Raw genomic sequence first — 57182 nt, forward strand, 5'->3', positions numbered from 1 at the left:
CATTATCTAGTTTTCAAAGAATAAAGCAAAACGTTCTTTCTCGATCAGGAAAGGACGTTTTTATTTTTATGAGCTGCATATTTCCTTTGATAAAAAAGACACCAAATGATAATAAAGGTATTCAGAAAATCTAACAAGATACAAAAGCAGCAATGAAACAAATAAATCAAATACTTATTACATTTATGTGAAAATTAGAACAACCGAGTTGTTATTCTCAGAAAATTGAGTAAAGTAAATAGGAGAAAGCGATAAAAAAGGAGGGAACTTTATGACGAGAAGAATAGCGGTAATGGAACGTCCGAAGAAGAAAGAAGAGCAAATTGCCTGGCAAAAACAAGTAATTCGTGAGGAATTGCTCAAGGAGTCAACCTTACTAAAGAAAAATAATTAAATCAATATAATTAAAAATGCGCTTGTTCCTAATCGAACAGGCGCATTCTTGCATATTTAATCAAAAGGCAATACATACAGTTACGTTATATCAGAGGTTCGTTTCCAATGACTAAGTTTCCCTAGTAAGCGCTCCTTTATATCCTCAGCTAGAGGCCCTTTTACACCTATTCCTACTATAGTATGAGGAAATTCCGGTTTTCCCAACGATTCCACTATGACGGTCTCAAAAGCTTGTAGTAAGCTCTTGAATCCTTCTGGTGTAAATCTCCAATAATCGGAAGGATAATCATGAATTGGAAAATCAAGAACAGAACTGATAACGCAGACACCATTAGGTTTTAAGATACGATAACATTCTTCTATGGCCTTACGAGGGTACTCCACATGCTCAAATGTATCTAAGCTGAGTACTGATCCTGCTGTTTCATCAGGTAAATCTATGTGATGCAAATTCAAAATTTGATCTACACCAGGACCTTCTCTCATATCGCATCCGATATAGGTGCGACCGGGAAAAAAGGGACGAAGATCTGCAAAGATTTCTTGAGAAGGGACTTGAAAGGAACCAAACTCATAGATGGGATCTAGGAAAGGGAGTTCCTCTGAGCATAGCCGGACAAAATGCTTTATGCAAAAACGCATGTATGAACCTCCTTGAAAAGCTTATTTACTCTTTATCTATATGAAGAAAAGGGAGGAGAGTGTCAGTTCTTTAAAAAAATTCTAAGGTGTAAAAATGCTTTCTCCATATTAATTATTTTTCATCAAATGGCATCTGGAGAATATTCTGTTGAGAGGAGGGATGGAATAATGAATCGTTTTTGGGAAAAAATTATTAAGCCTATACTACTAAAGGAACAGCCAAAAAACATTGTAGAAATTGGTGCAGATTACGGATTTAATACCATACGAATACTGGAATATTGCAAATGGCTTGATGCAAAAGTGTATGTTGTAGATCCACTGCCTAAGTTTGATGTAAATGCTTTTCAAAATTTGTTTGGTGAACGTTTAGAAGTGATTCGTTTACTTAGTCACGATGCATTACCCCAGATTCCCGAATATGACGTGGTACTCATTGACGGTGATCATAATTGGTATACGGTCTATTTTGAATTAAAAGCAATTGAGGAACGTTCCAAAAAAACCGGTAAATTTCCACTCGTTTTCTTCCATGATGTAGATTGGCCGTACGGTCGCCGTGATATGTATTATAATCCACAGCAAATACCTGCCGAATATTTGAAGCCATATGCATTAAAAGGGATGATTCCAGGACAGTCCGAATTAGCGGAAGAAGGGGGAATAAACCATAATTTATACAATGCTGCATATGAAAATGGCCCGAAAAATGGGGTACTTACAGCAATTGAGGATTTTTTACAGGATAGTAGCCTGAGCTTATCCTTCCAAAAGGTAACGAGTGAAAACGGACTGGGTGTTATGTATGAAAATGATCCTGAAAGAGATAAGTATATCCGTTATGTGATTTTTTCTTCCGGTATGTAAGACTTATGTATATAAACATTAAAAAAAGAACCCTGAGAGGGGTTCTTTTTTGTAGATCAAACGATTAAAAATCCTTTTTATTCCGTAAGTATAGGGTGATTTGACCCAAAAAGAGGAGATATAATTATCTTTATGTTTTTCTTAATTTGTAGAGGGAGGGGAATTAAGGTCTTTCCAATCCTCAAAAGGGTAATGGTCAAGAAAAACAGATCTCGTCTTATTGTATTCCTCAAAATTGATGTCATCGAAACAGTAATGGAGGATCCAGCTTTCTTCCTGATGAGGCACGACGACCTTATAGCCTGCTTTACGAAAAGCTATGGATTGAGAGGCATCATAAAAATGGAAGTTGTTTATCTTCTCATCCCAATCTATATCATATTGAGTTACCATCATCACTCCATCAATACTAGTGACTTCCTGAAAAGGATAGGGAACATTTCCATAGTTATGATGACCAAAGGAATTAATATAGGCCATTATCTTTCCGAAATGTCTACTGCCTTCCCACCAAGCTCCTGAAGGAGGGAGATCATTAGTACCCACTACTCCAAACATTCCAATTTCTTTATCCATGAAAATCCTGAGGCATTCAACTAAAAACTTCGTGTTCATAATATAAGTATCCTGATGTAAATAAACTTTATATTTAGCTTTGCTTTGTCGCATTGCCCTGTTATAGCCTTCCGTCATGCTAACTGCATCATAAATGGAAATAATTTCCACCGAGAATCCAGGGGGAACCCATAGGTGACTAATGTGATTTAAACATTCTTTATAGAGGACTTCGTCGTTCACGCAACTAATAAACGCGAAAGAAAGCTGTCTATTCTGCATTGCGTATTTCTCCTTTTTTAACGGAAAAGAGTGTTTTTCCGATTAATAGCTAACTACTTGCCCAAATCATACTAAGCTGACAGGCATTACGTTTGTAAGCAAGGGTATACCTTCTCTTACCATATTCCACTTAAAGAAAAATCGACACTAGAGATTTTCCTCCCTTCTCCTATTCTTTTTCTTCCACCTGACAAAGAACAGTCTCTGCCCAATTTCATACATTAGTAAAGGCGGTAAGCGTGTAGAAAAAGGAGGAAAGCTTGTGACAAAAGATCATTCTAAGGAGCTCCCAAAGGTAAGTATTCTGATTCCTACTTATAATCGACCATATTACTTCGAACTGGCATTGCAAAGTGCTTTAGCACAGAATTATCCCAATTTGGAGATTATCGTAGGTGATGACAGCACGAACGATGAAACCGAGCAACTGATAAAACCTTATTTGGAGAAGCATCCACAGCTCATCTATTATAAAAATCCGCAAAATTTGGGGCAATTTGAAAACGACCTAAAGCTGATTGAGCTGGCAAGTGGGGAATATATCAACTTTTTGATGGATGATGATCTATTTCATCCAGAGAAAATTAGCAGGATGATGACTTATTTTCAAACAGATCATCAAGAAGAGATCGCTTTGGTTACTTCTAAACGGGCAATTATTAATGAGTTTGGTGCCATTCAACCAGAAATCGCAGAAACACAAACAGATTTTTTACAGGATACAATCTTAGATGGTGATGTATTAATTAATATGTTACTCGGTTTACAATGGGGAAATTTCATTGGGGAGCCGACAACGGTATTATTTCGAAAAAAATATTTAACAGAACCGTTTGGCACCTTATTAGATAGAAAATATACGTGCACAGTGGATATGGCCTCTTGGATCGTCTTGCTACGAAATGGAAAAGGGGTTTATATGACGGATACATTAAGCTATTTCCGCATGCATCCTGCTCAACAAATCAAGCAACATGATATCATCATTGGCGGCTCTATTGATTTGGCACATTTTATCTTACAGGCGGCGCCATCCCTTGGATATTTACAGGAAAAAGATATGCTGTTCAAGGCCTATGTTAATACTCTTCGGTTTATTCAAGCCGCACTCTATGTTACTGATCCGGATCAGGTGTTAGACAGTACATTAGAATTACGTGCTTTCCAAGAAAAAATCACAGCTAAATTATTTGAAGCCACGAAGAGCAAGCCACAATGAAATCCTTGATGGCACAGCTTTCGTGACAGGGCTAAAGCGGGATTTCTTTACTTCGTGAGCGGATATTATCTGTAAGCATACAATAACATAGCGTGCGGATATATTGAGATGTGCTATACATGATTGACCTGAACGTCAAACGATTTAGGGAGGCAGATACATGAAAGGAATTATTTTAGCCGGCGGAACAGGTTCTAGATTGTATCCCTTAACAAAGGTTACCAATAAACACTTGTTACCGATTGGAAAATATCCGATGATTTATCACCCCATTCATAAGCTTAAACAGGCAGACATTCATGAGGTATTAATAGTCACGAGCCGTGAGCATATGGGAGATGTAGTAAATTTGTTGGGTAGCGGAGTAGATTTTAATATGCAATTCACGTATAAGGTTCAGGATGAACCCAAGGGAATTGCACAAGCATTAGGAATGGGGGAAGATTTTGCACATGGAGAGCTGATTACGGTTATCTTAGGTGACAATGTATTTTCTGATAATATTTCCAACTATGTAAAGAGGTTTAAGGAACGTGGGTACGGAGCCAATATCCTGATAAAGCAGGTTGTTGATCCTGAGCGTTATGGTGTACCGAAGTTGGATGATGGAAAAATTGTTTCTATCACGGAAAAACCGTCCAAACCAGACAGTCATTTTGCTGTAACGGGTATATACATGTATGATTGGAAGGTATTTGAAATTATTAAAACCCTACAGCCTTCTGCCCGCGGAGAACTAGAAATTACAGATGTGAATAATGCGTATATTGAGCGAAATGAGATGACATATGATGTACTTCAGGGATGGTGGACAGATGCAGGAACTCACCATTCAATTTTACACGCAAACCAATTAGCCGCCACCTTAGAGTTGGATAAGTTAGAAGAAGACTAAACAGGTAGAGGAGGAGATAAAGTGTGATTGAAGGCGTGAAAGTCAAAAAGCTAATAAAGTTTGCGGATGACCGGGGATATTTTATGGAGGTATGGCGTGATGATGACTTATTGTTGGAGAAATTCGGCCAATTATCAGCCTCCTTGACATATCCAGGTGTGATTAAAGCGTTCCATTATCATAAAAAGCAGGATGATATCTGGTTTTTCCCCGCCGGCAATGCCCAGGTCGTTTTGCATGATTTAAGAGACGAATCGCCGACTAAGGGAAAGACCGACGTTTATTATATGGGTGAGAATCATTTAATCTCTCTGTTCATCCCGCGAGGAGTGGCGCATGGATATCGGGTATTAGGGCAACAACCGGCCGTCATTACTTATTTAACCAACAATTCTTATGATCCCAAAGATCCAGATGAATATCGAATTGCCTATGATGATAAAACCATTAATTTTAATTGGGACACGGTATTTAAATAAGGAGGAAGTCATTTATGAAAGTATTGGTGACAGGTGGAGCGGGATTTATTGGGAGTAATTTCATTCATTATCTCCTGCATCAATACCCCCATTATAAAATCATTAATTTGGATTATCTCACATATGCCGGTAATTTAGAAAATTTGCAGGACATTGAGGAACATCCTCATTATCGGTTTGTGAGAGGCTCTATTTATGACAAGAAATTGATCGGAAAACTTTTGTCAGGAGAAAAAGAATTATTTTCTGATGATGAGACTCCAATTGATATTATCATTAATTTCGCAGCAGAATCGCATGTTGATCGTAGCATTTCAGACCCAAGCTACTTTGTAAAAACAAATATTACCGGTACACAGGTGTTACTGGAATTTGCTAAACGATATAAAATCAAACAGTTTCTACAAGTATCCACCGATGAAGTATATGGTTCATTAGATGAGACTGGATTATTTACTGAGGATTCTCCGCTTGCCCCCAATAGCCCATACTCCGCCTCCAAAGCAGCAGCTGATTTATTAGTCCGTTCCTATCATCAAACCTATGATATGTATACAAATATCACACGTTGTTCTAACAATTATGGACCGTATCAATTTCCAGAAAAATTAATACCACTCGCTATTACCAATGCAATTGCATATGAAAACATTCCTGTTTATGGCGATGGACTGCATGTTCGCGATTGGTTGCATGTAGAAGATCATTGCCGAGCTATTGATCTTGTTATGCATAGTGGCAAGCCTGGCGAAGTATATAATATTGGCGGCAATAATGAATGGACGAATCTGAGTTTGCTTCAGACATTGCTCCGTGAGTTAGATCGTGAAGAGAATTTGCTTCAGTTTAGTAAGGATCGTCCGAAGCACGATCGTCGCTACGCTATTGATTCCACCAAAATTCGAACAGAATTAGGCTGGGAGCCGATTCATGCTTTTGAAGAAGGTCTGGCTAATACGATTCGCTGGTATCAGCAAAATGAACAATGGTGGAAGCGAGCTAAATCAGGGGCTTTTCGCGAATATTATAAGCAACAATATGGTCATACCATTCAAGACCATACCCATTAGCGTATGAGGGAAAAGGGAGGGAGCAGTGTGAAAGTGCTGGTCACTGGGGCACAGGGGCAACTAGGTCACGATCTGGTTGCATGCTCACAGGGCATGGATCATGTAAAGGGATACAGTCGACAGGAATTAGATATTACAAAATTGGATCAGGTCAGAGAACAGGTGCAGGCTTATCAGCCTGATGTTATTATTCATGCTGCAGCCTATACCAATGTGGATAAGGCTGAGAGCGAACCTGATCTAGCCTATGCAGTTAATGCGTGGGGAACCCGTAATGTAGCCCTTGCTGCACAAGAGATAGGTGCCAAAATGGTTTATATTAGCTCAGACTATGTGTTTTCTGGCAAGGGAAGTGAGCCTTATGTTGAATTTGACCGTCCAGATCCGCAAAGTGTCTATGGAAAAAGTAAGCTAGCCGGGGAAGAATTGACCAGATGCTTATGCCACAAGCATTTTATTGTTCGGACTTCCTGGGTATTTGGTCAAAACGGTCATAACTTTGTGAAGACCATGATGCAGCTTGGACAAAAACAGACAGAAATCTCAGTCGTCAATGATCAAATTGGCTCCCCGACCTATACTGTTGATCTGGCACTATTTTTAATGCAGTTAGCTAAAAGCGAGTGTTACGGTATCTACCATGCTTCCAATCAAGGGAGTTGCTCGTGGTATGAATTTGCAGAGGCGATATTTGCCGAATATCAGCAAAAGGTAAAGGTTGTCCCAATAACAACGCAGGATTTTCCGCGTCCTGCCCCCAGACCCGCCTATTCAGTAATGGATCATATGGCTATTCGTTTACAGGGTTTTCAACTTCTTCGTCATTGGCGTGATGCATTGCATGCGTACCGCCTAGATTGTATGGCTACAAAGGAGGAGAGCCATGACTCCTAACCTCTCAATTGTGATTTTGACACGTAACGGCTTACCTTTTACGAAATTGTGTGTGGAAAGTATTACAAGGCATACAAAGGATTACGAGCTAATCTTTGTTGATAATGGCTCTACTGATGGGACGGTTGCCTACCTGAATTCTCTTCCTCATGCAGTCGTTATCTCTAATAGTGAAAATCGTGGTTTTGCAGCAGGCAATAATCAAGGATTTCGAGAAGCGCGGGGCGAGTATATTGTCATGTTAAATAATGATACATTGGTCACTCCGCAGTGGAGCCAATTACTTATAAACTGGATAAATAAGGATTCATCAGTAGGCATGGTTGGACCCCGTTCCAATAATGTATCGCCTGGACAGCAAATTGGCACAGAAGAAACCGTAGAGCTTGCTACAGTTGATTCGTTTGCAATTGATTGGACCAAACGTTATGCGAATCAAGGCTTCTATAGTCGAAAGCTGGTGGGGCATTGCATATTATTTAAACGCAGTCTGCTTGAGCAAATTGGCGGATTGGATGAACGCTTTTTTCCAGCCAACTATGAGGATGATGATTTTTGTCTACGCGCTCGTCTGTTTGGGAAAAATCTATGGGTTGCCAATGATGTATTCATTTATCACTTTGGCCATGCTTCCTTCTTAGTAAATCGAATTAAGTACCGAGAATATTCCTGGGACAACGCAAGGCGGTTTATAGAAAAATGGCAACTTCCTATGAGCATACACCAGCTAGAGACACAGGGGTATGATCCAAATGTTATCGTGGAGCGGGTGGGCACATTTGATCCGCAAAAGCATGTCGAGCCCTTGTAACTGAGATTGGGGGGTGAAGTATTGGCTACGATCAGTCTATGTATGATTGTAAAAAATGAAGAAAAATCTATCGCCCGTTGTCTTCGTTCTGTCAAGGGGGCAGTTGATGAAATTATTATTGTGGATACCGGTTCCACTGACAAAACGATTAAGGAAGCGAAGGCGTTTACCAAAAAGATTTTTCACTTCAAATGGGTAAATGACTTTTCTAAAGCACGTAATTTTTCATTTCAGCAAGCTACAATGGATTACATTATGTGGATGGACGCAGATGATGTATTGGAGGAAATTGATCGGAAAAAACTGCAGCTTTTTAAACAAAATATTAACCCGAATATTGATGTAATCATCATGCCTTATCATACAAGTAAAGATGAATTTGGCAATGTCATTCTTCCCTATTCTCGTGAAAGAATTATAAAGCGAACCCATAAGCACTCCTGGATAGGCATGGTGCATGAATATATTGATTATTCCTTTGCTAGGTGTCTTGAAGTTGATATTGCCGTTACCCACCGTCCACGTGAGCAAAAAAATCATAACAGAAATTTGCAAATATACGAAAATGCGATAGCAGATGGTATTTTATTATCCCCAAGGGAAAAATATTATTATGCCAATGAATTAAAGGATCATGAAAGATATGAAGAGGCTATAGAGATTTATAAGAAATTTGTGAATAAAGAATTGCCACAAGTAGAGGAACCGGGGTTGTTAATCGAGCATATATGCTTCTGCTATGAGAGACTGCAGCTTCCAGAAGAAGAACTCAAGTATGCATTAAAAAGTTTGGAATATGGCTTGCCACGAGCTGAGGCATGCTGTCGGCTGGGATATTATTGGTTACAAAAAAATGAACCGAAAAGGGCGCTTTTTTGGTATGATCTCGCTACTGGATTACCTAAACCTAAATCGTGGGGATTCCGTAAAGAAGCATGCTGGACCTGGCTGCCACATTTGCAATTATGTGTTTGCTATGATCGCTTAGAACAGTACGAGAAGGCTTACAAACAAAATGAATTGGCACGAGCATACCGACCAACAGACCCAACTATTATGGGCAATCGTACCTACCTAACCAATCGGCTGGAAGGATTGGGGATCCCCATTCCCTCATAAACATAAAGTGGAAAAACAGCGCTTCTCGTAATCAAGAGAAAAGCGCTGTTTTTTTGAAGGAAAAATCATTCTTCCTCGCTATCCTCGTTTTGATGCCTCCCCTGATGGGAATTAACTTCCATATGTCTTAAAGTTGACTTCACCTTGTCCGTTTGTGACTGGTAGTCGGTGATAACCTCTGTTAGAACGGCTACGGATTCCTTTAATGTAGGCTCATTGCTAATATGATCAATGGCTCTGTGAATATGCATCATTTTATTTTCTGTTTCCCGTAAGAATTCCACTAATTCCATGCCATTCATTTTTGTTCACCTCATCATTCTGATTCGGTTAAGACCGTTTCTTTATCATAAGTGTGTGTTGCCGAGCTTTTTTGTATGCATCATGAGGGAAAGAGAAAATCAGGTGCTTTAGGAAAGGCTAAAAAATTGGTCATATCTACTGTTTCTATCGTCCAAGCAATGCTTATTTTTTACTCATATTCTAAAGTATCACAGTAGGAGGTGTTTTCATGAGTAAAAAACATTGCAAATGTAGACAGCGTCATCATCGACATCACCATCACCATGAAAGTCAGTCTGGTCATCATTGGGAAAACTCTAGTAGTTCCAGCTCAGTCTGGACGAATCATGAGAAGTTTCGTAAAAAATGTCGTCATCGCCATGTAACAGTGATTTTAAATCCGGGTGAAACCCTTGTAGTTCATGCAAGACATAGAGGTCATAAGAAGTAAATTTATGTACTTAACAAGGGGCCATTGGCTATAGCCGGTGGCTTTTTGTTTCCACAAATAGTATGATCAATCAATTATGCTTTCGTAGAGAATAAGCCGTGCCAAACCTTACATGAGGAAAATAATAATAAATAGAGGAGTCATGGCTATGAGAAAGCCAGGGATAAGCTGGGTACCTGTTCAAAAATATGACCGCCCTTTAGGCCCTGTTTGGCAGGTTAGAAAAGGAAGGGAGGGAAACCGACAAATTGGTTTTTTTAAATATATGAATAGAAGTACAGCAAAAAAGCTTGGCCCTGTTTTAGCTATGGAGTTACTTTCGTATCGACTTGCTCGCAAGCTAGGCATTTCAGTAGCTAAAATCGAAGTGGTTACAATTCAAGGGAAAAGGGGCATAGTATCTCATAAAAAAAGAAAAGGCCGTCTTTATAGCTGGGAGGAGTTTTATCGGCGAAAAGGGCCCAGGGCTATCAACGAATTGCAATCCCCAGAAAGATTGATAGAGCTATTCGTCTTTGATATTTGGATTGTCAATGTAGATCGCCATAATGAGAACATCATAATATTCCCTACTCAGAAAGCATATGATTTTTATGCTATTGATCATAGTATGTCTCTGTTGGGAACCTTTACTTTTCGCAATATTCCATGGTATTCCAAGCAGTGGGAACATGTTGCCCTATATAATCATCACTACTTGCGGGGTCTTACTCACTATATCCAAGAATACAGTCAAGTAAAGCCGTTTATTCAAAAGATTCAACGGCTTTCACCTGTGGTTATAAAACAAACAGTAAGACGGATTCCCGGTTCTTTATTAAGTCCGACGCAAAAACAGCAGGTTGAACGTGTTCTATTGAATCGACAAAAAAATCTACATTACTTGGTAGAACGCTGGTTATTGGAATATAAGGGAAAGCTATAACATAAGAAAAGAAAGGTACCTCGGTTTATACCTAGCCAACAGGCAGGAGGAGGTAGCTACGAAATATGATGTACTCGGGGGAAGACAGCTCTCATCTCGTTTGGACTGGGGCCGTAATTGCCATTTTCACCTATTTAGTGGGTGGTATAGATAAGCTGTTTACGGCATTTTGCATTTTTATCGTTGTCGATTATATAACGGGTGTACTTGCTGCTTGGTATACCAGGTCGCTTAGTAGCCAGGAAGGGTTTCGAGGAATAGCTAAAAAGGTTGGTATGTTTGCTTTTATCATTATAGCCAATCAATTGGATTTAATTAGCGGAAGCAATCAAGGGTTTTTACGAGATACAATCATTTTATTTATGATTGGGAATGAAGGGATTTCCATAATCGAAAACTGTCACCGGCTGGGTCTGCCTGTGCCCGATTTTTTATTGCGAGCGCTGGAAAGTGTAAAAAAGCTCAAAAAGAAATGATTATCTGTTGATTTCAGCGATCAAAGGTACTTTGTCCATGCACAAAGTACCTTGCCTCGTTCATACATAAGAGAAAGAGCCTTGCGATAAAATATTTTATTGCGCGTGATTTACAAAAATAGACAGTTTTTTTAAGGAAGAGAGCGTATAATACAGCTTACTGGGAGGAGGAGTGACAGATGAAATTTACTTGCATTCATTGCTGCAGTATTTTTTATGATAAACAAAGCTGCCCGATATGTGGCAGCTCAGATGTAAAACCCATTATTGTAGAGGTTCAAAATGCAACAGAAACCATTGTGATTCCAGCTAAAAGAGATTGTCTATAAAAACAAATTTGAAACCTCCAGCCACTATGAAACGTAATACTTGTTAAGACAAGATATCTAACAGCTTAAGGAGGACAACATGCTAATAACCACAACACATACTGTTCAGGGTAGAGATGTCGAGGAGTATCTTGATATTGTAACAGGCGAAGCAATTATGGCTGCTAACATTGTTCGAGATTTCATGGCAGGGGTCCGAGACATTATAGGCGGACGAAGCGGTGCCTATGAAAACAAGCTAGCAGAAGGAAGAGCGATTGCTATTAACGAGATGAAGGATAAGGCTGCTCAAATAGGTGCGAATGCGGTTATCGGTATTCATTTAGATTTTGAAACGATCGGTAACGGTATGCTGATGGTTGTTGCTTCTGGAACGGCTGTTCGGATTCGGTAATTTTTATTGATAAATCATAGGGGTTATATTGGAAGAAAGGCCACTCTTTGCGACCGTGAAGAGGGCTTTTTTATTTGTGAAATGAAATTGAGGAAAATCAGCCATTGCAAAACAAGCTCAGATCACTACAATTAAGTTAATATACAACATCTACATAACGGAGCTGATTACCATTCAACCTATTCACAAGAACAAGTCATTTCTGTTATTAATGTCAGGAGAAATCGTTGCAGGAATTACCATGTGGGTATGTCTGTTGCTAAATCTACAGTTTATGTCACAGATGATGAAAACCAATTTGGGAACTGGCCTGTTACTCATGACAGGGATGCTTGCTAGCATTCTGTTTTTACCAACTGTAGGGAAAATGATTGATCTGTATGATAAGCAAAAGATTTTGATTGCTTCCTCCTGTTTCAGGTGTTTAGCCCCTGTTTTTATGTATTTTGCTATTAGTTACACCTCCATTGGCTGGCTAGTTGCTTCGTTAATTGTGAATCAAGTAGCTGGTTCCATGTATTTGCCAACCGTACGGGCAGGCTTGCCGGCATTGGTTGGGGAGGCTAATCTTCTCTCTGCAAACACACTGTATATGAACATTGCTACCATGGCTAGAATTGCGGGTACAGCCGTCGGGGGGCTGCTCTTAACAATGTTTACGATGCAGGCGGTTACTATGGGGGCGTTTATCGGTTTTCTGATTCTAGTCATTATTGTGCTGTTTGTTCGCATTCCGCAGTCGCACCATAAACGTAAACAAACGGAAAAAATGAAATTTGCAGAAGTTTTCGAAATAATGAAAAAAGAGCCATCGGTAACCGTTGGGCTGATTAGCACTGGGGCAGTGACACTCTTCTTAGGCGGATTTAATTTATTGGTTTTAGCCTTTGGAAAACTGCAGGATTCCTCGACGATTATGGGATATATCTATGCGATAGAAGGAGCAAGTGTACTTCTGTCAGGGTTTTTTGTACAAAAATTGGTAAGTCAAGTAAACTTAGTAAGAGTATCATCCTTACTGGTAGTGGTTATCGGAATTGCAGAATGGGGAATGTCATTTAGTACAAGTTCAGTGATGGTGCTTTTTTCATTTGGTTTGTTCGGTTTTACCCTAGGCTTTATCTTTCCAATGGTAACTACCGTGTTTCAAAAAAGGCTGCCCGAAATGGTACAAGGACGGTTTTTTAGTTTTAAAGAAATAGTGGACCGGATTATTATTCAGCTCGCTATGCTTCTTACATCAGCAAGTCTGGATTTTATTGGGCTTTCCTCCTTCCTTATCCTAATGAGTATTTTCACGGTATGTACGGGACTGCTTACATACCTATACGGAAAAAGACAAAACCTAGTGGTAACGCATCTTGGATCACAGAATGAATCAAAATAATTATAAAATACATTTCATGCAAAAATTTACTTTACTCATTATTGACAAGTCGTTAAAATGTTACTATGATTTTCAAAGGGGTAAAATCCGATAAGATAACTGGGGGTTTAACAAATGAAGAAAGCTTGGTATTCTACTGCACTTGTTTCTATTCTAGCGCTCTCTCTATTTGTAGCTGGTTGTGGGTCATCTAATCAGGGAGCCACTGGCGGGCAAGGAGGAAACACAACAGCGAAAAACTCCTTGGAAGCGATCAAAACTGCTGGAAAGATTCGCATTGGCACAGAAGGCACTTATGCACCCTTCACTTACCATGATTCTACAGGACAGCTGACTGGCTTTGATGTGGAAATCGCTCGTGAAGTTGCAAAACGTCTCGGAGTAGAACCTGAATTCATTGAAAGCAAATGGGACGGGATGATTGCAGGACTGGAAGCAAATCGCTTTGAAATGGTTGTAAATGAAGTAGGCATACGACCAGATCGGAAAGAAAAATTTGATTTCTCCGACCCATACATCGTGTCAAAAGCGGTGTTAATTGTTAATGAGGATAATAATGAAATCAAAACTTTTGCCGATTTAAAAGGAAAAAAATCAGCTCAAACTCTCACAAGTAATCTAACAGACCTAGCACGGGAGAATGGGGCTGAAATTGTACAATCGGAAGGATTTAATCAGGCTATTGAGCTTTTATTATCCAAGCGAGTAGATGCAACAGTTAACGATGGCCTTTCTTTCCTCGACTTTAAAAAACAAAAGCCTGATGTGAAAATAAAAATTGCGGCCGAGCATCCTAACGCTACTGAAAATGGAATGATGTTTGCAAAAGGCAAACATCCTGAACTGATTGAAGCGGTAAATAAAGCGTTAAAAGAGATGAAGGCTGATGGTACTTATTTGAAAATATCCGAGAAATATTTCGGTGCAGACGTCTCCAAATAATACAGATAGGACTGAATGGTAGTGGAACAATCTGATCGTATTATCGGTATTATCGTGGATTCATTTTTCCCGCTGTTAAAGGCGGGAATTTTGTTCACGATACCTCTTACGTTAATTTCTTTTATCATTGGAATAATACTTGCCTTTTTTACTGCGATTGCTCGTTTATCAACGAATAAATTGTTGTATGGAATTTCAAGCTTTTATGTATGGGTTATCAGAGGTACTCCATTATTAGTGCAATTATTTATTATTTTCTACGGCCTGCCAAAGCTAGGTGTTACGATTGATCCATTTCCGGCTGCCATAATCGGTTTTTCTTTAAGTGTGGGAGCGTATAACTCTGAAGTGATCCGTGCAGCTATTCAATCAGTGCCGAAGGGGCAGTGGGAAGCGGCTTATACAATTGGGATGACCAAAAACCAGGCAAGACGCCGAATTATTCTTCCTCAAGCTATTCGTGTGGCGATACCTCCGCTTGGTAATTCGTTTATTAGTCTAGTGAAAGATACCTCTCTAGCCGCTACCATTACCGTGACAGAGATGTTTCAGATATCGCAGCAGATTACTGCGATGACATACGAGCCCTTGGTGCTTTACTGTGAGGTCGCGATTATCTATCTGTTTTTCAGTACGATATTATCAGCATTGCAAAGCCGTGTGGAACATCGTCTGGAACGCCGTATGGCTAGGTAGGAGGAGAGAAGCGTCATGATTGAGATAAATGGACTTCATAAAAGCTTTGAACAAGTTGATGTTTTAGAGGATATATCTGTAACGATTAAAAAAGGGGAGGCTGTCGTCATCATAGGCCCCTCAGGCTCTGGAAAAACTACATTGCTTAGATGCATGAATCTTTTGGAAATACCTACATTGGGAAGCATGCAAATAGGAGATCAACGTCTTGAGTTTACACCTACTACCAAAATGAAGGAAAAGGATTTGCTTCCTATCCGCAAGCAATCAGGTATGGTTTTTCAGAGCTATAATCTTTTCCCGCACATGACAGCCGTAGAGAATGTCATGGAAGGGCAGGTTATTGTAAAAAAGCGTTCGAAGGAAGAAGCTAAGGCGAGAGCGGAGGAAATGCTTGCAAAGGTAGGTCTAGCCGATCGAATGAACATGTATCCCCACCAGCTATCTGGGGGACAACAGCAGCGTGTAGGTATTGCCCGTGCGATGGCACTAGACCCAGCAGTGCTGCTGTTTGATGAACCAACCTCTGCACTAGACCCGGAATTGGTTGGTGAGGTATTGAAGGTTATGAAACAGCTAGCAGAAGAAGGAATGACAATGGTGATCGTTACTCATGAAATGAATTTTGCACGAGATGTCGCCGATCGCATCCTTTTTATGGACAGCGGTGTCATTTTGGAACAGGGGACTCCTGAGGAAATCTTTGAGCATTCAAAGAACGAAAGAACCCAACAATTTTTACGGCGCATACAAGCATAACGATTGAGCACTGGAGCTTTTCCAGTGTTTTTTTGTTTTTTACCAATACCCTAGCTTTGATTGAATCAGCAGGGTTAGGGTTACGGTATACAGGTAAGATATAAGAGAAATTGGTAAAAAAAAGATGAAAACGTTTTGGCATCTAAGTACGTCTAATAAATAAGCAAACAGGAAAGCCTAAAAGACGAGCACACACGACCGAGACAGCCTTTTATAGTTAGCACTTATTTTTAGGGAAAGAATACATAGCAAGTGGCTTAGTGAATTGACGTGTCTCTTCTTCAATCACGATCTGAAATTCGAGGAAGCAGGTGGATAGTAATGAACATCTCAAAATGGACAAAAACAGGTATTGTAGCAGTTCTTTGTCTACCCTTCATACATGCAGCAGGTTCACATCATTTTTTGCAGGCAGCCGAGAAACCAGCATATGCAGCTCAAGTGTCCGAGGAGATAAAAGGCGCTGGTAAACAAGGCACACAAGCAAGCAACTCCGCGGGCACAGAAGAATCTGTTTCAGCCGAGGATAAACAAGAGGTTCGCCTATATTCGATACAGGATCAAGATAAACATGGCTTTATTGATGCAACGGGAAAGGTAGTCATCGCTCCCCAATTTGAAGTGGTTGGTGAGTTCCATGAAGGGCTTGCCGTTGCTAAGAAGGATGGGAAATACGGGTTTATTAACCAGCATGGCTCTTTTGTAATCCCGCCTCAGTATGAGGAAGCAGATTCGTTTTCAGAAGGAGTAGCTGCTGTTAAAGCAGGGGATCGTTTTGGTTTTATCAATAAAGAAAATAAGATGGTGATCCCAGCCAAGTTCCAATTTGCTCGTAGCTTTCAAAACGGTCTGGCTGCTATAGGTGAAAATCATAAATATGGTTTTATCAATAAGAGTGGACAAATCGTGATTCAACCGGAATATGAGATTGTCTGGGGCTTTCAAGAAGGTACCACTGTAGCCTATAAGGATGGAAAAGCAGGTTATCTTGATCAAACAGGAAAGGTCATTATTCCTTTTACTTATCAAATTGCGAATCCATTTCAAGAAGGGTTGGCCCTAGTGTATGCGGGTGAGGAGAGGGGATATAGTCTCATCAATAAGCAGGGGCAGGAGGTAGTGAAACCAGAGGGATTTGAACCAGGGAGCTTTTCAGAAGGAGTAGCCGATGTGATGGTTGCTGTGGACGGGGATTTTAAAGCCAGCTATATCAACAAAAAAGGGGAGTTTTTACTTCCTCCTACCTATGAACGTACATTGCCTTTTTCTGAGGGACTCGCTTCTGTTAAGGTGAATGGCAAATATGGATTTATTAATAAGCAAGGAAAAATGGTCATTAAGCCTCAGTTTGAATCGGGCGGTGTATTTCATAACGGCTTGGCTTATGAGGTAACACATGACGAACAAGGATATAGCTTTTGTTATGTCAATAAACAAGGTGAAATCATTTGGAAAAGCTCTGTTATGAAGGAGTTTCCAGGGGATTTGGAATAACTGTGCCGAAGCTCTCGCGATATTGGTAGCGGGAGCTTTTTATTGCGCAGTAAAATATGTCTAAAATGTGTCTAAAGTCATTTGAATGTTCTGTTAAATAAAGTATAATATTGGTAATGATTTGGAAAGGGGATATAAAACCATGGAAATCGGCATCGCTATGTATCCGATCATAGGGGTCTTAGTCTTCTCTTTCATCTTGTTCTACTACTTGTATAAAGGAATTATGAAGGATACTACAAAGCACGATGAGGAGCATGTATGGGTTGATTACGATACGAGCTTTATGAAGGAGACTCCTCACTCAAAGCAGAGAAAGGCAAAAAGTAATCAGAATATGTAAATACAAAAGGGTTGAAGCACTCCTCGTAAGGGGTGCTTTTTTACTTATGTAATTTTTAAATTTGCTGAATTGTATGTTATAAATAAATGGAAGGAATTCGAAGCTGTCAATTTTTTTAAAAGGAGAGCGTCCATGCGTAAACCATATCTTATTGGGCTTGTGTTACTAGCTGTTTGGTTTGTCTGGCTCCTCTATGGATTAAAGTTTTACCGAGGAGAACAATTTAGCAGCTTATTTTTATTAGTTGCTTTTGGTACAGGCGTTTTTCCCATCTACTTTAGCTTCGTTCATTTATTAATTGGTGAGCGATCGAAGCAATGGATCAGTTGGGTTGGAATTGTAGCTACGGCTTTTGTTCTCGTACCCGTTTCGATTTTTCTTTTATACCGATTTGCTTAAAAAATCCATTTGTACAAAGCGGTTGTCAGGTAAGGGTTTATCTGATAAAGTGAAGTGAAAATTACATAGGAATAATCCAAAATAGAGGTGCGCAGCGGATGAGTCATCCTGTTTGCTTTACATCGCCGGGACGATGAGGACAGGATAAAAGGTCAATGCGCCGAAGTCGTTGCTGACCGGCAATCTACGGCTGGGGTGTACGTGAATAACGTACGTCCTGTCATGAAAGGTGAGCCTTTCGTGGAGCGCTATTTATGAGTTGCCATGGTAGAACCAGCAATGAGTAGGCGAATCCACTCATTGCTTTTTTGCTGATCAAGGGGTTATTCTTTTTTCAAAACAGTAATTTTGCAATAGCGATTACATAAACCAAATTGGTAGGAGGAAACACTCGATGAACATGATGAATGCCCACGAAATTATCAGCTTTATTCAAAAGAGCGAGAAGAAGACGCCTGTGAAGGTGCATGTAAAGGGAAATTTAGAAGGAATTGATTTTGGCCAAAATACGAAAACCTTTATTACAGGCAATGTAGGTGTATTGTTTGGCGAATGGAAGGATGTACAGCCTGTGCTCGAAGCCCATAAGGACAGCATTGAGGATTATGTGGTAGAGAGCGATCGTCGCAATTCTGCGATCCCGATGCTAGATACAAAAGAAATTCAAGCGCGTATTGAGCCAGGTGCTATCATTCGTGATCAAGTTCACATTGGAAATAATGCGGTGATTATGATGGGGGCGGTAATCAATATCGGTGCTTCTATCGGAGAAGGCACAATGATCGATATGGGAGTTATTATTGGCGGACGAGGTACAGTCGGTAATAATTGCCACATCGGGGCGGGAGCTGTCATAGCGGGTGTTATCGAGCCGCCTTCTGCTACACCTGTAATCATTGAGGACGATGTATTGGTTGGTGCAAATGCTGTTATTTTAGAGGGTGTGCGTATTGGTAAGGGCTCAGTGGTTGCTGCGGGAGCTGTTGTAACACAGGATGTTCCTGCAAACGTAGTAGTGGCTGGGACACCGGCAAAAATCCTAAAAGAAATTGATGCAAAAACCAAGTCCAAAACAGAGATCATGCAAGAACTGCGTCAGCTATAAACGTGTAAAAAACTGTAAGATATATATTATATCAGCTCGTCATTGATTGTGCTGAATAAAAGGGGCGTCTTCCCATGACGGATTGGCTACAAAAAGATGAAACCTATTTGATGTCCACCTACAAACGATTGCCGATTGCAATTGAAAAGGGAGAGGGCAATTATTTACTTGATACAGAGGGAAAAGCTTATCTTGATTTGTTTACTGGTCTGGCTGTCTCTGTTCTGGGTCACTCTCATCCCAAAATTGTAGAAGCTCTTGTAGAACAGGGAGAGAAATTCCTGCACATCTCCAACATTTTTTTGAACAAGCCAGCCATCACATTGGCAGAGCAGTTAGTCAAGCATACAATTCCGGGAAAAGTTTTCTTCAGTAATTCAGGAGCTGAAGCAACAGAAGCTGCGATCAAGCTTGTGCATAAATGGGCAAAAATGGCCGGAAAAGAGAATGCTGGGATTGTGGTGTTAAAAAATAGCTTCCACGGCAGGACGCTTGGAGCTGTCAAACTAACGAGACAAGCTCATGTTTATCAGGACTACCCGTTGCCAGCATTTCCTGTATATGAGATAGCTCCTGGTGATCTAGAAGGATTGCAAAAAATTATCACGACGTACTCACCTGTTTGCTTGTTAATGGAGCCAGTTCTCGGATCGGGTGGAGTTATTCCGCTTTCCGAGAGCTTTTTGGAAACAGCCTTTGCTCTGTGTAAAGAACATGACGTGCTATTTGCTATGGATGAAATTCAAACTGGCATGGGGCGAACTGGTAAACTGTTTGCCTACCAGCATACGACTGCGGAACCTGATCTCATCTTATTTGCCAAAGGTGTCGGCGGTGGATTACCGCTAGGTGGGGTGATCGCTGGGGAAAAACTGGCGAATCTCTTCAAGCCTGGAGACCATGGAACAACGTTTGCCCCTTCTCCATTAAGTGCAGCATTGGGGAATGCGGTTATGGAAGCGCTGCTGATAGATGGATTGCTTGAAGAGGGGAAAAAGCAAGCAGAGTATTTGTGGGCTCGTATCACTCATTTAGTTGATGAATATCCACAGCTCCTATCTGATATTCGAGGCAAAGGCATGATGCTCGGCATTCAGACGAAGCTAGCTCCAGAAGAGGTTAGCCGTATCCAGCAAGGGATGCTAGAGGCCGGCTTTTTAATTGATGTTACGCAGAAAACGATTATTCGACTATTGCCTCCGCTCACCCTAACCAGCGAGGAGATTGATCGATTTATGGTGTGTTTCCGCGATGTGTTAGAGCAGACGGCCCGCGCGAAGGGAGCGGTTATGTAAATGACATCCCCTTTTGTATCTATTCGCCGTGAGTTACACAAAATCCCAGAGCCTGGTTTTGCCGAGTTTAAAACGCAGCAGTTTTTGCTTTCATTTATTGCCCAGTTACCTCAGGAGCATCTGGAGGTAACAACTTGGAAAACAGGTGTGCTAGTTAAAGTGAACGGGACATCTCCAAAGCGAATGCTGGCTTGGCGTGCCGACATGGATGGATTGCCGATCGAAGAGGAGACCGGCTGTGATTTTCGTTCCCAGCATCAGGGCTATATGCATGCATGCGGACATGATCTACACATGGCGATAGGGCTTGGCATCCTAAGTGAGTTTGCCAAAAGTCCTGCTGTAGACGATCTGTTGTTTGTTTTTCAACCGGCTGAAGAGGGGCCAGGCGGTGCGGAACCAATGCTAGCTAGCCCTGAATTTCGTAGCTATCAGCCCGATGCTATTTTTGCTCTGCATATTGCGCCAGAATATCCAGTCGGAACCATTGCAATGAAAGAGGGAGTTTTCTTTGCCAACACTTCAGAATTATTTATTGAGGTGAAGGGAAAGGGAGGGCATGCAGCATATCCGCATCTCGCCAATGATATGGTAGTTGTAGCGGCACAGCTTGTGACCCAGTTACAGACGATTGTTGCTCGCAGTGTAAATCCATTAGATGCCGGAGTAATTACGGTAGGCAAAATAGAAGGCGGTACAAAGCAAAATATTATCGCCGAGGTAGCTCGGCTAGAAGGAACGATTCGTACGCTTTCTCAGGATTCGATGCGTAGGATTAAACAGCGGATTGAAGCAATCGTCCAAGGGATAGAAACTGGCTTTGATTGTAAAGCAACAATTGATTACGGTGCCATGTACTGTCAGGTGTATAATGATCCAGACCTGTCCAAACGATTTATGAGCTGGTTGGATCTTCAGGATGATGTTACATTGGTTAGGTGCACCGAAGCGATGACTGGTGAAGATTTCGGATACTTTTTGGCTGAGATCCCTGGCTTTTTATTTTGGCTTGGTGTAGACACTCCTTATGGCTTGCACCATGCTAAGCTAGAACCAAACGAACAAGCGATCGAGAATGCAATCGAAATCATTACCCGTTTTTTTCGCCAATATGAAAATGTCATTGCAAATGAAAACAACTAAAAAGCAACGAAAGACGACCTGTGGGTCGTCTTTTGCTATATGGACAAATATTCGGTTGGTTATCCACAATCTTATCTCAATCATCAATCAGAAAAGGAAGCTTTTATATCAGAATTGGCATCAAATCACTATTATCCACTTGTGCATAAAACTTGAGAATATACTGTGGATATTGTGGATGAAGCTAAAAAAGTTCTTTTTTAACCACAACTATTTAAGACATAATGCGTCTAAGATATAGAGAAAACAAAAAGGAACAAATATCCTTTTTAACTGAAAGCATACAAAGTATAGCTTCGGCTTTCTATATATTATGATTGATGGAGGAAATTGAGATGAAAAAGAAATGGATAGCAGGACTTGCAACTGTCATTGTTGCAGCTACAGCTACAACTGCATGGGGAGATACTAGCATACGTACATATTTAAATGGGGAGCGCAATACGAAAATAGAGGTTACGGCTTCAACACTTGATATGACGCAAGAATTGATTACTAGCCTTGGTGGCTTTGCTACTTATGATAGAGAGACAGGTAAACTGTTTATCGATAAGCCGAACGTCAATATTATGGTACTTGAAGGCGTTCAGCAAAACAAAAATAATGATATTGTGCTGACTAATCCTGTAACAGGTTTTCTGGAAAAAAACATTCCGCGTAACTTTGGAGTATATGTAGAGGTAGATAATATCATCGATGCTAAGGATATGAGCGTCAAAGTCAACATTATCGGTCCGGATGGCAATGTGGTGGATAGCAGCAAGGAGAAATCCTACTCAGTACGCGATGGCGGATTCTTTTTCTCCCAGCCCTTTGTTTCTACAAAGTTAAAAAAGAACGGTACGTATAAAGTACAGGTAACAATGAAAAAAGAAAAGGATGCAAATATGATCGTTGTGGGAGAGAATTCCTTTACAGTAGGGAGATAAAATGCTCTTCCGCCGTTTTCAAAATTAGCTACCTGATGATATAATGGTTAGAAGTAATTACTATTATGTAATGTAAGAAAGGAAAGATGAAAGCGAATGAAGACAAAAGCCACGCGGTCATCAACAGATACAGACGGCCCGAGTATACGTATTGCATGGAAAGACCCCCAATCAATTTTAGCCTCTTGGCTTGTGACGGAGGAATACCAGCAAGAGATTGAGCAAGAATTTTCCATTCCATTCCATGAGTTGCCGCTAGTTCTGCGTCTGTATGATGTAACGTACCGGACTGAAATTAAAAATGACGGGCTAGACAGCTATACAGATTATGACATCAACTATCGAGCAAGCAACTGGATTCTCTACGGAGTAATGGAAGGGTGTAAATATTGTGTCGATCTCGGCATACGTATGGTAGACGGAAGATTCTATTCGCTAACCAGATCTGAAATACTTTCGTAGCACCTATAGGAAAGACAGGACCCGATCAGGGAACCTGTCTTTTGTTTTGCATCGTGTGTCTATTTATTCTCACGGCATTTGTCATACACACGGAGAGCCACGGCTAGTACAGCCCAGACAGGCATAGGCTTATCTAAGTCATGCAACCATTCGGGAGACGTGATGATTCCTTCTGCGAGGGCACGCTTACCTATTTCTAGCTTCCAAGCGGCTATAAAATTCTCAGAGGGGGACTTTTTTTGATCATACTGGATTAAATTGTAGGTTTTGATTATATTTTGTAGCTTTTCCGCATAGTCTGGGTCGGTAGCATATCCGGCTTGTTCCAGCTGTTTGGCTGCTTGATAAGGAGTAGCTGCTTGAATGACGGATTGATAGCGAGGACTTAATAAAAGCTGTGAGTGGTCTTCAATGGATTCAAGAAAGCTATTATAGGCTTTGAATTCTTGTGTTTTCGTAACCCAGGAGCCTTGAATATATTCTTTGGTTTCTACATGAACAGAGCCTGCTGGACCTACTCCCTTTATGCCAAAAATGTTATGGGATGTCCGACCCGTAGCAGTGTCCCTTGGAATAAAGTTACCAAATCCAGATTCCAAAATTGCTTGAGCAATGGTTATAGAGGCGTAGATATTATACTTTTCAAAGGCGAGCCGAGCTGGTGTACTCACAAGCGAAATGAAATCAGAGAGTTCCATAAAAAAGCACCTCCTTATGACCGGATATTGGAGTCAAAGAAGGTACTTATAGTGAGATAAGCACCTCCACTATGTATCATATTGGGAGGGTGCCATTTTGCTTGGACGACTGTTTGGAAAATACAAATTTAAGGCTTGCGTGGCTGAAAATATTGAATTCTGCCGTTGAATAGATGAAGCTCTCCTTTTACTTCACGGGCTAAATAACGACTGTATTCGTTGCCTTTACTTTTATCGTTCTGAGTTGCTGTGTCGGGAATACTAACCTGAATGAATGCCCGCTCCTGATTGTCTTTTAGACGTGTGCCTACACCAATGATCACATATTTATAAAGATTCTGATCTTTGCCCTTTAAAATGAAAAATGTGTCTTTTCCTTCTGCAGGTTCTTCGATATGATAGGGAAAGGAGGCATCTGTATAGTTCCAATCCAATTGTTGTCCTGTTTTACTGGTTTTATTTCGGTATTTTTGTAAAAATGTTTTGACATCTTCAAGAGTAACCGTGGAGGCGATGGAACCATCTACTAGATATACATAGGCGGATTGCATATTCACGAATCAGTTCACTCCCATATCAAAAATACGAATTTTCTTCCACATTTAGTGTAGCATTACAGTTTAGGCTTCTGCAAGCGGACACAAAATACGGAAAGCAATTGATTATATTTTCTGAAAATAGTACAATGATGAAAATTTATACTTGTAGAGAGACAAAAATCAGTTGGGGGAATGGGAAAATGAAGGATACAGCGGTACGACAGGTGCATGAAGCGTTAAATACATTACGAGCAATCAATGTTGTGAACAAAGATGATTGGGAAAGAGCTGCAAAGGCGGCGAATTTGGATTCGTCCGTACAATTAAATATTTTGTGGATCATTTGCTGTTACGAAGGAGTACGTGTTACGCAAATTGCTGATTGGACGTTTTGGCATCCCTCATCTATTGTCATTCATATAAAAAAGCTAATGGAAAAACAATTAGTAAGCATTGAAAAATCCGATATTGATGGAAGGGTTGTTCATGTCTACCCTACAAGCGCAGGTCGCGAGGTTATTGAAAAAAGTAGGAAAAATACGCCCAGTCTATTCCGTTTGACTGAGGCTTTGGAAAAATTAAAAGAACGATACTCTGTTGTAGTAGTAGAACTGTTTTTTGAGTGCATGTTATTCCTTGCTCAAACCTTGCACGGTGAAGATAAGGTGAAATGGATTCAGGAAGGAGAAGAGCGCTTTCCTGAGAATCAAAGCTCTGCCGGATGAATATCCTCTGTAATAAGTACGGGATATAAAGATAAAAGTTTCAAATGATGTAAAAAAGGTTACATTTGAACGTGAGCTTTTTTACATGTAAGAATTGGGCTTGATTGATAGGAATTTTTTTATCTTCTTCTCATATTCTAATTAAGCAATCGTAGGGTTTATGACTAGTCGGATGAAGAGATAAAAAATTATACAAGACGGGAGGGTATCGCGATGGAAGCAATGGAATTGTTGTATGACGTGAACGAAGATGCCAAGGTTCGCTTTCTGGGCTATACAACCGACACGACACGTTATGATTTTGGAATCGTGTATACACATCGTTTTTTCGGGAAACCATTGGTGGTATGTATGCAGACAGGGCAATCAACGTTACTAAGTTCAGAAGACACAATAAATCCTAAACATTTGCAACAAATCTTTAAATTGAGTTGTCTTACCCAAGCAAAGGAGCTCTCTCAATTCTTTCGTGATAACTTACCGTCCATGCCTTTTCAGGATCAATACTAGCCTAGATCCAGTTATTAACTGGCAATATAACTGGCAATATGACAGCCCCCTTCATTTTCTGAAGGGGGCTGTTTCGTTAGGCAAATAAGATGACTTTGCTGAAATGTGACATACTAATTCAAAGCGTTAAGGTTATTTAAATTGAGATTATAAAGAAAAAAATGATAAAAGTTGTGTTTATTAGCCTATTGACAGTTAAAGTATGTCGTATTAAGATTAATGTAACACATTTATACAACTAATGTGACACATTAATTTGATTCACTTTATTTTGTGAGTACACTTATTTCATAGGGGGCTTATCATGACGACAATCGTTTGTCAAAAATGCGGAGACATCATTGAACATTTAGAATCACCACAGGTGAAAACGCTTTATGGTTTATGTGACTGCCCGTGCCATCAGCATGATAACGAACATGAATAGATTTTGAAGATGTATTTTCGAATATATCAATTTCTTTGATTATGTAGCACACTCTTTATGAGTGTGTTTTTTGCTTTTTCATTCCCTCTTTCAAAGATTTTTATTTACTTCTCCATTTAATTGATAAATAATAAGAAGGATAGAGATAATGGAAATATTTTGTCGAGAGGAGTTACAGTATGAGGAAGAAGAGCTTTCAGCGATGGATAGCTGTTTTTGCCATGGCGACGACATTATTTAGCAGTGTGAACCCTGTTTTCGCAGCTAATTATGATGAAGAAAAAATTTCAGTAAATGGCGATACTACAGCCACTGCCTATGGTATGGACTTTGATGGGGATTATGCTGTATGGGTAGAGGAATCTGGTAAGAATTATTCTGTTGTGCTTTATGATGTAGATGATGAAAGTATAACGAAGAAAATTTCTACTAATAGTTCTAAGAAAGTAGCTCCACGGATTGATGGAAACACGGTAGTGTGGGCTCAAGAAGAGAAAAATGGCTATGAATTATATGCGTACGATTTGAAAAAGAATAAAGAACGGGTTCTTACAAGCCAGAATGCAAGAGTAACTGATCCAGAAGAGATTGCCTTTAAAGACGGTGTAGTAGCCTGGAAAGACAAGCGCGATGGCGGAACAAATATTTATGCGCTTGAAGTAAGTAATAACAAGGAATACCGTATATCCACGGGCGGAAAGGCAAGCCATCCTTCCATTTATGATGACCAAATTGTTTGGCAGGATGAGCGTAATGGAAGAGCTGAACTGTATCAAAATAAATTAGGTTCTTCTAAAGAATTTAAAACGTACTGGGGAAAAGCTAAAACTGCAAAACCGATCATTTCTGATGATGACATCGTTTACTTGAACGAATCAAGCGGTAATATCGAAAAAACACAAGTAGAGAGTAGTAAAAGCAAGGTGCTAACTCACGAAAAAGGAGACGAAGAGCTGTTTGATTTTAACGGACGTTATCTGGTATATGGATCAGGAAGCACATTGTATTATTTAGATACAAACAAAGATAATTTGGTTAAAATCAACAATTACAATCGTAAATTGCCTCCTGTGATGAGCGGACGTTACGTGCTATATGCTACGGGTAAAACGAATAATTTGACATTGAAATTGTTTGATACGAAAAAAGAGAAGAGCCAAACGCTGGGTAAGGACGAAAACATAAAAAATATGGCTTCGCCGGCAGCTAGCAAAAACTATGTTGCTTTCGTGAAGGAAGGCAAAAGAGAGTCTCGCGTGATGCTGTACAATGTAAAAGATCGCAAAACGATTACGATCTCTCCAGAAAAACACGAAGCTGAGCATCCAGTGGTAAGTGATTCTTATGTAGTTTACTACGACAATGATGATAGGGCGTTGGTGTCTTACGATATTGAAACGGGAGAATCAACGAAAATTACGCCGAAGAAAACTGACGTAGTAGAAGGATTGTATGCTATTTATAAAGACCATCTTGTTTGGGTGAGCGGTGGAAAGCGTTCGAATACTGTTAACCTAACGAATTTGAAAAAGAATAAAACTTCTGAGCTTCATGATTCCAAAGCTGGCGTTCGTAGTGTAGCTATCAACAATCAGGCTGTGGCGTTGATTGACGGAGAGGACGATCGTTACCAAGACATTGTCATTTACGATTATGTAGATGGCGGCCGCATCATGAAGGAAGAAGCGGAAAGTGCAAAAGGAATCGGTCTTGGCGAGAAATTTGCAGCTTGGTCTGCTTACAATAGCGATACAAAGAGCAAGGACATTTTCGTATATTCCTTTAAGCTGAATCGTACGGATCTTCTATATGAAGAAGAAGGCGATCAAGAGAATCCAATCGTTTCAAATAATATCATTTTCTATGAGACTGAAGTAGAAAAGGGTGGAGACGCAGTAGATAAATATGTCATGTATGACAGGGATAAACATCGTTTTAGATCTCCATTTGGCAGCGACGCTGATCCATCTGAGATCGCAATCGGCGGCAATCGTTTAGTATGGTTGGATGACCGTGATGATGAGGAAGGTCTCTATACATCTGTACTTGGTTCTAGTGATGACGATGATGATGACGACGATGACGATGATGATTATTTTTACGGCAAAGATGAAGACTAATATGAAACGCAAAAAGGCTGGTAGGATATGATATCCTATCAGCCTTTTTCTAGTAAGCAAATTGCTATCCTTAAAACTAAAACATTTTACCGAAAAAGTATAAAAAGAAAATGCCGGACCCATCTAACAAGGTTAGCCACAGCAAAAGAGACAACGGCGCAGAAAAATGCTGCGTTTTCATTTCGCCAATATAATGATCGGCCATTAAGATGTTGGAGAAGAGAACAAGTAAGATATTGGGAGTTACCATCAGTAAACTTGGAAAGTGCAATCCTTTTGCAATTAGGTTAACTAACGAAGCAGCAAGCAATACGGTAACCCCATATACGACAGTCTCCAAACTAATCTGAATTAGCCAGCGCAGACTGATTTTTTTATAGCCGATCAGGTAGGTGGTTCCGAATAAAAGAATCCAGCTGCAACTAGCGGATATGATGACCCAGTACGCACCGAGATCAAATGACCAATGTTCAAAATGCAAGCTGAGACTAGCTCCATATAAGGCAGAGCCGCCAATAGCAAGGATAAGATACCCAATCCATAACAGGTAGGAATAGGGATTCGTAGTGGCGGATGTGGTAGTAGTGTTCATGTCATTTCTCCTTTTCTCAGGCGGCGTAGGGCGTATCTTATGTATGATCTATCTACTTACTATACGTCATTGAGTCTAGAAAAGTTTCGAAGTTTATCAGATGATTGTCAAAAAAGCCCTCTCCCTGTCAATAGTAGCAAGGAGAGGACTTTTTATTTGTTATTCATGTATTGCCGCTTGGCGTTTTACAACCTTGATGGTTTGGATGGTTTCATCCTCAGGACCTTGAACAGGTAAACCTACACGGAGGTTTTCTTTGATGTAATGAATGTTATCTGCAGTGATAACCTCGCCTGGGAATAAAATTGGAATTCCAGGAGGATACACCATGATAAATTCTGTAATAATACGGCCTTCTGCATGCTCCAGAGGTACAATTTCCGTTTCTGCATAAAAAGCATCACGAGGAGACAGAGAGATGACTGGAATTTCAGGAAGTGAAATTTCAACTAAATCACTTGGCTGTGCATGAGCAAATTCAACAGCTAAATGCTGCAGGGCAGCTACGAGTGTACCGATCGTTTCTTCTGTATCCCCTGCTGTTACAAAGCAAAGAATGTTGTAGAGGTCACTCATCTCAACCTCAATATTATATTTTTCACGCAACCAATTCTCGACTTCCCAACCGGTAATACCGAGATTACGCACATGAATGAGCAATTTAGTCGGGTCCATTGCGTATTCGGCTGGCATACCGAGTATTTCTTTTCCTACACAACGAAGTCGAGGAATTTTGTTAATCGCATCTCTAGCAGTGTTAGCCAGACGGATGGATTTTTCTATCATTTGCTTTCCGTGTATAGCCAAGTGTTGTCTAGCCATGTCTAGAGAAGCCAGTAGAATGTAAGAAGTAGAAGTGGTTGTTAGCATGCTCAGAATGGTTTTCACCCTGTCAACGTCTACAAGCCCTTCTCTTACGTTTAAAATTGAGCTTTGGGTAAGAGAGCCTCCCAGCTTATGAACGCTGGTAGCAGCCATATCTGCGCCTGCCTGCATGGCGGATAATGGCATATCATCATGAAAATGTATATGAACACCATGAGCTTCATCTACAAGAACAGGGATGTTATACTCATGGGCAATTTCTACGATTTGCTGTAAATCTCCCGCGATACCAAAGTAAGTTGGATTGATGACTAATAGAGCAGCCGCATCAGGGTGTGCAGTTAGTGCCTTTCGCACCGCTTTCGGCGTAATACCGTGAGCAATCCCTAGCTGTTCATCCATGATTGGATGAATAAATACTGGAATGGCACCTGCAAAAATAATGGCAGCCGTTACAGATTTATGCACATTTCGAGGCAAAATAATTTTGTCTCCAGGATTGCAAGTTGCCATGATCATGGCCATGATCGCACCGCTTGTCCCTTGTACAGAGAAAAAAGTATGATCCGCACCAAAGGCTTCTGCTGCCAAATCCTGTGCCTCTTTAATCATTGCTTTAGGATGGTGCAAGTCATCCAGTGGGGCGATATTGATTAAATCAATCGATAACGCGTTCTCTCCAATGAATTCTCGGAACGTAGGATTCATTCCCGTTCCTTTTTTGTGGCCTGGAATATGAAATTGAATGGGATTCCTCTCTATATGCGCCACCAATCCGCTAAATAAGGGGGTTTTATCCTGTTTCATTATCGTATCGCCTCACTTTATTTTATAATTGTTTGAAAAACAACAAAATTGAGTATAGCAAATTAGGGGGGGAAAGCAAGTATTTTTTTGCTTAATCCCTATAGTGGCAGGATTTATCCCTTTATTAGCAGAAAGTTTAAGAACAAAGAAAGGAGGGATTTAAAATGAACACCAGAATTACCTCATTGCTTAATATAGTATACCCCATTGTACAAGGAGGATTAGCGCATCTGGCATATGCCGAATTAGCAGCAGCGGTTTCTGAGGCAGGAGGATTAGGACAGATAACAGCTATGTCACTTCCTTCGCCAGACGCTTTACGGACTGAGATTCAAAAGGTGCGTTCATTGACAGCAAAGCCTGTTGGCGTTAACTTTGCTATTGGTCAACATGATCGGCCATTTGAAGAAATGTTGGATGTGGCTATAGAAGAAGGGATTGGCGTTATCAGTATTACGGGAGGAAACCCTGAGCCGCTAATTCGCCGAACGGATGGACATGATATGAAACGCTTGGTGCTTGTGTCAACACTCAGACAGGCACAAAAAGCGGAAGCTGCTGGGGCTGACGCGGTGATGGCAGTTGGTCAGGAGGGAGGGGGGCATTTAGGACGGGATGATATTGGAACCCTTGTACTTGTTCCGCGTGTTGTTGATTCGGTCAGTATACCTGTACTTGCAAGTGGTGGGATTGGCGATGGGCGTGGATTATTGGCAGCGCTTGCATTAGGAGCAGAGGGTGTGGAGATGGGGACTAGGTTTATAGCTACAAAGGAGTGTGTTCATGCACATGCTGCCTACAAGCAGGCACTTATTCAGGCTACAGAGCATGATACCACCGTTATTAAACGTTCATTAGGTACTCCTGCCCGTGTGATAAATACAAAAGGCTCTGCGTATATTTCTGAACTAGAAAAACAAGGCGTAGGATATGAAGGCTTGCGGGAATATATTAGTGGTCAAAACAATCTTCGTTTTATTTACGAGGGGGATGCAGAGCATGGGTTTGGTTGGGCAGGACAAGTGGTCGGCTTAATCCAGGATGTTCCCAGTGTTCAGGAATTGTTCGATCGAATAATGGGGGATGTCAATGCGTTTCAAGCAAATATGCAAAAAGTATTTCAAGGGAAGCAACAGCGATGTTGTTAATTTTTTATTAAAAAGAAGAACAGGTTCTTTACAATAACATGAAAAAGGACCTGTTCTTTTGCATATAGATAATAGAAAGCATCTTGAACTTCCTAGCAAATGCTTCTATTCATGGCGATTCAACATGTACAAACGAGTAAGGACTTGGAATGTTTCCTCTAGGCGAGCTATTAGCAAATCACCATCTCTTAGAATAGGGTCATCCTTATCAATTGTGATCCCACAAAGAATTTCAGCTTTTTTTACCGTCTGTAGGCGTTGAATAAGCTGCAATAGTCCTTTTTCACCTAACTCATTTTGTGAAGTACTATGTGGCTGCATGTGATCCGGTGACCAATGAAAGTATCCCGGCACAAGGGACATGATTTTTTTCAAATGCTTTTCCATGTTATGTCCGATTTCCTGTTTAAACGGAGACTCATAAATAAGGGCATACCAAACAAACAAATGAGTGCCCCACAATCCAATTTGGAAATGAGGATGTTTTTTGTATCCGCGCTTGTCATTTGCCCAAGCCACCCATGTATCCTTAGGGGGATTAACTGTACGCCGAGCATGCTTAGCGACATGGTAAAACATTTCATCTCCCAGTGCTAGTCCAAGGTGAGGAGCAAAATGTTCTCCCAGGAAGGTTAATTTGGGCCGAATTCGATCTTTGATTCCTTCCATTCTTTCGTCTAATCCTTCAATGGAAAATACCTCAAAATCCTCAGAGTGAAAGCCTGAAAAAGTAGTCATATGTAAAACTCCTTTCAATTGAGTGCACGTTTTGTTCTACGTATTTGCAAATGCCTCTTTCCTTTCTCACAAAACAAAAAGGGCGTAAGAGCCGTGAAGAAAGCGAATCTCTCTCCATATGATATCATACCACACTGTTAAGCAGACTATCGGGGACCTTCCCAAAATGTAACTAGTTTGGTTTCTTGAACGAAAAATGGGGTAAGTAAGAAATAAAACAGCATTCCTATTCGTATCCAATAGAAAGGAAATAAATTCCATCTCTCGCTGGTTTTTCTTTAAAAAGACAAAAATACGTGAATGGGAGTGTAACAAAAATAGCTGAACAGTAATAGGATATACAACCCATTCCCAAGGGCTCATTTATAATCTGACTATTCAGTATATTTTTGGGGGATGAAGTGTATGAAAAAAACCTATAACGAGTTAGAGTACAGCAATATCATTGTCTGGTTTGACCGAACTACCTTCCTTTCATTATTGGATACGCTTCATCAGAATGGATTATCTGTCAGAGTCAAAGAAGCAACTCATTCAATTCGGATGGATATTACAACAGCTAGTGGCGGACATCAGCTCGTTTTTGTTAAAAGCGGAGAACGTTACAAGCTGGAGGAATATCATTATGCTGTTCGAGACATAAGGCTAGCGATGATATTGTATCAGTTTATTGAACAGGCAAAAGGGCATGCAGTGGTCAAAATCATTAACGAGCACCAAATCCTGGTAAAAAACATCAGATACGGTGAAGCTGTACGAATTGTTAAGATTAAAGGAGCTGAGAAAAAAGTGATCTATGAAAAAGCATGTAATGTGACCATGGACCAAGTGATTGCTGCCCTGAAAAGAAGAGATGCAGAAGAAAGAATTCCTGTATTGCGTCTAGAGCTTGACTATGAATTAGCAACCCTATACGATGCTATGCAAAGCAGAAATAAGGAGCAGATGCAACGCTCAAAGGCACAATTAAGATTACTGCGTAAGGAAATGTTATTACTGGAAGTATAGCTGAAATCATGATGGAATGGGCAGGGTGAGAATGAACCTTCAAGACACGGAGTTTAGATGAAAAACGGCTTCTTCGTTAGGAAGAGAGGCCGTTTTTCTTGTTATGTACCATAAAATGTGTAACTTTTTTACTAGAAACCGTTTCAAGCAATTGATCTCTTAATGGCTTGGCGGTAAAATGGGGTAATATGAAGTTGGTCGAGAAAGGAAGTATTTCTATGCAGCAAGTTTTACTGGCGATTCAGTCACCGTATGTTCTTCTGGGATTATGCGGATTTACAGTGCTGAGCCTCGTGTATATTATCGTCTTACATGCTAAAATCAATCGTTTACGAAAAAGAATGAATCGGTTCTTTGTTCGAGGCGAGGGAGACAACCTAGAAGAAATAGTAAATCGCTTGCTTGTAGATATGAATGCATGGGAAGGAAAGCTTAGTGATCAGCAATTTATAGTGAATCGATTGTCCCAAAAAATGGCGACACAGGCGGGGAGTATTGCAGTGCATCGGTACAATGCCTTTGGAGAAATGGGAAGTGATTTAAGTTTTTCCTTGGCATTTTTGGATGAACAACAAAACGGGGTAGTGATTACCAGTATTTATGGTCGAGAAGAATCACGGACGTATGCGAAGCCGATTGAAAAAGGAACATCGGTTTACCATTTGTCAGAAGAAGAGCTGATGGTAATTAAAAAAGCGATGACTTCTTCTGTATCCGTTCTATAAATTGTATAAATCTGCGAGATAGTGATAATATAGGAGGTTTTTCCATGAAAACGTCTGTAAACTCTCTAAATCGCTGTTTTCTTTAGAATCCTGTGTTTATTAAGCAGGATTTTTATTTTTGTTTTGTGTATAATAAAGAATAGAGAAGTGTATAAAGATAAAAGTAGGTGATCCGCCTTCATTACCCATTTTGAGTTTAAACTCACGGGGCGGCAAGGTCAGGTTCTACAGCGATCTTTTGTGGATACTTAGCTCCCTTTTCCGCATTACCAGTCAACCAACCAGATACACATACGTAGCCGATTGGTATTTAGGAAAAACAATGAATTGGGGAGATTTGTATGGCACAGCGTTTAGCTACAAATTACGCAAACGCCTTTTTTACCATGACAGAGCAGGAATTAAATCAATTTGTTCAACTCTTTGCAAAGGAAAGAGTTCTCTTAATGGAACAAATATTTGAAAATGGGGATCGTGACATCGTCATTGTGGATGGTAGTTCCGAAATACATCTTGCCTTCCAGAAATTTGAAAATCACTTTATTTGCGACAGTTCCTATACAATCAAAGATATCAGTCTTGCCAACGTGATGCGAAAAGCTATGAAAGCCTTCAGGGGTCACGCTGTTGTGCACCGAATTTACGAAAACTTCACGATTATTTATCATTATGACGAAGGTTCAGTGACAAAGATTGAAGAAGTAAATGACACCGAAGAGTCCATCATCTTTGAGCAGGACGGCGCAAACTACGCCAAGGAATTGCAACATCTATACGCACAAACGTCCAGTGAACAAGAAATTACCCTGTTGCGCGAAGAGACGGATCGTCTCCTAGATCTTCGTAATTGGGTAGGAATACACAAGCCAGACACGGTTTCAGCAATTGATCAAAAGTTATCTGCTGTTTCACATCGTTTGTTTGTATTAGAAGCATAAAAGGAATCAAAAAAGGGCACTGCTGGTGCCCGTTTTTTTGTATAAAATGACCGCTGATATTGCCTATGGGCTTTGTGAGATCAGGATTTTTTGATATTTGTTTGGGATTATTTGTGAAAAAATTTGGTATTTCCAGAAATTTATTTTTAAAAAAGTATTGTATTTTTCTCAGAACCATGATAATTTAAATCTCGTTGGAAAAACTAGATTAGGAACCAGGATTCACTTCAAAGGGTGGACCAAAGACCCGCCCCCGTTAGTGAATGACGCAGGTCCTAGCGATGTTTCATTATCACACATGCTAGGAAGGGGGAACCGGAAGAATGGAATATTCTACTTTCGGAAGACACGTTGCCATTGACACATGGGGAGTACAATTTGATTTACTAAACGATGCAGATTTCTTGAAAAAACAAATGGTAGAAGCAGCAGAAGCATGCGGTGCGACTGTTCTAAGTGTACAGTCTAAACAATTTGCACCTCAAGGAGCAACTGTATTGGTTCTTTTGTCGGAAAGTCATCTTTCCATCCACACCTACCCAGAGCGCGGATTTGCCGCTTTGGATTGCTACACATGCGGGGAGACAGTGGATCCGCAGGTTGCCATTGATTACATGGTTTCTGTATTAAAACCGGAGAAAGTCTTTGCTAAAAAACTAATTCGTGGTTTAGGTGAATTAGAAGTTGTGGAACCAGAAATGAAGCTTTCTGCAACGACTAACGCATAAGACAATCCATTATCGAACACAAACAAGCAGAGGCGTCTAGCTAGTGGCAGACGTCTCATTTTTATTTACACAAAAACAGGGTAGACGAACACGTCACCCTGTTTTTGTCTTCATTACCGGAATGGAGCAGTTACGGTACGTCCAAGATCAGTCACAAGCGCGCCAAAATCGCTACCGACATTAGCGAGATTGCCTGTTACGGTGTTTGGGCCACTCATCATATTCGAGTTTGACGAGGACGAGCGATAGTTGTTGTCGATGCCTTTTACACGCGGTACCATCTTGGAGTCGGATGTAACATAAACACGATGATAAGGAGCTGCTTTCACAACAGCATCGTTTACCTCACGTTCAATGGTATTGCGATTTTTATTATCCTTCAGTTCAATACCGACAACAGCTTCATTTCCATAGACAACGGTGGTAGCCGATTGAACGCCCTTAACCTTCTTAGCAGATGCTGTCATGCGATCAGCAAGCTCACGGTTATAGGCATGATTTGGAGACGTAAGAGAGCGGTACCCATTGTTTGCGTAACCACGCATACGTGTGTCTGCAGATTGGTAAAAGCCCGTGTACGGATAAGTGGCTCTACCGAATTCATTAAAGCCATAGCCGTTGTAGCCATAGTTGTTAATACCATAACCATTTGTTCCAAAACCATTCATGCCATAGCCATTGTAATTACCAGTACCTAACGTTCCAAAACCATTCATGCCATAGCCAGTGTTGTTACCGGTACCTAACGTTCCATAGCCATTCATGCCATAGCCAGTGTTGTTACCAGTACCTAACGTTCCATAACCATTCGTTCTGTAAGATTGGGTTTGAGTCCCTTGTTTTGGAGCAGTTCCGCAAGCAGTAACCGCTGTTAACAGTATAAGACATGAAGCTGTATACAGGATTTTTTTCATGTTTATTGGCCACCTCCATTAGGTAGTGTTAGCAGAAGGCGACCGAATTACTTAGGAAGTGCACTCCAAGGAAAGAGCAGGAAAGGCCAGTCCAGGTACATCCCAAAGGGGTTTATAAACAGAAGTTAGGTTTTTGGATGAAATTAGTCTAGGACACGATACTGGCAGTAGCAAGGCGGTTTGCAGAACTGGCTTGCCATAACAAAACAGAGTAGCCTGTGGGCAAAAAAGCTGGTCTTCCTGTAATGGCTGGTAATCATCAGGAAGCTCTATTGCAGGGATAAACAACACTTCTGCCTGGCTTTGTAACCAAGGTCGAAAGCTTACTCGTTTATTTGTTTGTGCTACTAAGCCAAGTGCTATCTCCTGTTCTGGCAGATCAGGGAGCGGATAGGGGTTGTGTTTACCAAGATTAAAGCTGTAGAGAGGACTACCCCTCCGATCAAAACGATGACTCCCTACACCTGAACGGCGCTTTGGATCATACCAAGCTTTTAATGTGGGAGAAGGAGCTGTTTTTTGCTGATACGCTATTTGGAAATCTTGTGATAAGAAACAAGGGAGTAACAAATCCTGCAAGGCGTGAGGGCTTAACAAGCAAATCGTTTGCTCTGTTGGGATGAAAAATGAAATCTGCAAAGGATTAAAGCTAGCAAACCAGAGCGCTTCTGTTTGCATATATTCCCAAGCGGTCTTGGCGGGTAGCCTACGGAATTCATAGGAAAAAGGACTGGTGAATAAAGGCTTCAGGTATAAACGGGTTTCTTGCTCGAAAATTTGGACCTTCCTTGAATCAGCATAGGTGCGTTTATGCATAGAAATAGTTGCTGTAAAACTCTCAGGAAGTTCAGGTAATGAATGGTTGCTGACATGATCTGCTAAGGAGCGGTCAAATATACGGGGAGATCCATAACTCATATTGCGTGGAACCAGGTATCGATGATCAGAATGAAAAAAACGGCAAGAAGCCCAGTTTGCTAAAGGCAGTTCTGGCTGCTGCAATAAAGTCGGGGTAATAGCGTGTAAGGAGATGCTCCCATCTTGCCAAATCAAGCCAAGCTCTCCCTGATATGATAACTGGTTGTGAATGGTAGAGCGAAGAAGGTGCTCTTCTTCCAAATAAAAGCGAAAAGCAGCTAAGCCTTTGGAAGGATTGGCTAAAGCATCCAGTAGCTTCTCTTGGAATGCATTGATTACATCAGTAGCCAATTCTTCATGAAAAATTAGGGAGCTGTTCAATCAAAAGCCTCCTTTACTGAATTTTTAAACAAATGTAACGGAAAATCCACTTCATTCACGACTAAAAAACGGTAAGATGAAGTAGGTGAAAAATGTACCTTTTTTATCCTAGCTCAATTAACAGATAGGCGGGAGCTGTTACACAAAATGCAGTGGAATGTGGCTCGGTTACTGTACAATTCGCTCCCCATCCGCAAATAATGGAAGAAAAAATCTTACTTATTCGGCCATGAATCCAACCAGTATGCATCTGCCTAAAACCGGTAGGATGACGGCAGTCTCGCACTAATAAAAAATAACAGTCCATTTGTTCGCTGTGATATAGATGCTGATAACCGCTCAATATAAGGGAAGGAAGTTTTCCATCCATGTGAAGAAGTGGCGGCGAAGAAATTTCGTCCTCTGATAACAGCGTTGGTAAGGAATAGAGGAGATGGGCCCCTGTTAAGTCCTCTGGCCCGTCCAAATCAATGGCAGACTCCTCTAATATGCAGATAGAGGGGTATAAGGTTCCAATGGAATGAAAGGGTTGATAACTCTTATGGCCTTCCAACGAAGTAAGTCGTAATTGCGATGCTGCGTGTAATAATTGTCGTCTATGAAAAGGCTTTTGCAAGTAGAGTCGCAAAAGACCTGCAAAAATTTCGGTATCAACCCAGAAAAGCTGGGAGACATTTAATGGAGATGGGGCTGCTCTTTTCTGTTGTTCTCTATGCTTGATCTGAGAAATGGAGAGCCGATTAGCCAGTTGGGCATACAAATTTGTTATAAGCGCGTTCATAGTAGGATGCCATTGTTCAAAAAAGGTGGCACCATCCTGATATTGAATGAATCTAGCTTGAGGCCTTACTTGAGATGTAGATTCTAGTGTCACGCGCCAAAATTGCGACTGATAAAAGCTGCCGTCGCTACGACAGAGCCAATGCTTCTCTTGCTGGATTTTTATTTGAGACTGCAACATGTTCGGTATTTTTTCTTGGAAAAATCGTTTATGCTCCAAGCCCATTTTACTGATCAGAAAATCCCAGTCATGAAATTCACCTAACATCTCTAAAGTAGTTGGGGGAGGGAGCTGTTTTTCATGTTCGCAAAACCTTTGGAAGACTTTCCATCTATTCTCATGTAAGACAAGGTTATTACGCGCTTGATGAAAGGCGGCAATTGCAGCTGATTCGGTTAGGTGAAAGATGGTGGCTTGTCCCATCTCTTTTTTTGTTGACCAGAGTGTTACACGTAAAATACTATGCATGCAGGATTGTTGAGAGTCAGCAAGTCCATCGCTCCAGGAGAAGGTCTGAGACTGACATTCGGTGATGTGAATAGTCAGCAGTAAGCCAAATTGATCAGCAAGCCGTAATAAACTTGAACAAATGGATGATAAGGTGGGCGATAGGACAAATGGATCGGTGGCATGGGGCATATCAAATCCTCCTTCCGTGCTATAGAGCCATTTCGTTGAGTGTAACATGGACCGCAGTCAAGATATGGCAAAGCATGACGGAGGAAATAGCGAAAGTTCTCGACAAGAATCGGGTATTTCTCCACATTTTATAGATTGTAAAATAAGCCTATTACCTGTTATTATGGAGTGTATGCAAAGACGAGGAGGAACTTATGAAACGCCTTGATATTCGTAATATCGCAATTATTGCCCACGTTGACCACGGGAAAACGACACTGGTTGACAAACTTCTAATTCAGTCCGGTACATTCCGTAGCAACCAACATGTGGCTGAGCGTATGATGGATTCCAACGATCTAGAACGTGAACGTGGAATTACAATCTTAGCGAAAACCACATCTGTAAAATATATGGATTACACCATTAACATTCTGGACACGCCTGGTCACGCCGATTTCGGTGGAGAGGTAGAGCGTATCATGAGCATGGTAGATGGTGTTTTGTTGATTGTTGATGCTTTTGAAGGTTGCATGCCACAAACTCGTTTCGTTTTACGTAAAGCATTAGAAGCAAATGTGACGCCGATTGTTGTCGTGAACAAGATCGACCGTGATAACGCTCGTCCACAAGAAGTAATCAACGAAGTCTATGATCTATTTATTGATCTAGATGCTACAGAAGAGCAATTGGACTTCCCAATCGTATTTGCTTCTGGTATTAAAGGAATTGCCGGTAAAGAGCCGGATAACTTATCAGAAGACTTAAAACCATTATTTGAAACCATTATTGAAGGCATTCCAGCTCCTGAAGCAAATGAAGAGGAGCCATTACAATTCCAAGTAACAATGCTTGATTATAACGACTTCCTAGGTCGCATTGGGATTGGTCGCGTTTATCGTGGTGTTATCAATCTAAATGACCAAGTATCCGTTGTAAAACGTGACGGCAGCATCAAGAGAATGCGTGTACAGAAGCTGTTTGGTTTCCAAGGTCTGAACCGTGTGGAACAAAAAACAGCACGTGCAGGTGATATTATTGCTGTTGCTGGTTTAGAGGATATTAACGTAGGGGAAACGGTTTGCAACGCTGATAAGCCAGATCCATTGCCATTATTGAAAATTGATGAACCTACACTGCAAATGACCTTCTTGGTTAACAACAGTCCATTTGCTGGTAAAGAAGGAAAGCACGTTACCTCTCGTAAGCTGCGTGACCGCCTAATGGCTGAGCTTGAAACAGACGTATCCTTGCGTGTTGAAGAATCTGATTCAGCAGATGCCTTCATTGTTTCCGGACGAGGTGAATTGCACTTGTCTATATTGGTTGAAAACATGCGTCGAGAAGGCTACGAGCTAGGAGTTTCCAAACCAGAAGTAATTATCCGTGAAATTGATGGTGTGAAAATGGAACCAACTGAGCGCCTTATCATTGATGTTCCGGAAGAGCACACAGGTCCTGTAATGGAAACATTGGGAGCTCGTAAAGCTGAAATGGTGAACATGATCAACAATGGTTTTGGACAAGTTCGCTTGGAATTCCTAATTCCTTCTCGCGGATTGATCGGTTATCGTACCGAGTTCATGACCATTACACGTGGTTACGGTATCTTGAATCACTCCTTTGATAGCTACCGCCCAGTTGTACCTGGTATCGTAGGTGGCCGCCGTGCAGGTGTATTGATTTCAAATGATACGGGTACTGCAAGCACATACGGCTTAATGTCAGTAGAAGATCGTGGCGTCATGTTTATCCACCCAGGTACTGATGTGTATGAGGGTATGATTGTTGGAGAACATAGCCGTGATAATGACTTGACTGTTAACGTCATCAAGGAAAAGCACGCTACCAACGTTCGTTCTGCTAACAAGGATGAAACGGTTAAAATGAAAACTCCGCGTATCCTATCGTTGGAAGAAGCACTTGAGTACTTAAACGATGACGAACTATGTGAAGTAACACCTCAATCCGTTCGCCTACGTAAAAAATACTTGAACAAGTCGGATCGTGAACGTTATAACAAAACAAGACGCTTTGAATAAAAAGTTTCGTTTTGCTAGCGTATAAATAAATGAGGGAAAAACAGCCGTTTTGGAAGCACTCCAAGGCGGCTTTTCTTTTGACTAGGCAAGCAAAGATTGCTACAGTAGACATGTTAGACATAAAGCTCATAGACAAGAAAACCACGAGGTGAAATAGATTGAAAATTGGATGTCATATTAGTGTAGCAAAAGGATTAGAAAAGGCTGCTATGCAAGCTGTTCATCTGGGAGCAGAATCCTTTCAGGTGTTCACGAAGAACCCACGGGGTCTTAAACCTAAAAAAATTGACCACAAAGATGCAAATAGAGGCGTAGAAATTATGACCAAGCATGACATTACACTGGTGTGCCATACGCCTTACATTACAAATCTCTCAACACCGAAAGAGGATTTACAGGAAGTAACAATTCGCTCCATCGTTGAGGATTTGCACATTGCTGAAGCGTACGGTGCTGTTGGTGCAGTAGTTCATTGCGGTAAGCATGTGGGAGAAGGCGAGGAATATGGTACCAAGCGGATGGTGGAAACGCTCGATTTAATTCTAGAGCAATACAATGGCCCCGTGAAGCTTTTACTGGAAAATACGGCTGGACAAGGTACCGAGCTTGGTTTAACCATTCAGGCGTTAGTTGAAATTCGCAAAGCAACGAAACATCCAGAGAAAATTGGATATTGCTTTGATACATGTCATGCTTTTGCTGCAGGACAATGGAATGAAGAATCCTTTGATAAATTATTGGAGGATATGGAGCAGACTGGATATTTGGATCATCTAGTTTGCATCCATTTTAATGATAGTAAAGTTCCTTATGGTAGTCGAAAAGACAGACACGAAAAGATTGGAAAAGGTGAAATTGGCAGCGATGCATTAGCAAAATTCTTACGCTCTGAGAAATTGCAGCATTTACCTGTTGTTCTTGAAACACCAGTCGATGATGAACAGGAATACGCTAAGGAAATGGTTTACGTTCGCGATCTAAAAGGATAAAAATAAAGGAGAGGTAGAGAATGGAGTTATTAGAGCTAGCGTCCATTTATGACCCTGCAAATCCCGAGGTATTAACATGGTATGATCATTTTTTTATGTGGGCTGATTTGCAACGTTATTGGATCATTTTTGTGTACTTATTACTTGTTTATTATCTGGGATTTGCAGAAAAGATACGCATGCCTATACTAAAAACGGCTCTATTGATTATCCTGCTCTTGCTCGGTTCTGTTATTTTTGCCATCCTAGATACACAACTACCGGTGCGTGGTGGATTATTTGTAGCTATTATTATTCTGACCATTGTCAAATTACGTACGAGAACCAAGGGTACTCGTGATACAGAGGCAAAATCATGAGACTTGCGGATGCCTTGTTTAACTGGCTGCAAATTAAAGTCGTCATGGATTTTCGAAAAAACGATCGTTCTGCAAGCGATACAGAGGCTTTTTTTCAGCAGATTTTGCGTGAGGATCATAAGATCGATCAACTTCAGGTCCAAATTGAAGAAGCTAGATATCTTGTGACGTATACAATTGATAACGAGCTGCATGAAATGACATTTGATCGTGAAGCTGTAGACGCTTTGTTGACTGCCATTGAGAATGAACCTAAATATGCAGATTAAGGGAAGTCATTTTCTTGCAAGCCTTTTAAAAACTAAGAGGATCATGGTAAAGGAATAGGTTAGAAAAAAGCTCTGCCGGCTTAACAGCGGCAGAGCTTTTGTTTGTTGGCAGATTCAATGTATGCTTTTCGATTAATACCATCAATCGCGTAATGCCTCAATCGTACCCAATACGATATGGGCTAGTCTTTAAAGCCTGTTACACCTCAGGCATAAAGGGTTTGTATAACCATTATCGTTGTATTTTGTTTTTACGAAGCTAAGTCCAGCACCAGTTACGATTGTACCAAGCAAGATTGGGATGATTCCCTTTAGCATCGAAATTTACTCCGAGTTTTAGAATGACACTCCAATAATTCTCCATTCCCTGTAAGTTTTGGCTTACTTTGCGCAACCTTTCGCGACCAGGAACCGTCTAGTGAACAGATCATATACAAAGGGGCAGGTTTAATGAATAAAAAAGTAATGACTTTATCGGTAGGAGTAGTGTCCGCTGGCGTACTTTTTGCTGTCGTCCCGATGATGGCTAACGCTGACAACGAAATGAAGTCATCTACCACAGCTATTTCAGCTACTTCAGATACAAAAACAACGGCTCCCACAGATAAAGAGACGCCTTTATCCAGCCATGCGAAAAATATGACGCCAGCAGGCCAAGTACGGGAAAATTATTTATATAACATAGAGAATCTAGAACAGGAAAACAAGCTGTTTTTGCAGATGCTCCTAAAAGATTATAAGGATCGAATATATGTTGTCGTAAAAGACCCAAATATGAACTTTGAGAAAAAGCTCAAGGATGTTATTGAAGAGTATGGAGATGAGTGGCAAAGTATTTTCAAAGAAGATTTTGACCATATTTATCTGTCTGTACGAGCGTTAGAGAAAGGGTTTGATTCCTACTCGGAAGAAACGACAAACGGTATAACGACGGTCGCTGGCAAGGTGCAACCAGGTATAACGAGGGTGGTTATCACTTCTGAAAAAGGAAATAGAGTAGAAGTGCTTCAATTCTCTTCAAAGCATACGTTTCGTGTAAGCATGCCGCAAGCATCTGCAGGGGAATTGCTAACACTACAGGCTTATCAGCAGAATAAATTAGTGGAAAGTGCTAAATTACGAATTAAAGAAGCACCTGTACTGACCGAAAATGCCTTGATTTATTCCCTGGCAAAATATAATTCACAAAAGAACGAGATCTCCTTCCAAGGGAAAGTAAAGAGCTCCGCTGATCAAGTCAAAATTACGTATAACGGAATAACGAAAGAAATCCCGATCAAACAATTCTGGAGCTATGTAGGTTCCTTCTCATGGCAAATGCCGGTAACAGGTGATGCAATTCCGTCTTCTGCTAGTGTGGAGGTCTTTTCTAAGGGTAGGCTCATTGATCGTCAAACCATTCAGGTAATAAATATCTGGAAGGGTGTGGATGGAGTCTGGGATATGTTTAAACAATGGCAGGGGGATGCCTTTTTCGATAAAAAAGATAAGATGCTTCGCTTAAAGGGGAAATGGGACGACCTAAGGGAAAAATTGGAGAAATTACCGAAACAAGCCTTAGACTCAATGAAAGTAGTGGTAACATTCCCGGATGGCAAGAAGCATGAACAAAAAATGGAAGCTATCATTGAACAGGGGAATCGCGATGAGTATGTGTTAAAATTCCCGTTCAAGGGTTCTAATCATAAGGTTACAGCAGTGCATGTTGCTTTTTATAATGGGGATAACTTGTTGTATGAGCAGGACGTAGAGGTTAAAAACTATGCGAAGTTAAAGTCAACGGACACCCCGCAATATGATAAAGAACAGCAAAAAGAACAAAAAAAGCAAGAGAAAGAGCAAAAAAAGAAAGAAAAGGAGCAGGAAAAACAAAAGAGCTGGAAAGAGAAGTGGGAAAGCCGTTGGCGAGACTAATAAAGTAGAACCAAACAGATAGAAAAAGCCAGGCAAAGCTATGTCCTGGCTTTATGACGTAGCGGAAACATTTATGGATGATAAGATTGTACATACGCAATAATTTCCCTTATGTAATCACCAATAATAGGAATGGACAAAAATTTTGATAACAGAGAACCTAACAACGCTAGAACAATGGCCGTACCAATAGTTAGTCCTAACCCTCTAGCTAAGCCAGCGACAAAATTGGTCCAGATTAAACGCCGCGGGGTCGTATAATTAAGAACGATATCAGCCAACCGAATATCTTCCAAATACAGACCTATCTTGTGCAGAGTAGCATTCAATTGGCGAACCTGTTGCAATTCCTCTATTGCCTTTTCTAATTCCTGAACGAGACGATCGGGGGAAACGGGTGGAGTGCTCATAAATCTCTCCTCCTTATGTTTATGATAAGAATGGTATCTTTTTCATATGGCATCATTGCTAGAGCACGTAAGCCCATGTACAATAAACAATATGTAATGAAAAGAGGAGGATGATGATATGGCAGAAACAGTAGCACAATCATTATCTGAAGAATTGTTTGAATATCTACAACATGAACGTTATGTGACTTTAGGAAGCATTGATTACGAGACAAAGGCCCCTGTTTTAAGTGCGATATCCTGGATAGTAGCAATAGATAATCATACGATTCGAATTGCTCTGGATAGTCGTTCGCGGATTCTTACAAATGTAAGTCAGGACCCAAAAGTAGTGCTTAATTTAATTGGCTGTGGTTCTACTTATGCGATTAACGGAATCGCTAAGGTTATAGCAGACAAAATGGAAGGCGTGCCGCTTAAATTAAGCATGCTGGAAGTCAAAATTGAAAGCGTACGAGATATTATGTTTTATGGTTCTCGTATCAGTGTAGATCCACAATATGAAAAGACCTATGATCAAAATGCAGCGGCCAAGCTAGATCAACAGGTATTGACAGCACTTCGCTCATAAGCTATTACTTAGCATAAGCGAAAAGATTCGTGCTCATGCAAGCTTTTACAAAAACAATAATAAGTGCTTTCAAAAAAGAAAGATGGTTATCCCATCTTTCTTTTTGTTTTATGTACATAAAAAATATCATGCAGGCAATAAAAAAGGCTAACTAGGCAAATAGGCTGGATAGTTAGCCCTCCGGCTATTCCTTCTTACGCAGAAAAAAGACTTTTATCAGGAAACATTAAGCTTCTGCTGTAAAAGTAATAGAACGCTCGTACATTTTAGCGGCTTGCTCAAAGCGTTGATTCTTCAAATGAATGTGACCCAATAATTGGTAGGTTTTAATTAAAAACGCTTGCATATTCTTGATTGTAAAATAACCTCTTGCATTTTCTAAATGGACGAGAGCTTCATCATCTTCTCCCTGCATTAACATTACTTCAGCTAAGATAAATTGTGCCTCAGCCAGCATTTTTTCATTATCAGAAGAAATCACAGATTGACAAAGGGCTTTTGCTTCGTCTAAACGTTTTTGTAAACGATATACATCAGCTAGAGCGATACGTGTAAAATTCAGAAGCTCGTCTTCCATTTGATTAGATAAGAATTTCTGAGCTTGTTTCAAACAGGTTTCTGCTTTATCGTACACCATTGTTTCTTTGTACATAAGCCCTAGGTTTAATTGCACTTCCGCTAAACGAACAGGATTGTTGGCGATTTCAAAAATAGATAAGGCTTGTCTATAGAAGGATTCTGCTTCTTGATATTGTTGAATTTGATGATAACAATTTCCTAGCGATAAATAAAGGTCGCCGCTCTTATATAAGATACCATAATTTTTGTTTAATTCTTTTGCTTGCTGTAAATGCTCAATTGCTGAGTAAAATTCACCTAATTTACTATGCATGCTTCCTACATGCAACAAAACAGAAATACGCAATAAGCCGCTAATTTCATAACGATTTAATAATTGAAGTGCTTCGTTCAACAGATGAACGGCTTTTTCTGGCTGATCGTGCTCACAATAGAAGTGACCGAGGGAGTCTAGAGCGCGGATCAAGACAGTAGGGTTATCTGAGTCTTGGGTGAGAACAATACTATTGCTATAGTGATCTTCTGCTTGTTCCAAGCGACCGTCCACTTCAGCTATTTTTCCTTTTGCCCAGAGATAAACACCCTCTTCAGATTGTGGAATAACAGCACCTTGAAGCTTTAACAACCACTTACGGGCAATTTCCCACTCCTGTTCATCAATGCGATTAATTATGTGGCGTAAGGAATTTTGAATTTCGACAAGCGTGAAAGAAGGGTTTTCGGTTTCAGTCCATAGTTCTTTAATTTCGGTATGTAGTCGTTTTGCCAATTGTTCCAAAATTTCAGGCGACGGAATAACCTGACCTTTTTCAATTTGACTGACATAGCTGCGATTACAAATGCCTTCTGCCAAATCTCCTTGTGTCATCTTTAGCCTTTTGCGGAATTCGCGCAGTCTTTTTCCTACTTGCGTCATATAGCAAACACCCTTGTTATTAATTTTGATTGTTTCGTGAATATTATCATTATACAACTTATTATACAAAATGTAACAATTAAATTTAGGTTGTGAAAGAAAAATACAGTATCAAAATTAAAGTTTTAGTCTAATTAAGCAGTCTTTTTTTATTAGCATATATAAACAAACACGAAAAAGAGGCGATATAAAGCCTCTTTTTCGTGTTTGTTAAAAATATATTGATATAATAAATTCGTTATAGTGCTCATCAATTTATTTGTGGAGCAAAGATAAACGAGCAATTTTTTCGGGTTGTTGGGAATGGGTACTGATTCTAAGAAGCACCTCATAGGAACGTACGACATACTGAGTAGATCGTTCAGCCGTAAAATATTGCATAGCTTGTTCTAAATGATAGAGTGCTTGCTCATAATTCCCGCAATCGGTCAAAATATTAGCATAATTCAAGTTGATCTCTGCTAATAAATGTGAGTTGTTGCAATTGTGAATGATGCTTTCACAGAGCTCCTTTGCTCGTTGATAGTAACCCATATCCCGATAAAGATGAGCCAGCTCGTTTGTAGCGTTATTAAACCAATGCTTTTGATCCAATTTTTGTAAAATATCAATAGCTTTTAACAAGTATTCCTCGGATTTTTCGTAGCATTTCGTTACCCGATACAAGATGCCTAAGTTATTGTAGGTATTAGCAATTAGCTTTTCATCTGGTACGAGCTTTAGTACATCAAGGGCGAGAAGGTTATATTTCTCAGCCTGCTCATGCTGGTGCAGATGCAGATGACAAATAGCTAAGCCCATGTAAATAGAGGTGCTCTTGTACATGGTTCCATACGCATCATTCAATTGGACTGCTTGGTTTAGCAGCTCGATGGCTGAATAGTACTCTTCTAAACTTCCATGCATTTTAGCAGACGTATATAGAAGGGAAATTCGTAATAAACCACCAATCTCAAAACGATTCACCAATTGCAATGCTTCGCTTAAGAATGGTATCGCTTTTTTCGCCTGACGAGTCATTCCATAGTAATCTCCTAAGGATTGAAGACTGCGTACTAAGGAAACAGGATCATCTACGTCACGAGCAAGGGAGATGCTTTCGAGCAGTAGCTCCTCTACTTCCTCAAACCGTTGATCATGTAAGGCTAATTCTGCTTTGGCCCATAAATAAATGCATTGATCCTCCGTCCGCAGCTGCTGACCTTTTAATTTAAATATCCACTTGCGCGAAATTTCAATATCATTTGCTTCTAAGCGGTTTACAATATGCCGCAATGCATTTTGAATTTCTACTTCTGAAAATCCAATAGGCGATTCCGATTCAGTCCACAGCTCTTTTAAATCGGTTTGTAAACGCTTAGCTAATTGATCAAGAATTTCAGGTGATGGTATAACATTTCCCTTTTCGATTTGACTAACATAACTACGGTTGCAAATACCAACAGACAATTCTTCTTGAGTCATACGTAGGTTTTTACGGAAGTAACGTAAACGCTTACCAACATGTGTCACAAATATATCCACCTTTTCCCGTTTTTATTTTTTATTATACATAGAAATTACTAAATTGACATATTTTTCTTACTATTATAAGATATATTTGTAAGCAAAATTGCAAAAGGTCAATGGGGGTGCGTTTTTATGAAGAAGCTCGGATCCGACGCTTGGGGCTAATTGCTTATTTTTTATTATTAATTTTACCGCCATTTTATTGATCCTCTCGACCTACTAAAAAGTTCCTCACTACTAGTGAGGAACTTTTTTTCAGTCTGTGTAAAGCATACGGTTTTCAAGTCAATTACTCAAAGAGCCAATTATGCTTCATGTAAAATAGGTGTTGGTTTTGTTTGAGTATTTGACATATGCTGTTTCAGACGTTCGTTGTACCCATTTACCCAGAGTGCATCAATCATTTCAAATTGTTCTTTTGTAAGTGGAGCTACTTCAGAAGCTAGTGCAAATTCTTTCAACGTTGCATCGCTAGTAATGTTAGGAAGAACGCTTACTACACTTGGCCGATATAAAGAGAACTGGATTGCTAATTGCCCAATGGTTCTATCTTTGCCGTCAAATAAGCCTTTTTGTTTCATTTCCTGTACAACCTCAACGCCAGCTTGCATCCAATCTGTAGGGCGATGACTACGATGATCGCTCTTATCAAAGTGTTTATCAGGGTCATAGCTGCCATCCAATAAACCGGAAGCGTGAGGTACGCGAACGATCAGGGCGCGCTTCTCTTGTTCTGCAATTGGGAATAGATTGCGTGCAGGGTCTTGCTCTACAATGTTGTTGATAATTTGAATGGCAGCATAGCCCGGACGCTTCAAGGCAGCGATTGATTCATCCTCCCAGCCGATGTCAGGTCCCATTGCTGCTCCGTAATGACGGATTTTTCCTTCTTCTTTCAAACGCTCCAATGTTTCATGAATCTCGTCACTTAGTACGGATTCCATACGAGGATTGTGTAGTTGATAGAAGTCAATATAATCAGTGCCCAGTCGTTTTAAGCTTTGCTCACAAGCATAGCGAATATTTTCTTTGGACCAGTTTTGCGGCAATTCAGAATGCCCTTTTCGTTCACCAGGAATATTATAAATGTCATAGCCGAATTTCGTAGCAATGACAACTTTGTCGCGAATATCACCAAGTGCATCTTTTAGGATGGTTTCTCCTAAACCATTTCCGTATACATCGCCTGTATCAAAAAAAGTTACCCCATATTCATCATAAGAAGAGCGAAGCAAGCGTTTTCCCATTTCTACATCAGAAACGCCCCACCATTTAGTTGCTACAGACCATACGCCGAAGCCTACTTCAGAGACTGAAAGATCTGTGCCGGGAAGAGTTCTGTATTTCATAGATAATCTCTCCTTCTTAATAATAAGAATAATAATCAACTATGCCTTATCTTACCATGATTGTTTTACGCTTTGAAAGTTCTTATATACTTACATGTGACTGAATGGTGTCAAGTACTGTCAATCCGACAAAAAGCAGGAAGAAACAAAACAACCTATCCAAGCCAGTGATGTAGGGCAGGGATAGGTTGTAGGGTATGCTTTATTGATTCATGTAGGGCTGGCCCGGCTTTTGCTGAGGTTCTTTTTCAGGCCGCTTCATATTATTAGCTCCGGGCTGCTGTGATCTGGTACCTGGCTGTTGTCCATTCTGATATGGCTCTTCCCTCCTTATAACATCACTTGGGAATTGAGGAATAATACGTCCTGTGATATCTGCCAGTTCTTCCAGAATGCCTGCTACAGATCGGCCATTCGTCATATCAGCTTGTACTTCTACTAACCGTTGACGCAAATCCGCATCAGCAGTTACTAATGCAGTAGCGCCTTGCGGATCTTCCTTGAGGGCCTCGGCTACAGAATATTTAATAACCCCTACTTCGGGCCGATCTAGCTTTTCGTCTACATCGATAGCTACAATGGCGTATTTGCCTAATACAACGGCTGTAGAATTTTTAACGTTTTTTACTTTGTTTGCCAGTTTAACCAAGCGATCTGCTGTAGCTTGCGGAGATTGATCATAGCGAGGGGCAGGCTGTGTTTGTTCTACCCGTTGTGTTTTTGGTTTAGATGGATGACTGCCTTGCTGGGAACCTGCTGCATTTTGAACGCCTTTAGGGGTTCCTGCTCCTTGTGTCTGTGTTTTTTGATTATTGGTTTGACAAGCTGCAAGTACTAAACAACAAGCTAGAGTATAGATAAGTCGTCTCATGTTTTGTCCAATCCTTTCCACGGGAACTTACTTTCGAGTATTATGCCACTAGTGTTTGCTCCCCATTGCTTTTTATACGAACGGACAAGGAGTTCGTCTATCTTTTATTGTTAGTACATAGATATGGACTATCAGATAACTTTTACACGCCATTCCTGTAGGTCAGGTTACCCTAAAAAAAGAAGAGAAAGAAAGGAAATCCAGCAAACAAGATCACAACATGTGCATAAAATATGGAAGATGGGTAAGGGGAGGCGAATCATGATTTGAAAAAAATCTATGTAATTGATACCAACGTACTCCTGCAAGATCCAATGGCGATCTACTCCTTTCACAACAACGATATCGTCATTCCGGCAGTCGTATTAGAAGAGGTGGATTCAAAAAAACGGTATATGGATGAAATTGGTCGTAACTCTCGGCATGTGTCCCGGCTCTTGGACCGATTGCGGCTTAATGGTCATTTGCATCAGGGTATACAGTTGGATACGGGGGCTACTCTACGGGTGGAATTAAATCATTCTACGATGGGGAATATGCAGAAACAGTTTCATGAGATGACGAATGACAATCGAATCCTAGCAGTAGCACTCAATCTGCAAGAGGAAGAACGGACCGCTGGGCAAGGACGCCCTGTTATTTTGGTTAGCAAGGATGCCTTAATGAGGGTCAAAGCAGATGCCTTAGGTTTAACCGCAGAGGACTTTTTATCGGACCGAGTGGTTCGGGAGTATTCAAGCATTTATCTTGGCTATCTAAACCGAACGGTCCCCTCGGATGTCATTAAGTTGTTTTACAACAATCGCTGTCTTAGTCTGGAGACAGTCTTCCCTTATGAAGACTTTTATCCCCATCAATTCCTGATATTAAAGGACGAATGTAATCCATCCATTTCTGCTATTGGTAAAATTGATGGAGAAGCACGATATTATGAGCCTCTTGTCTCCAATGATGATTCCATTTGGGGTGTGAAGGCGCGCAATGCTCAACAAAAAATGGCTTTTGAATTATTATTGCGAGATGACGTTCCTTTAGTAACCATGACAGGGAAAGCAGGAACGGGAAAAACCCTGATTGCACTTGCCGCGGGTTTGCTGCAAATTGAAGATTTGCAAAAGTATAAAAAATTGCTGATTGCAAGACCGATTGTACCGATGGGAAAAGATATTGGGTACCTGCCCGGTGAAAAAGAAGAGAAGCTCCGCCCTTGGATGCAGCCAATCTACGATAATTTGGAGTATTTATTTAACACAAAGAAATCGGGTGACCTGGAAAAAATTTTAGATGGGATGGGAAGCATTCAGGTGGAGGCTCTGACCTATATCAGAGGGAGGTCTATTCCGGGGCAATATATAATTATTGATGAAGCGCAGAATTTGACAAAGCATGAGGTCAAAACCATTTTGACTCGGGTGGGGGAGGGCTCTAAAATTATCTTAATGGGCGATCCAGAGCAAATTGACCACCCCTATTTGGATGAAAGCAATAACGGACTTACCTATGTGGTTGAAATGTTTAAGGATCAAAAGCTAGCGGGTCATATCAAGCTGGAAAAAGGGGAGCGCAGCGTGTTAGCTCAATTGGCTGCGGATATTCTCTAAGGTGTTTGTCAGTGTAAATGAAGGTATAAGATCAGGTTGTCTTAGGTAACATATAGCTGTTGAGGTTGTTGGTAACGAATGTGTGGGATCACTTTTGAAAAATCAGGCGACATTTCTCTAGCCTTTGCTAGTGAAGTGCCTATTTTAATCAGGAGGCGAATGGTCGCACGCAAAAATCGTTATTACCCCAAATGAAATGGCTGATCATTTTTTCTTTAGTAATCGCTTTCTTAAAAGGTGGATGAACGAAAGAAGAGTGACAATTGCCTAAGCATTGAAAAACAACCCGACCAAAGGCCGTCTCTTTTAAAGAGGCGGCTTTTGTAATTCTTGTTCGGTTATGTAATAGAGGGAAAAATGGGCTTACATAACAAAATATTGTGGACATGCCCGTCTTTCCTTGCACATACATATGTATCAAGGAGGGACTTTGCCATGGTGACGTTAGATTCAACCATTTCCTTTTTGATCTATATAACGGCCGTTTCCAGTGCAGCCGCTGGGGTAACAGAGATAGCTAAAAGCGCTATTCCTTTTCTAACGTATGATTATGTACCAGAAAATGATAGCTGTGAGGCACATTGTGAGGCTGGTAAAAAACAACGGCTCAAAAAGCTATTTAATCTCGTATTCTCTGTTGTAGCGGCAGGCTGTATTTTTGCTGAATTAGGTTTAGATCCCGCACAAATCCTTATGGGGGCAGATACAGCCTATGAAGCTGATGCTTGGGGATCCCGTATTTGGACATGGGGAATTGTGGCTGTGTTTGGATCGCCTTTCTTTCATGCCATCTTAAAAATCCTGCAAGGATATCAGCAGACTGTAAGCAGCAAATTACCTCCTAAGCCAAAGCAGAAAATCAGTGGAAAATAGCGGAATCAGATTGTGTAAAAGCTTGCGCACTTTATTATCCCTAAGGTAAGATATCGGTATTGCTTTGATTATACGTAACAACATACGAATGAATGCCAAGGTAGGGGAACATAAAGATGAGAAATTGGAAAATGATTGTGGGAAGCGTTGTACTTGCATCTGTTGCAGCATTGACAGGCTGTCAGCCTACGGGGACCGCATCTGTAGCTCCTACAGAAAACACAACCCTCGCTCCTGCATTTGATCCTGAAAATGCCAAGGAGTTTGGGATTCGCGGAGCGCATGTTGGAGAAGGAATTAAAGAAGTCATGGATGCCATGAAGCCGGAAAAATATGAATTTATGGATATGATTAGCCGAGAATCGTTAACGGTTGAACAGTTAGCAAAAGGCGAAGGAAATATTACTACGGGCATTTTATTTGCAGATCAAGCGCAGGTATTGGTAACGGTCCAAAAAGGAGTAGTAACCAGTATCATGGTCGGTGGCATACCGCAGGAGCAAATTGATAAATTTAAAACCAACAGAGGATTGTCTATGTATGACACGATAGACAAGGTTAAGCAGATATATGGAGATGTAGCTGGGAACAAGGAGCTTACGTATAAAGGAAGTAAATATCAAGTGACATTTAGTATAAATAACGGCAAGGTAATTGGCTATCGCTTCGATACGCTGGCTCAGAATAGCTGATCTTACCAAAAGAAGCATCTCCTACTGGGCGGAGGTGCTTCTTTGTTTTCTTTTGTATATGTTAGAGAATTATTTGAATTTATGCAGAAGGAATACCTGGATGCCAATCCAGTATAACCTTATAACGGCTAGCTAATTGATCTAGCAGCTCCTTGTGATTCGTGTCTACAATGATGGTTTGCTCCTTAGCGGTAAAGGAAACCAGAATATACTGCTCCATTTGTTCATATGCTTCCTGATGATCATGAGTAAGAGGATTGTCTGAAAATCGAAAAAAGCTCACGAGATTAGCATATACATATTGACGGTCATGCAAACTGATAAACCCATAATCGCTCAGCCTCGGGCTTGTCACGCCCTCTGGAAGCAACCACAAGGAGAAACATTCGGTTCCGGCCTGATATCTGGCAGCGATCTGCAATAATCGCTGTTGGTCGTCTTCGGTGGACACGATCATTAATTTTTTATCCCGATCGATTACTTTTACCTGTTCGCCAATCTTATGTACGAATTGTGCATAAAATCCGGGGAGCTTTCCTTTGGGCATTTCTATTTCCACACCATATACAAGAGGTACCATTGTTTTGCCTCCTATCTCTCTGATACTATAATACTGTAGCAATTATTGCCATTGTATGTAAAGACAACGGCTAAGGCAAGGGAAGGAGTTTTTTATGAACATAGAAGTACGTTCTGTTGAATTGGGACCGTTTGAGACAAATGCCTATATGATTAAAAATGTGGAGACTGGGGAGACGATTGTGGTTGACCCAGGTATGAATCCTGGACCCTTATTGCAAGCAATGAAGTCAGAGAAGGTAGTGGCTATTCTACTAACTCATGCTCATTTAGATCATATTGGTGGACTGACAGAGCTTCGAGAACAAACGAAAGCGCCTGTATATATTCATTCAATCGAACAGAGCTGGCTGACTGACCCTGAATTAAATGGTTCACAACGCTTTGGATTCGCACCAATTATCTGTGAGCCTGCTGAATATTTGGTAGAAGAAGGGCAAGAGCTTCAGCTAGCAGGGCTGTCCATTCAGGTGTTACACACACCGGGTCATTCTCCGGGAAGTGCCACTTATGTAATCGGTCAGCATTGTTTTAGCGGAGATGTTTTATTTGCTAACTCAATTGGACGCTCCGATTTAAGAGGTGGAGATTACGATACATTGATTAGCAGCATCCAAGATAAGCTCTTTGAACTGCCTGACCAGACAATTGTCTATCCGGGGCATGGACCACTGACTACAATTGATCGGGAAAAAACATTCAATCCGTATGTTTCCGGTTCACTTGGATAACTGTCTATTTAGAAAAGCAAAAAGCTAGCAAGGATATTTGTTCCTGTGCTAGCTTTTTTACTTGTATGGAAAATGAATTCTTCTACAAGATATTGAATTTCACTTTAATTTGTAGCTTGTGTTCATCCAAAGTGGCTTCTTGAACGTGAATGTTTGGGTTGATTAACGCAGGATAAAAGCTGAGGTTATATTGCTTTGCCATTTCCTCTGCTGTGCTCTCTGGAAGATCATAACCGTCAAACATTAGTTTTTTAATATGAAACCGTAATTCTGTGGGCGAGACCACTTCGTAAGAACCTATAATTTTCAAATTCACCTGATTGTAGTTACCTACTACTTCCAGCTGGTTATGGTCAAACGCAAAGTACGCATGCTGGAAGATCGGATCCTTTGAAAGCAAGAACTTATTAAATTCCTCCTCTGTAATCGTTAGCTTGTGAGTAAACAAGCCTTCGGACTGAATGTGATCCGGAGTAATCAGTTGAGGAAGATCCTGCATCACTCTAGCCAGCACGCCAAAAAAGTCTTGGAACACAGGTAAGCCGCGCGAACGCCAATCCTTAATTAGATTTTCCATTAATGCTTCCACAGAAGAGGAATCAGACAATTTTTGCAGATTCTCTTCCTTCAACAGTTTAATGGCAATCATATCAGCAAGGCGTTTTTCGTATATCTGCCGTAATTCTCTAATCTTTTTAAGCTGACTTTGCTTTTGTAAAGATAAGTCATTGGCGCGGGCTAGCTCTACTTGAAAACTCTCCAGTTTTTTCATGTCACTGGTAAAAATGATTTCCAAAAGCCGTGCGCTTGTCAGCACCTGATTAAAATCGTCTGCACTAAACAGCAGGGTTAACAAATCATTTCGTTTCCCCATGTAATAGGCTCTAGCCACTTTTCCAGCATGTTTGCGTTTGGATGAGATCGTAAGTTCTTGCTTCTTTGCTTCAAGTTCAAGCTCTGCCAAATCCCGATTGAGTTTACTCTCATCCAGCTTTAAAAGCTGAAGATTACGCTCCAACTCCAGTTGGGTTAGATGCTGCTGCAAAATCGTTTTCTCCAAGGGGAGGGCTTCCTCCGCTGTAGCTAAAGACGGAGGAAGAGCCAGCAAGAAACAAAGGAAAAATAGGATTCTTTTAGACATAGGCTTTTGTCAATAATTAAAAGGAGCCTTGTTGTAATTGAGACAGTGTAATAACTTCATCAGACTTAGGAAGTGTAAGTTCCCATTTAGGAGCTACATTGTAGTTAGAAGTCTTTTGTTCAAAAGTAAGCGAGAGACCAATTGTGCCATATTCAGGTTTTTCTTTATCAGAAACCTTTACGTCCCAATCTACTAATTGATATGGAATATTATTGTCTTTATCAACTACTACATAAGTATTTGCTTTTTGGATGTTAAAGTTTGATTTGATCAAATCTTTGTTTTTGTCGATTTCGGCAGAAACTTCTTTCAAGCCTTTTTTCATTTCCTCAAGTTGATTGGAATCTTGTGCTAAGATATCTTTATAAGCAGGTGTTTCAGACATCACTTTAACCACTTCAGGAATCACATTGTCTACTGTTGTTTTTAAGAAAGGAATCAAATTATCATTAGTCAATTTCATGTTGATAATGCGATCAGCTTTTACATCAGCAGGTAGATTAGCAATTTCTTCTTTTTTAGCCTCTACAAAATAATCAGGACCATAGTGTTTAAAGAGGGAATCAACGATTTTAACTGTTGCTTCTTTTTGTTTTTTCATTGCTTCAGGTGAGAAATCAGGTACGCTTGCTGGTTGGCCTTGAGCTTCAGCCATTTGTTTCATTTC

Annotated in this window: 64 protein-coding genes and 1 riboswitch (1 of these 65 running past the window's edge); of the genes, 45 read left to right on the plus strand and 19 right to left on the minus strand. The window is 40.5% G+C overall.

What is annotated here, in order from left to right; translation table 11 throughout:
• The first annotated feature begins 271 nt into the window (after positions 1-271).
• On the plus strand, positions 272-394 hold the full coding sequence (locus QZ995_RS19655; protein ID WP_255365447.1) for a hypothetical protein: 123 nt from the start codon (positions 272-274) through the stop codon (positions 392-394).
• 80 nt (positions 395-474) lie between these two features.
• On the opposite strand, the gene QZ995_RS19660 is transcribed toward QZ995_RS19655, so the two are convergent.
• Positions 475-1038 carry a class I SAM-dependent methyltransferase gene (locus QZ995_RS19660; RefSeq protein ID WP_301810271.1) on the minus strand — a complete coding sequence of 188 codons (564 nt, stop codon included), beginning with the start codon at positions 1036-1038 and terminating at the stop codon, positions 475-477.
• A 168-nt stretch (positions 1039-1206) separates the two neighbouring features.
• On the opposite strand from QZ995_RS19660, the gene QZ995_RS19665 reads away from it, so the two are divergent.
• Positions 1207-1905, plus strand: coding sequence for a class I SAM-dependent methyltransferase (locus QZ995_RS19665; protein ID WP_301810273.1), 699 nt, complete (start codon positions 1207-1209; stop codon positions 1903-1905).
• A 141-nt stretch (positions 1906-2046) separates the two neighbouring features.
• Here QZ995_RS19665 and QZ995_RS19670 read toward each other — a convergent pair whose 3' ends face one another.
• A complete protein-coding gene (locus tag QZ995_RS19670) occupies positions 2047-2742 on the minus strand; it encodes a glycosyltransferase family protein (protein ID WP_301810275.1) in 696 nt (231 codons plus the stop codon).
• A 262-nt stretch (positions 2743-3004) separates the two neighbouring features.
• Between QZ995_RS19670 and QZ995_RS19675 the strand changes: the two genes are divergently transcribed.
• From QZ995_RS19675 to QZ995_RS19705, 7 genes are all read left to right on the plus strand, one after another.
• The gene (locus QZ995_RS19675) at positions 3005-3961 is read left to right on the plus strand and encodes a glycosyltransferase family 2 protein (RefSeq protein ID WP_301810278.1); all 957 of its coding nucleotides are present in this window, start codon (positions 3005-3007) and stop codon (positions 3959-3961) included.
• 160 nt (positions 3962-4121) lie between these two features.
• Complete coding sequence (locus QZ995_RS19680) at positions 4122-4856, plus strand: sugar phosphate nucleotidyltransferase (RefSeq protein WP_301810279.1); 735 nt, start codon at positions 4122-4124, stop codon at positions 4854-4856.
• A 23-nt stretch (positions 4857-4879) separates the two neighbouring features.
• The gene (locus QZ995_RS19685) at positions 4880-5335 is read left to right on the plus strand and encodes a dTDP-4-dehydrorhamnose 3,5-epimerase family protein (RefSeq protein WP_022584246.1); all 456 of its coding nucleotides are present in this window, start codon (positions 4880-4882) and stop codon (positions 5333-5335) included.
• Between the two features lie 14 nt (positions 5336-5349).
• Positions 5350-6405, plus strand: a complete 1056-nt coding sequence (gene rfbB / locus QZ995_RS19690) for a dTDP-glucose 4,6-dehydratase (protein ID WP_301810285.1) — start codon at positions 5350-5352, stop codon at positions 6403-6405.
• Positions 6406-6432: 27 nt separating this feature from the next.
• Entirely contained in the window at positions 6433-7299 is an 867-nt protein-coding gene (gene rfbD / locus QZ995_RS19695) for a dTDP-4-dehydrorhamnose reductase (RefSeq protein ID WP_301810288.1), read from the plus strand.
• Positions 7289-8110 (plus strand): glycosyltransferase family 2 protein, encoded by an 822-nt coding sequence (locus QZ995_RS19700; protein WP_301810291.1) that lies wholly within the window; start codon positions 7289-7291, stop codon positions 8108-8110. Before rfbD ends, QZ995_RS19700 begins: the two co-directional genes overlap by 11 nt.
• Before the next feature lie 21 nt (positions 8111-8131).
• On the plus strand, positions 8132-9229 hold the full coding sequence (locus QZ995_RS19705; protein ID WP_301810294.1) for a tetratricopeptide repeat-containing glycosyltransferase family 2 protein: 1098 nt from the start codon (positions 8132-8134) through the stop codon (positions 9227-9229).
• Between the two features lie 65 nt (positions 9230-9294).
• On the opposite strand, the gene QZ995_RS19710 is transcribed toward QZ995_RS19705, so the two are convergent.
• Positions 9295-9531, minus strand: a complete 237-nt coding sequence (locus QZ995_RS19710; protein WP_301810297.1) for a hypothetical protein — start codon at positions 9529-9531, stop codon at positions 9295-9297.
• 209 nt (positions 9532-9740) lie between these two features.
• Here QZ995_RS19710 and QZ995_RS19715 point away from each other — a divergent pair, with 209 nt between their 5' ends.
• The 17 genes from QZ995_RS19715 to QZ995_RS19795 all read left to right on the plus strand — a co-directional run bounded on the left by QZ995_RS19715 (position 9741) and on the right by QZ995_RS19795 (position 23040).
• A complete protein-coding gene (locus tag QZ995_RS19715; protein ID WP_301810301.1) occupies positions 9741-9962 on the plus strand; it encodes a hypothetical protein in 222 nt (73 codons plus the stop codon).
• A 148-nt stretch (positions 9963-10110) separates the two neighbouring features.
• A complete protein-coding gene (locus tag QZ995_RS19720) occupies positions 10111-10887 on the plus strand; it encodes a HipA family kinase (protein ID WP_301810303.1) in 777 nt (258 codons plus the stop codon).
• A 65-nt stretch (positions 10888-10952) separates the two neighbouring features.
• The gene (locus tag QZ995_RS19725; RefSeq protein WP_003336602.1) at positions 10953-11363 is read left to right on the plus strand and encodes a phage holin family protein; all 411 of its coding nucleotides are present in this window, start codon (positions 10953-10955) and stop codon (positions 11361-11363) included.
• A 179-nt stretch (positions 11364-11542) separates the two neighbouring features.
• A complete protein-coding gene (locus tag QZ995_RS19730) occupies positions 11543-11692 on the plus strand; it encodes a hypothetical protein (protein WP_301810307.1) in 150 nt (49 codons plus the stop codon).
• Positions 11693-11771: 79 nt separating this feature from the next.
• Positions 11772-12086 carry a YbjQ family protein gene (locus tag QZ995_RS19735; protein ID WP_003336605.1) on the plus strand — a complete coding sequence of 105 codons (315 nt, stop codon included), beginning with the start codon at positions 11772-11774 and terminating at the stop codon, positions 12084-12086.
• Between the two features lie 202 nt (positions 12087-12288).
• On the plus strand, positions 12289-13473 hold the full coding sequence (locus tag QZ995_RS19740; RefSeq protein ID WP_301810450.1) for an MFS transporter: 1185 nt from the start codon (positions 12289-12291) through the stop codon (positions 13471-13473).
• A gap of 114 nt (positions 13474-13587) precedes the next feature.
• Complete coding sequence (locus QZ995_RS19745) at positions 13588-14415, plus strand: amino acid ABC transporter substrate-binding protein (protein ID WP_003336607.1); 828 nt, start codon at positions 13588-13590, stop codon at positions 14413-14415.
• Between the two features lie 15 nt (positions 14416-14430).
• A complete protein-coding gene (locus QZ995_RS19750) occupies positions 14431-15111 on the plus strand; it encodes an amino acid ABC transporter permease (RefSeq protein ID WP_301810311.1) in 681 nt (226 codons plus the stop codon).
• A 15-nt stretch (positions 15112-15126) separates the two neighbouring features.
• Entirely contained in the window at positions 15127-15870 is a 744-nt protein-coding gene (locus tag QZ995_RS19755; RefSeq protein ID WP_301810314.1) for an amino acid ABC transporter ATP-binding protein, read from the plus strand.
• A 321-nt stretch (positions 15871-16191) separates the two neighbouring features.
• Positions 16192-17364, plus strand: coding sequence for a WG repeat-containing protein (locus tag QZ995_RS19760; protein ID WP_301810317.1), 1173 nt, complete (start codon positions 16192-16194; stop codon positions 17362-17364).
• 142 nt (positions 17365-17506) lie between these two features.
• Positions 17507-17707: a hypothetical protein gene (locus QZ995_RS19765; RefSeq protein ID WP_301810320.1), complete on the plus strand. Its 201-nt coding sequence runs from the start codon at positions 17507-17509 to the stop codon at positions 17705-17707.
• Positions 17708-17839: 132 nt separating this feature from the next.
• Positions 17840-18106: a hypothetical protein gene (locus tag QZ995_RS19770; protein WP_301810323.1), complete on the plus strand. Its 267-nt coding sequence runs from the start codon at positions 17840-17842 to the stop codon at positions 18104-18106.
• Positions 18107-18180: 74 nt separating this feature from the next.
• Positions 18181-18365, plus strand: a riboswitch (Lysine riboswitch).
• 135 nt (positions 18366-18500) lie between these two features.
• Positions 18501-19211 carry a 2,3,4,5-tetrahydropyridine-2,6-dicarboxylate N-acetyltransferase gene (dapD, locus tag QZ995_RS19775; protein ID WP_301810326.1) on the plus strand — a complete coding sequence of 237 codons (711 nt, stop codon included), beginning with the start codon at positions 18501-18503 and terminating at the stop codon, positions 19209-19211.
• Between the two features lie 74 nt (positions 19212-19285).
• Positions 19286-20506, plus strand: a complete 1221-nt coding sequence (locus tag QZ995_RS19780; protein ID WP_301810329.1) for an aspartate aminotransferase family protein — start codon at positions 19286-19288, stop codon at positions 20504-20506.
• Positions 20507-21649 (plus strand): N-acetyldiaminopimelate deacetylase, encoded by a 1143-nt coding sequence (locus QZ995_RS19785; RefSeq protein WP_301810332.1) that lies wholly within the window; start codon positions 20507-20509, stop codon positions 21647-21649.
• 335 nt (positions 21650-21984) lie between these two features.
• Entirely contained in the window at positions 21985-22578 is a 594-nt protein-coding gene (locus QZ995_RS19790; RefSeq protein WP_301810335.1) for a hypothetical protein, read from the plus strand.
• 96 nt (positions 22579-22674) lie between these two features.
• Positions 22675-23040 carry a DUF4912 domain-containing protein gene (locus tag QZ995_RS19795; RefSeq protein ID WP_003345537.1) on the plus strand — a complete coding sequence of 122 codons (366 nt, stop codon included), beginning with the start codon at positions 22675-22677 and terminating at the stop codon, positions 23038-23040.
• A 59-nt stretch (positions 23041-23099) separates the two neighbouring features.
• Here the strand turns inward: QZ995_RS19795 and QZ995_RS19800 are convergent, their stop codons facing one another.
• Positions 23100-23738, minus strand: a complete 639-nt coding sequence (locus QZ995_RS19800; RefSeq protein ID WP_301810339.1) for a glycoside hydrolase family 73 protein — start codon at positions 23736-23738, stop codon at positions 23100-23102.
• A gap of 128 nt (positions 23739-23866) precedes the next feature.
• Positions 23867-24295: a DUF1885 family protein gene (locus QZ995_RS19805; protein WP_301810342.1), complete on the minus strand. Its 429-nt coding sequence runs from the start codon at positions 24293-24295 to the stop codon at positions 23867-23869.
• A 182-nt stretch (positions 24296-24477) separates the two neighbouring features.
• On the opposite strand from QZ995_RS19805, the gene QZ995_RS19810 reads away from it, so the two are divergent.
• The 4 genes from QZ995_RS19810 to QZ995_RS19825 all read left to right on the plus strand — a co-directional run bounded on the left by QZ995_RS19810 (position 24478) and on the right by QZ995_RS19825 (position 28059).
• Positions 24478-25002, plus strand: coding sequence for a MarR family winged helix-turn-helix transcriptional regulator (locus QZ995_RS19810; RefSeq protein WP_031413398.1), 525 nt, complete (start codon positions 24478-24480; stop codon positions 25000-25002).
• A 213-nt stretch (positions 25003-25215) separates the two neighbouring features.
• Positions 25216-25512 (plus strand): DUF3055 domain-containing protein, encoded by a 297-nt coding sequence (locus tag QZ995_RS19815; protein WP_301810346.1) that lies wholly within the window; start codon positions 25216-25218, stop codon positions 25510-25512.
• Between the two features lie 304 nt (positions 25513-25816).
• On the plus strand, positions 25817-25939 hold the full coding sequence (locus QZ995_RS19820; RefSeq protein ID WP_081476759.1) for a GapA-binding peptide SR1P: 123 nt from the start codon (positions 25817-25819) through the stop codon (positions 25937-25939).
• Positions 25940-26118: 179 nt separating this feature from the next.
• Entirely contained in the window at positions 26119-28059 is a 1941-nt protein-coding gene (locus QZ995_RS19825) for a TolB family protein (protein WP_301810352.1), read from the plus strand.
• A 76-nt stretch (positions 28060-28135) separates the two neighbouring features.
• On the opposite strand, the gene QZ995_RS19830 is transcribed toward QZ995_RS19825, so the two are convergent.
• Together QZ995_RS19830 and QZ995_RS19835 are read right to left on the minus strand one after the other, a co-directional pair.
• On the minus strand, positions 28136-28651 hold the full coding sequence (locus QZ995_RS19830; RefSeq protein WP_301810354.1) for a hypothetical protein: 516 nt from the start codon (positions 28649-28651) through the stop codon (positions 28136-28138).
• 159 nt (positions 28652-28810) lie between these two features.
• On the minus strand, positions 28811-30283 hold the full coding sequence (locus QZ995_RS19835) for an aminotransferase class I/II-fold pyridoxal phosphate-dependent enzyme (protein ID WP_301810356.1): 1473 nt from the start codon (positions 30281-30283) through the stop codon (positions 28811-28813).
• 164 nt (positions 30284-30447) lie between these two features.
• Between QZ995_RS19835 and QZ995_RS19840 the strand changes: the two genes are divergently transcribed.
• Positions 30448-31431, plus strand: coding sequence for an NAD(P)H-dependent flavin oxidoreductase (locus QZ995_RS19840; protein WP_301810357.1), 984 nt, complete (start codon positions 30448-30450; stop codon positions 31429-31431).
• Between the two features lie 105 nt (positions 31432-31536).
• Here QZ995_RS19840 and QZ995_RS19845 read toward each other — a convergent pair whose 3' ends face one another.
• Complete coding sequence (locus QZ995_RS19845) at positions 31537-32169, minus strand: YktB family protein (RefSeq protein WP_301810359.1); 633 nt, start codon at positions 32167-32169, stop codon at positions 31537-31539.
• Between the two features lie 405 nt (positions 32170-32574).
• Between QZ995_RS19845 and QZ995_RS19850 the strand changes: the two genes are divergently transcribed.
• From QZ995_RS19850 to speD, 4 genes are all read left to right on the plus strand, one after another.
• The gene (locus tag QZ995_RS19850) at positions 32575-33177 is read left to right on the plus strand and encodes a hypothetical protein (RefSeq protein ID WP_301810361.1); all 603 of its coding nucleotides are present in this window, start codon (positions 32575-32577) and stop codon (positions 33175-33177) included.
• A gap of 218 nt (positions 33178-33395) precedes the next feature.
• Positions 33396-33902, plus strand: a complete 507-nt coding sequence (locus QZ995_RS19855; RefSeq protein ID WP_301810364.1) for a DUF4446 family protein — start codon at positions 33396-33398, stop codon at positions 33900-33902.
• A gap of 341 nt (positions 33903-34243) precedes the next feature.
• Positions 34244-34840 carry a hypothetical protein gene (locus tag QZ995_RS19860; RefSeq protein WP_301810366.1) on the plus strand — a complete coding sequence of 199 codons (597 nt, stop codon included), beginning with the start codon at positions 34244-34246 and terminating at the stop codon, positions 34838-34840.
• A 323-nt stretch (positions 34841-35163) separates the two neighbouring features.
• Positions 35164-35568: an adenosylmethionine decarboxylase gene (gene speD / locus QZ995_RS19865; RefSeq protein ID WP_003336632.1), complete on the plus strand. Its 405-nt coding sequence runs from the start codon at positions 35164-35166 to the stop codon at positions 35566-35568.
• A gap of 113 nt (positions 35569-35681) precedes the next feature.
• Here the strand turns inward: speD and QZ995_RS19870 are convergent, their stop codons facing one another.
• From QZ995_RS19870 to QZ995_RS19880, 3 genes are all read right to left on the minus strand, one after another.
• Positions 35682-36482 carry a YhcN/YlaJ family sporulation lipoprotein gene (locus QZ995_RS19870; RefSeq protein ID WP_301810371.1) on the minus strand — a complete coding sequence of 267 codons (801 nt, stop codon included), beginning with the start codon at positions 36480-36482 and terminating at the stop codon, positions 35682-35684.
• Between the two features lie 51 nt (positions 36483-36533).
• On the minus strand, positions 36534-37721 hold the full coding sequence (locus QZ995_RS19875; protein WP_301810374.1) for a hypothetical protein: 1188 nt from the start codon (positions 37719-37721) through the stop codon (positions 36534-36536).
• A gap of 103 nt (positions 37722-37824) precedes the next feature.
• Entirely contained in the window at positions 37825-39141 is a 1317-nt protein-coding gene (locus tag QZ995_RS19880; protein ID WP_301810376.1) for a hypothetical protein, read from the minus strand.
• 194 nt (positions 39142-39335) lie between these two features.
• Between QZ995_RS19880 and typA the strand changes: the two genes are divergently transcribed.
• From typA to QZ995_RS19905, 5 genes are all read left to right on the plus strand, one after another.
• Positions 39336-41162: a translational GTPase TypA gene (gene typA, locus QZ995_RS19885; protein ID WP_301810379.1), complete on the plus strand. Its 1827-nt coding sequence runs from the start codon at positions 39336-39338 to the stop codon at positions 41160-41162.
• 158 nt (positions 41163-41320) lie between these two features.
• Positions 41321-42151 (plus strand): deoxyribonuclease IV, encoded by an 831-nt coding sequence (locus QZ995_RS19890; protein ID WP_301810382.1) that lies wholly within the window; start codon positions 41321-41323, stop codon positions 42149-42151.
• A 20-nt stretch (positions 42152-42171) separates the two neighbouring features.
• Positions 42172-42510: a YlaH-like family protein gene (locus QZ995_RS19895; RefSeq protein WP_301810385.1), complete on the plus strand. Its 339-nt coding sequence runs from the start codon at positions 42172-42174 to the stop codon at positions 42508-42510.
• Positions 42507-42779, plus strand: coding sequence for a hypothetical protein (locus QZ995_RS19900; protein ID WP_301810386.1), 273 nt, complete (start codon positions 42507-42509; stop codon positions 42777-42779). The genes QZ995_RS19895 and QZ995_RS19900 overlap by 4 nt, the downstream gene beginning before the upstream one ends.
• 450 nt (positions 42780-43229) lie before the next feature.
• The gene (locus QZ995_RS19905; RefSeq protein WP_301810387.1) at positions 43230-44693 is read left to right on the plus strand and encodes a hypothetical protein; all 1464 of its coding nucleotides are present in this window, start codon (positions 43230-43232) and stop codon (positions 44691-44693) included.
• 71 nt (positions 44694-44764) lie between these two features.
• Here QZ995_RS19905 and QZ995_RS19910 read toward each other — a convergent pair whose 3' ends face one another.
• Complete coding sequence (locus QZ995_RS19910) at positions 44765-45103, minus strand: DUF5665 domain-containing protein (protein WP_301810389.1); 339 nt, start codon at positions 45101-45103, stop codon at positions 44765-44767.
• A gap of 118 nt (positions 45104-45221) precedes the next feature.
• Between QZ995_RS19910 and QZ995_RS19915 the strand changes: the two genes are divergently transcribed.
• The gene (locus QZ995_RS19915; RefSeq protein WP_301810390.1) at positions 45222-45674 is read left to right on the plus strand and encodes a pyridoxamine 5'-phosphate oxidase family protein; all 453 of its coding nucleotides are present in this window, start codon (positions 45222-45224) and stop codon (positions 45672-45674) included.
• A 226-nt stretch (positions 45675-45900) separates the two neighbouring features.
• Here the strand turns inward: QZ995_RS19915 and QZ995_RS19920 are convergent, their stop codons facing one another.
• The 4 genes from QZ995_RS19920 to QZ995_RS19935 all read right to left on the minus strand — a co-directional run bounded on the left by QZ995_RS19920 (position 45901) and on the right by QZ995_RS19935 (position 50898).
• Positions 45901-47169 carry a helix-turn-helix domain-containing protein gene (locus QZ995_RS19920; protein ID WP_301810393.1) on the minus strand — a complete coding sequence of 423 codons (1269 nt, stop codon included), beginning with the start codon at positions 47167-47169 and terminating at the stop codon, positions 45901-45903.
• A gap of 255 nt (positions 47170-47424) precedes the next feature.
• Positions 47425-48681: a tetratricopeptide repeat protein gene (locus QZ995_RS19925; protein ID WP_301810396.1), complete on the minus strand. Its 1257-nt coding sequence runs from the start codon at positions 48679-48681 to the stop codon at positions 47425-47427.
• 302 nt (positions 48682-48983) lie between these two features.
• Positions 48984-50027: an aldo/keto reductase gene (locus QZ995_RS19930; RefSeq protein ID WP_301810399.1), complete on the minus strand. Its 1044-nt coding sequence runs from the start codon at positions 50025-50027 to the stop codon at positions 48984-48986.
• 202 nt (positions 50028-50229) lie between these two features.
• Entirely contained in the window at positions 50230-50898 is a 669-nt protein-coding gene (locus tag QZ995_RS19935; protein ID WP_301810402.1) for a YhcN/YlaJ family sporulation lipoprotein, read from the minus strand.
• Between the two features lie 266 nt (positions 50899-51164).
• Here QZ995_RS19935 and QZ995_RS19940 point away from each other — a divergent pair, with 266 nt between their 5' ends.
• The 3 genes from QZ995_RS19940 to QZ995_RS19950 all read left to right on the plus strand — a co-directional run bounded on the left by QZ995_RS19940 (position 51165) and on the right by QZ995_RS19950 (position 54064).
• A complete protein-coding gene (locus QZ995_RS19940) occupies positions 51165-52499 on the plus strand; it encodes a PhoH family protein (RefSeq protein WP_301810404.1) in 1335 nt (444 codons plus the stop codon).
• Positions 52500-52934: 435 nt separating this feature from the next.
• Entirely contained in the window at positions 52935-53372 is a 438-nt protein-coding gene (locus QZ995_RS19945) for a hypothetical protein (protein ID WP_301810407.1), read from the plus strand.
• A 116-nt stretch (positions 53373-53488) separates the two neighbouring features.
• The gene (locus QZ995_RS19950; RefSeq protein WP_301810409.1) at positions 53489-54064 is read left to right on the plus strand and encodes a hypothetical protein; all 576 of its coding nucleotides are present in this window, start codon (positions 53489-53491) and stop codon (positions 54062-54064) included.
• A 79-nt stretch (positions 54065-54143) separates the two neighbouring features.
• Here QZ995_RS19950 and QZ995_RS19955 read toward each other — a convergent pair whose 3' ends face one another.
• Positions 54144-54644, minus strand: coding sequence for a hypothetical protein (locus QZ995_RS19955; protein WP_301810411.1), 501 nt, complete (start codon positions 54642-54644; stop codon positions 54144-54146).
• Positions 54645-54738: 94 nt separating this feature from the next.
• On the opposite strand from QZ995_RS19955, the gene QZ995_RS19960 reads away from it, so the two are divergent.
• Positions 54739-55374, plus strand: coding sequence for an MBL fold metallo-hydrolase (locus QZ995_RS19960; protein ID WP_301810414.1), 636 nt, complete (start codon positions 54739-54741; stop codon positions 55372-55374).
• Between the two features lie 82 nt (positions 55375-55456).
• On the opposite strand, the gene QZ995_RS19965 is transcribed toward QZ995_RS19960, so the two are convergent.
• A complete protein-coding gene (locus tag QZ995_RS19965) occupies positions 55457-56434 on the minus strand; it encodes a hypothetical protein (RefSeq protein ID WP_301810416.1) in 978 nt (325 codons plus the stop codon).
• Between the two features lie 97 nt (positions 56435-56531).
• On the minus strand, positions 56532-57182 hold the 3' portion of the coding sequence (locus QZ995_RS19970; RefSeq protein ID WP_301810421.1) for a hypothetical protein. The gene runs 453 nt beyond the window's last position; only the last 651 of its 1104 coding nucleotides appear in the window; its start codon lies beyond the right edge, outside the window — the gene reads right to left on this strand; its stop codon occupies positions 56532-56534.

This window comes from Brevibacillus laterosporus, from assembly GCF_030489605.1.
Lineage (GTDB): Bacteria > Bacillota > Bacilli > Brevibacillales > Brevibacillaceae > Brevibacillus_B > Brevibacillus_B laterosporus_E.

Bases quoted from the DNA above. Each gene is read 5' to 3' on its own strand.
- QZ995_RS19855 (WP_301810364.1), top strand. From the start codon at position 33,396: ATGCAGCAAGTTTTACTGGCGATTCAGTCACCGTATGTTCTTCTGGGA.
- QZ995_RS19710 (WP_301810297.1), bottom strand. From the start codon at position 9,531: ATGAATGGCATGGAATTAGTGGAATTCTTACGGGAAACAGAAAATAAA.
- QZ995_RS19955 (WP_301810411.1), bottom strand. From the start codon at position 54,644: ATGGTACCTCTTGTATATGGTGTGGAAATAGAAATGCCCAAAGGAAAG.
- QZ995_RS19760 (WP_301810317.1), top strand. From the start codon at position 16,192: ATGAACATCTCAAAATGGACAAAAACAGGTATTGTAGCAGTTCTTTGT.
- rfbB (WP_301810285.1), top strand. From the start codon at position 5,350: ATGAAAGTATTGGTGACAGGTGGAGCGGGATTTATTGGGAGTAATTTC.
- QZ995_RS19845 (WP_301810359.1), bottom strand. From the start codon at position 32,169: ATGACTACTTTTTCAGGCTTTCACTCTGAGGATTTTGAGGTATTTTCC.
- QZ995_RS19700 (WP_301810291.1), top strand. From the start codon at position 7,289: ATGACTCCTAACCTCTCAATTGTGATTTTGACACGTAACGGCTTACCT.
- QZ995_RS19960 (WP_301810414.1), top strand. From the start codon at position 54,739: ATGAACATAGAAGTACGTTCTGTTGAATTGGGACCGTTTGAGACAAAT.
- QZ995_RS19785 (WP_301810332.1), top strand. From the start codon at position 20,507: ATGACATCCCCTTTTGTATCTATTCGCCGTGAGTTACACAAAATCCCA.
- QZ995_RS19780 (WP_301810329.1), top strand. From the start codon at position 19,286: ATGACGGATTGGCTACAAAAAGATGAAACCTATTTGATGTCCACCTAC.
- dapD (WP_301810326.1), top strand. From the start codon at position 18,501: ATGAACATGATGAATGCCCACGAAATTATCAGCTTTATTCAAAAGAGC.
- QZ995_RS19840 (WP_301810357.1), top strand. From the start codon at position 30,448: ATGAACACCAGAATTACCTCATTGCTTAATATAGTATACCCCATTGTA.
- QZ995_RS19725 (WP_003336602.1), top strand. From the start codon at position 10,953: ATGATGTACTCGGGGGAAGACAGCTCTCATCTCGTTTGGACTGGGGCC.
- QZ995_RS19765 (WP_301810320.1), top strand. From the start codon at position 17,507: ATGGAAATCGGCATCGCTATGTATCCGATCATAGGGGTCTTAGTCTTC.
- QZ995_RS19930 (WP_301810399.1), bottom strand. From the start codon at position 50,027: ATGAAATACAGAACTCTTCCCGGCACAGATCTTTCAGTCTCTGAAGTA.
- QZ995_RS19820 (WP_081476759.1), top strand. From the start codon at position 25,817: ATGACGACAATCGTTTGTCAAAAATGCGGAGACATCATTGAACATTTA.
- typA (WP_301810379.1), top strand. From the start codon at position 39,336: ATGAAACGCCTTGATATTCGTAATATCGCAATTATTGCCCACGTTGAC.
- QZ995_RS19815 (WP_301810346.1), top strand. From the start codon at position 25,216: ATGGAAGCAATGGAATTGTTGTATGACGTGAACGAAGATGCCAAGGTT.
- QZ995_RS19830 (WP_301810354.1), bottom strand. From the start codon at position 28,651: ATGAACACTACTACCACATCCGCCACTACGAATCCCTATTCCTACCTG.
- QZ995_RS19895 (WP_301810385.1), top strand. From the start codon at position 42,172: ATGGAGTTATTAGAGCTAGCGTCCATTTATGACCCTGCAAATCCCGAG.
- QZ995_RS19900 (WP_301810386.1), top strand. From the start codon at position 42,507: ATGAGACTTGCGGATGCCTTGTTTAACTGGCTGCAAATTAAAGTCGTC.
- QZ995_RS19860 (WP_301810366.1), top strand. From the start codon at position 34,244: ATGGCACAGCGTTTAGCTACAAATTACGCAAACGCCTTTTTTACCATG.
- QZ995_RS19720 (WP_301810303.1), top strand. From the start codon at position 10,111: ATGAGAAAGCCAGGGATAAGCTGGGTACCTGTTCAAAAATATGACCGC.
- QZ995_RS19835 (WP_301810356.1), bottom strand. From the start codon at position 30,283: ATGAAACAGGATAAAACCCCCTTATTTAGCGGATTGGTGGCGCATATA.
- QZ995_RS19715 (WP_301810301.1), top strand. From the start codon at position 9,741: ATGAGTAAAAAACATTGCAAATGTAGACAGCGTCATCATCGACATCAC.
- QZ995_RS19770 (WP_301810323.1), top strand. From the start codon at position 17,840: ATGCGTAAACCATATCTTATTGGGCTTGTGTTACTAGCTGTTTGGTTT.
- QZ995_RS19870 (WP_301810371.1), bottom strand. From the start codon at position 36,482: ATGAAAAAAATCCTGTATACAGCTTCATGTCTTATACTGTTAACAGCG.
- QZ995_RS19935 (WP_301810402.1), bottom strand. From the start codon at position 50,898: ATGAGACGACTTATCTATACTCTAGCTTGTTGTTTAGTACTTGCAGCT.
- QZ995_RS19910 (WP_301810389.1), bottom strand. From the start codon at position 45,103: ATGAGCACTCCACCCGTTTCCCCCGATCGTCTCGTTCAGGAATTAGAA.
- QZ995_RS19745 (WP_003336607.1), top strand. From the start codon at position 13,588: ATGAAGAAAGCTTGGTATTCTACTGCACTTGTTTCTATTCTAGCGCTC.
- QZ995_RS19810 (WP_031413398.1), top strand. From the start codon at position 24,478: ATGAAGGATACAGCGGTACGACAGGTGCATGAAGCGTTAAATACATTA.
- QZ995_RS19800 (WP_301810339.1), bottom strand. From the start codon at position 23,738: ATGGAACTCTCTGATTTCATTTCGCTTGTGAGTACACCAGCTCGGCTC.
- QZ995_RS19665 (WP_301810273.1), top strand. From the start codon at position 1,207: ATGAATCGTTTTTGGGAAAAAATTATTAAGCCTATACTACTAAAGGAA.
- QZ995_RS19825 (WP_301810352.1), top strand. From the start codon at position 26,119: ATGAGGAAGAAGAGCTTTCAGCGATGGATAGCTGTTTTTGCCATGGCG.
- speD (WP_003336632.1), top strand. From the start codon at position 35,164: ATGGAATATTCTACTTTCGGAAGACACGTTGCCATTGACACATGGGGA.
- QZ995_RS19670 (WP_301810275.1), bottom strand. From the start codon at position 2,742: ATGCAGAATAGACAGCTTTCTTTCGCGTTTATTAGTTGCGTGAACGAC.
- QZ995_RS19735 (WP_003336605.1), top strand. From the start codon at position 11,772: ATGCTAATAACCACAACACATACTGTTCAGGGTAGAGATGTCGAGGAG.
- QZ995_RS19750 (WP_301810311.1), top strand. From the start codon at position 14,431: ATGGTAGTGGAACAATCTGATCGTATTATCGGTATTATCGTGGATTCA.
- QZ995_RS19730 (WP_301810307.1), top strand. From the start codon at position 11,543: ATGAAATTTACTTGCATTCATTGCTGCAGTATTTTTTATGATAAACAA.
- QZ995_RS19950 (WP_301810409.1), top strand. From the start codon at position 53,489: ATGAGAAATTGGAAAATGATTGTGGGAAGCGTTGTACTTGCATCTGTT.
- QZ995_RS19680 (WP_301810279.1), top strand. From the start codon at position 4,122: ATGAAAGGAATTATTTTAGCCGGCGGAACAGGTTCTAGATTGTATCCC.
- QZ995_RS19660 (WP_301810271.1), bottom strand. From the start codon at position 1,038: ATGCGTTTTTGCATAAAGCATTTTGTCCGGCTATGCTCAGAGGAACTC.
- QZ995_RS19790 (WP_301810335.1), top strand. From the start codon at position 21,985: ATGAAAAAGAAATGGATAGCAGGACTTGCAACTGTCATTGTTGCAGCT.
- QZ995_RS19880 (WP_301810376.1), bottom strand. From the start codon at position 39,141: ATGCCCCATGCCACCGATCCATTTGTCCTATCGCCCACCTTATCATCC.
- QZ995_RS19915 (WP_301810390.1), top strand. From the start codon at position 45,222: ATGGCAGAAACAGTAGCACAATCATTATCTGAAGAATTGTTTGAATAT.
- QZ995_RS19655 (WP_255365447.1), top strand. From the start codon at position 272: ATGACGAGAAGAATAGCGGTAATGGAACGTCCGAAGAAGAAAGAAGAG.
- QZ995_RS19945 (WP_301810407.1), top strand. From the start codon at position 52,935: ATGGTGACGTTAGATTCAACCATTTCCTTTTTGATCTATATAACGGCC.
- QZ995_RS19795 (WP_003345537.1), top strand. From the start codon at position 22,675: ATGAAGACAAAAGCCACGCGGTCATCAACAGATACAGACGGCCCGAGT.
- QZ995_RS19905 (WP_301810387.1), top strand. From the start codon at position 43,230: ATGAATAAAAAAGTAATGACTTTATCGGTAGGAGTAGTGTCCGCTGGC.
- QZ995_RS19920 (WP_301810393.1), bottom strand. From the start codon at position 47,169: ATGACGCAAGTAGGAAAAAGACTGCGCGAATTCCGCAAAAGGCTAAAG.
- QZ995_RS19755 (WP_301810314.1), top strand. From the start codon at position 15,127: ATGATTGAGATAAATGGACTTCATAAAAGCTTTGAACAAGTTGATGTT.
- QZ995_RS19850 (WP_301810361.1), top strand. From the start codon at position 32,575: ATGAAAAAAACCTATAACGAGTTAGAGTACAGCAATATCATTGTCTGG.